57 protein-coding genes and 2 pseudogenes are annotated in these 54918 nt (G+C 60.3%); 22 read left to right on the plus strand and 37 right to left on the minus strand.

The window, feature by feature from the left end; translation table 11 throughout:
- Window positions 1-247 precede the first annotated feature (247 nt).
- Together pth and ABJN75_RS23075 are read right to left on the minus strand one after the other, a co-directional pair.
- Window positions 248-988 (minus strand): aminoacyl-tRNA hydrolase, encoded by a 741-nt coding sequence (gene pth / locus ABJN75_RS23070; RefSeq protein WP_348442026.1) that lies wholly within the window; start codon window positions 986-988, stop codon window positions 248-250.
- Window positions 989-1021: 33 nt separating this feature from the next.
- The gene (locus tag ABJN75_RS23075; RefSeq protein WP_348442027.1) at window positions 1022-1666 is read right to left on the minus strand and encodes a 50S ribosomal protein L25/general stress protein Ctc; all 645 of its coding nucleotides are present in this window, start codon (window positions 1664-1666) and stop codon (window positions 1022-1024) included.
- A gap of 592 nt (window positions 1667-2258) precedes the next feature.
- Here ABJN75_RS23075 and chrA point away from each other — a divergent pair.
- Window positions 2259-3581: a chromate efflux transporter gene (gene chrA, locus ABJN75_RS23080; protein WP_348442028.1), complete on the plus strand. Its 1323-nt coding sequence runs from the start codon at window positions 2259-2261 to the stop codon at window positions 3579-3581.
- 7 nt (window positions 3582-3588) lie between these two features.
- Here chrA and ABJN75_RS23085 read toward each other — a convergent pair whose 3' ends face one another.
- The 6 genes and pseudogenes from ABJN75_RS23085 to lgt form a co-directional block, all read right to left on the minus strand.
- Window positions 3589-4521, minus strand: a complete 933-nt coding sequence (locus tag ABJN75_RS23085) for a ribose-phosphate pyrophosphokinase (RefSeq protein ID WP_348442029.1) — start codon at window positions 4519-4521, stop codon at window positions 3589-3591.
- A gap of 231 nt (window positions 4522-4752) precedes the next feature.
- Window positions 4753-5115 (minus strand): annotated as a pseudogene (locus ABJN75_RS23090) (hypothetical protein); the annotation flags it as partial.
- 386 nt (window positions 5116-5501) lie between these two features.
- Complete coding sequence (locus ABJN75_RS23095) at window positions 5502-6656, minus strand: Xaa-Pro peptidase family protein (RefSeq protein WP_348442030.1); 1155 nt, start codon at window positions 6654-6656, stop codon at window positions 5502-5504.
- The gene (gene pgeF / locus ABJN75_RS23100) at window positions 6640-7458 is read right to left on the minus strand and encodes a peptidoglycan editing factor PgeF (RefSeq protein ID WP_348442031.1); all 819 of its coding nucleotides are present in this window, start codon (window positions 7456-7458) and stop codon (window positions 6640-6642) included. Before pgeF ends, ABJN75_RS23095 begins: the two co-directional genes overlap by 17 nt.
- 102 nt (window positions 7459-7560) lie before the next feature.
- Window positions 7561-8661 carry a class I SAM-dependent methyltransferase gene (locus tag ABJN75_RS23105; RefSeq protein WP_348442032.1) on the minus strand — a complete coding sequence of 367 codons (1101 nt, stop codon included), beginning with the start codon at window positions 8659-8661 and terminating at the stop codon, window positions 7561-7563.
- Between the two features lie 23 nt (window positions 8662-8684).
- Complete coding sequence (lgt, locus tag ABJN75_RS23110) at window positions 8685-9518, minus strand: prolipoprotein diacylglyceryl transferase (protein WP_348442033.1); 834 nt, start codon at window positions 9516-9518, stop codon at window positions 8685-8687.
- 241 nt (window positions 9519-9759) lie between these two features.
- Here lgt and ABJN75_RS23115 point away from each other — a divergent pair, with 241 nt between their 5' ends.
- The 4 genes from ABJN75_RS23115 to ABJN75_RS23130 all read left to right on the plus strand — a co-directional run bounded on the left by ABJN75_RS23115 (window position 9760) and on the right by ABJN75_RS23130 (window position 12112).
- Window positions 9760-10080, plus strand: a complete 321-nt coding sequence (locus ABJN75_RS23115; protein WP_348442034.1) for an accessory factor UbiK family protein — start codon at window positions 9760-9762, stop codon at window positions 10078-10080.
- Between the two features lie 336 nt (window positions 10081-10416).
- Complete coding sequence (locus ABJN75_RS23120) at window positions 10417-10917, plus strand: YbjN domain-containing protein (RefSeq protein ID WP_348442035.1); 501 nt, start codon at window positions 10417-10419, stop codon at window positions 10915-10917.
- 1 nt (window position 10918) lies between these two features.
- Entirely contained in the window at window positions 10919-11731 is an 813-nt protein-coding gene (proC, locus tag ABJN75_RS23125) for a pyrroline-5-carboxylate reductase (protein WP_348442036.1), read from the plus strand.
- A gap of 39 nt (window positions 11732-11770) precedes the next feature.
- Entirely contained in the window at window positions 11771-12112 is a 342-nt protein-coding gene (locus ABJN75_RS23130; RefSeq protein WP_348442037.1) for a tRNA-binding protein, read from the plus strand.
- Between the two features lie 46 nt (window positions 12113-12158).
- Here the strand turns inward: ABJN75_RS23130 and ABJN75_RS23135 are convergent, their stop codons facing one another.
- Entirely contained in the window at window positions 12159-13541 is a 1383-nt protein-coding gene (locus tag ABJN75_RS23135) for an ATP-binding protein (protein WP_348442038.1), read from the minus strand.
- 245 nt (window positions 13542-13786) lie between these two features.
- On the opposite strand from ABJN75_RS23135, the gene ABJN75_RS23140 reads away from it, so the two are divergent.
- The 5 genes from ABJN75_RS23140 to ABJN75_RS23160 all read left to right on the plus strand — a co-directional run bounded on the left by ABJN75_RS23140 (window position 13787) and on the right by ABJN75_RS23160 (window position 18510).
- Window positions 13787-14923 (plus strand): TRAP transporter substrate-binding protein, encoded by a 1137-nt coding sequence (locus ABJN75_RS23140; RefSeq protein ID WP_348442039.1) that lies wholly within the window; start codon window positions 13787-13789, stop codon window positions 14921-14923.
- A 78-nt stretch (window positions 14924-15001) separates the two neighbouring features.
- Window positions 15002-15586, plus strand: a complete 585-nt coding sequence (locus tag ABJN75_RS23145; protein ID WP_348442040.1) for a TRAP transporter small permease subunit — start codon at window positions 15002-15004, stop codon at window positions 15584-15586.
- Window positions 15583-17001, plus strand: a complete 1419-nt coding sequence (locus ABJN75_RS23150; RefSeq protein ID WP_348442041.1) for a TRAP transporter large permease subunit — start codon at window positions 15583-15585, stop codon at window positions 16999-17001. Before ABJN75_RS23145 ends, ABJN75_RS23150 begins: the two co-directional genes overlap by 4 nt.
- Entirely contained in the window at window positions 16991-18346 is a 1356-nt protein-coding gene (locus ABJN75_RS23155) for an amidase (protein WP_348442042.1), read from the plus strand. Before ABJN75_RS23150 ends, ABJN75_RS23155 begins: the two co-directional genes overlap by 11 nt.
- A 5-nt stretch (window positions 18347-18351) precedes the next feature.
- Window positions 18352-18510: a hypothetical protein gene (locus ABJN75_RS23160; protein WP_348442043.1), complete on the plus strand. Its 159-nt coding sequence runs from the start codon at window positions 18352-18354 to the stop codon at window positions 18508-18510.
- Window positions 18511-18574: 64 nt separating this feature from the next.
- Here ABJN75_RS23160 and ABJN75_RS23165 read toward each other — a convergent pair whose 3' ends face one another.
- Together ABJN75_RS23165 and ABJN75_RS23170 are read right to left on the minus strand one after the other, a co-directional pair.
- Window positions 18575-19282 (minus strand): response regulator, encoded by a 708-nt coding sequence (locus ABJN75_RS23165; RefSeq protein ID WP_348442044.1) that lies wholly within the window; start codon window positions 19280-19282, stop codon window positions 18575-18577.
- A 5-nt stretch (window positions 19283-19287) separates the two neighbouring features.
- Entirely contained in the window at window positions 19288-19806 is a 519-nt protein-coding gene (locus ABJN75_RS23170) for a MarR family transcriptional regulator (RefSeq protein ID WP_348442045.1), read from the minus strand.
- 207 nt (window positions 19807-20013) lie between these two features.
- On the opposite strand from ABJN75_RS23170, the gene ABJN75_RS23175 reads away from it, so the two are divergent.
- Both ABJN75_RS23175 and ABJN75_RS23180 read left to right on the plus strand, forming a co-directional pair.
- A complete protein-coding gene (locus tag ABJN75_RS23175) occupies window positions 20014-20904 on the plus strand; it encodes a branched-chain amino acid aminotransferase (protein WP_348442046.1) in 891 nt (296 codons plus the stop codon).
- A pseudogene (locus ABJN75_RS23180) lies at window positions 20901-21693 on the plus strand (IS1595 family transposase). The gene ABJN75_RS23175 and the pseudogene ABJN75_RS23180 overlap by 4 nt, the downstream one beginning before the upstream one ends.
- Before the next feature lie 561 nt (window positions 21694-22254).
- Here ABJN75_RS23180 and ABJN75_RS23185 read toward each other — a convergent pair.
- Together ABJN75_RS23185 and ABJN75_RS23190 are read right to left on the minus strand one after the other, a co-directional pair.
- Window positions 22255-22836, minus strand: a complete 582-nt coding sequence (locus ABJN75_RS23185) for a hypothetical protein (RefSeq protein ID WP_348442047.1) — start codon at window positions 22834-22836, stop codon at window positions 22255-22257.
- Between the two features lie 249 nt (window positions 22837-23085).
- A complete protein-coding gene (locus ABJN75_RS23190; protein WP_348442048.1) occupies window positions 23086-23253 on the minus strand; it encodes a hypothetical protein in 168 nt (55 codons plus the stop codon).
- 13 nt (window positions 23254-23266) lie between these two features.
- Here ABJN75_RS23190 and ABJN75_RS23195 point away from each other — a divergent pair, with 13 nt between their 5' ends.
- From ABJN75_RS23195 to ABJN75_RS23205, 3 genes are all read left to right on the plus strand, one after another.
- Entirely contained in the window at window positions 23267-23734 is a 468-nt protein-coding gene (locus ABJN75_RS23195) for an Lrp/AsnC family transcriptional regulator (RefSeq protein ID WP_348442093.1), read from the plus strand.
- 257 nt (window positions 23735-23991) lie between these two features.
- The gene (locus ABJN75_RS23200; RefSeq protein WP_348442049.1) at window positions 23992-24867 is read left to right on the plus strand and encodes a mechanosensitive ion channel domain-containing protein; all 876 of its coding nucleotides are present in this window, start codon (window positions 23992-23994) and stop codon (window positions 24865-24867) included.
- Between the two features lie 127 nt (window positions 24868-24994).
- Window positions 24995-25642: an MBL fold metallo-hydrolase gene (locus ABJN75_RS23205; RefSeq protein WP_348442050.1), complete on the plus strand. Its 648-nt coding sequence runs from the start codon at window positions 24995-24997 to the stop codon at window positions 25640-25642.
- Window positions 25643-25913: 271 nt separating this feature from the next.
- Here the strand turns inward: ABJN75_RS23205 and ABJN75_RS23210 are convergent, their stop codons facing one another.
- The 7 genes from ABJN75_RS23210 to ABJN75_RS23240 form a co-directional block, all read right to left on the minus strand.
- Complete coding sequence (locus tag ABJN75_RS23210; protein ID WP_348442051.1) at window positions 25914-26417, minus strand: BA14K family protein; 504 nt, start codon at window positions 26415-26417, stop codon at window positions 25914-25916.
- A gap of 200 nt (window positions 26418-26617) precedes the next feature.
- Window positions 26618-26830 carry a cold-shock protein gene (locus ABJN75_RS23215; protein WP_097105498.1) on the minus strand — a complete coding sequence of 71 codons (213 nt, stop codon included), beginning with the start codon at window positions 26828-26830 and terminating at the stop codon, window positions 26618-26620.
- A gap of 366 nt (window positions 26831-27196) precedes the next feature.
- The gene (locus ABJN75_RS23220) at window positions 27197-27439 is read right to left on the minus strand and encodes a DUF1344 domain-containing protein (protein ID WP_348442052.1); all 243 of its coding nucleotides are present in this window, start codon (window positions 27437-27439) and stop codon (window positions 27197-27199) included.
- Between the two features lie 257 nt (window positions 27440-27696).
- On the minus strand, window positions 27697-27939 hold the full coding sequence (locus ABJN75_RS23225; RefSeq protein WP_348442053.1) for a DUF1344 domain-containing protein: 243 nt from the start codon (window positions 27937-27939) through the stop codon (window positions 27697-27699).
- Window positions 27940-28238: 299 nt separating this feature from the next.
- Complete coding sequence (locus ABJN75_RS23230; RefSeq protein ID WP_348442054.1) at window positions 28239-29123, minus strand: DMT family transporter; 885 nt, start codon at window positions 29121-29123, stop codon at window positions 28239-28241.
- An 88-nt stretch (window positions 29124-29211) separates the two neighbouring features.
- On the minus strand, window positions 29212-29709 hold the full coding sequence (locus ABJN75_RS23235) for a DUF1499 domain-containing protein (protein WP_348442055.1): 498 nt from the start codon (window positions 29707-29709) through the stop codon (window positions 29212-29214).
- 72 nt (window positions 29710-29781) lie between these two features.
- Window positions 29782-30966, minus strand: coding sequence for a PQQ-dependent sugar dehydrogenase (locus ABJN75_RS23240; RefSeq protein ID WP_348442056.1), 1185 nt, complete (start codon window positions 30964-30966; stop codon window positions 29782-29784).
- Between the two features lie 72 nt (window positions 30967-31038).
- Between ABJN75_RS23240 and ABJN75_RS23245 the strand changes: the two genes are divergently transcribed.
- Complete coding sequence (locus ABJN75_RS23245; RefSeq protein ID WP_348442057.1) at window positions 31039-31599, plus strand: hypothetical protein; 561 nt, start codon at window positions 31039-31041, stop codon at window positions 31597-31599.
- Here the strand turns inward: ABJN75_RS23245 and ABJN75_RS23250 are convergent.
- On the minus strand, window positions 31583-31843 hold the full coding sequence (locus ABJN75_RS23250; RefSeq protein WP_348442058.1) for a hypothetical protein: 261 nt from the start codon (window positions 31841-31843) through the stop codon (window positions 31583-31585). The genes ABJN75_RS23245 and ABJN75_RS23250 overlap by 17 nt on opposite strands.
- A gap of 138 nt (window positions 31844-31981) precedes the next feature.
- Entirely contained in the window at window positions 31982-32932 is a 951-nt protein-coding gene (locus ABJN75_RS23255; RefSeq protein WP_348442059.1) for an EAL domain-containing protein, read from the minus strand.
- A gap of 188 nt (window positions 32933-33120) precedes the next feature.
- Between ABJN75_RS23255 and ABJN75_RS23260 the strand changes: the two genes are divergently transcribed.
- On the plus strand, window positions 33121-34323 hold the full coding sequence (locus ABJN75_RS23260) for a pyridoxal phosphate-dependent aminotransferase (RefSeq protein WP_348442060.1): 1203 nt from the start codon (window positions 33121-33123) through the stop codon (window positions 34321-34323).
- 56 nt (window positions 34324-34379) lie between these two features.
- Here the strand turns inward: ABJN75_RS23260 and ABJN75_RS23265 are convergent, their stop codons facing one another.
- The 3 genes from ABJN75_RS23265 to ABJN75_RS23275 all read right to left on the minus strand — a co-directional run bounded on the left by ABJN75_RS23265 (window position 34380) and on the right by ABJN75_RS23275 (window position 36830).
- Window positions 34380-34784 (minus strand): DUF2177 family protein, encoded by a 405-nt coding sequence (locus tag ABJN75_RS23265; RefSeq protein WP_348442061.1) that lies wholly within the window; start codon window positions 34782-34784, stop codon window positions 34380-34382.
- 130 nt (window positions 34785-34914) lie between these two features.
- Window positions 34915-35835: a diacylglycerol kinase family protein gene (locus ABJN75_RS23270; RefSeq protein WP_348442062.1), complete on the minus strand. Its 921-nt coding sequence runs from the start codon at window positions 35833-35835 to the stop codon at window positions 34915-34917.
- A gap of 83 nt (window positions 35836-35918) precedes the next feature.
- Window positions 35919-36830 (minus strand): LysR family transcriptional regulator, encoded by a 912-nt coding sequence (locus ABJN75_RS23275; RefSeq protein ID WP_348442063.1) that lies wholly within the window; start codon window positions 36828-36830, stop codon window positions 35919-35921.
- Between the two features lie 93 nt (window positions 36831-36923).
- On the opposite strand from ABJN75_RS23275, the gene ABJN75_RS23280 reads away from it, so the two are divergent.
- Window positions 36924-37976, plus strand: a complete 1053-nt coding sequence (locus ABJN75_RS23280; RefSeq protein WP_348442064.1) for an NAD-dependent epimerase/dehydratase family protein — start codon at window positions 36924-36926, stop codon at window positions 37974-37976.
- Window positions 37977-38537: 561 nt separating this feature from the next.
- Here the strand turns inward: ABJN75_RS23280 and ABJN75_RS23285 are convergent.
- Both ABJN75_RS23285 and trxB read right to left on the minus strand, forming a co-directional pair.
- Complete coding sequence (locus ABJN75_RS23285) at window positions 38538-39434, minus strand: LysR family transcriptional regulator (RefSeq protein ID WP_348442065.1); 897 nt, start codon at window positions 39432-39434, stop codon at window positions 38538-38540.
- A 54-nt stretch (window positions 39435-39488) separates the two neighbouring features.
- Window positions 39489-40463, minus strand: a complete 975-nt coding sequence (gene trxB, locus ABJN75_RS23290; RefSeq protein ID WP_348442066.1) for a thioredoxin-disulfide reductase — start codon at window positions 40461-40463, stop codon at window positions 39489-39491.
- A 286-nt stretch (window positions 40464-40749) separates the two neighbouring features.
- Between trxB and ABJN75_RS23295 the strand changes: the two genes are divergently transcribed.
- Entirely contained in the window at window positions 40750-41220 is a 471-nt protein-coding gene (locus ABJN75_RS23295; RefSeq protein ID WP_348442067.1) for an Lrp/AsnC family transcriptional regulator, read from the plus strand.
- A gap of 39 nt (window positions 41221-41259) precedes the next feature.
- Here the strand turns inward: ABJN75_RS23295 and ABJN75_RS23300 are convergent, their stop codons facing one another.
- Together ABJN75_RS23300 and greA are read right to left on the minus strand one after the other, a co-directional pair.
- Complete coding sequence (locus tag ABJN75_RS23300) at window positions 41260-42354, minus strand: glycosyltransferase family 4 protein (protein WP_348442068.1); 1095 nt, start codon at window positions 42352-42354, stop codon at window positions 41260-41262.
- A 28-nt stretch (window positions 42355-42382) separates the two neighbouring features.
- The gene (gene greA, locus ABJN75_RS23305; RefSeq protein WP_348442069.1) at window positions 42383-42859 is read right to left on the minus strand and encodes a transcription elongation factor GreA; all 477 of its coding nucleotides are present in this window, start codon (window positions 42857-42859) and stop codon (window positions 42383-42385) included.
- A 259-nt stretch (window positions 42860-43118) separates the two neighbouring features.
- On the opposite strand from greA, the gene ABJN75_RS23310 reads away from it, so the two are divergent.
- On the plus strand, window positions 43119-44159 hold the full coding sequence (locus ABJN75_RS23310) for an endonuclease/exonuclease/phosphatase family protein (protein ID WP_348442070.1): 1041 nt from the start codon (window positions 43119-43121) through the stop codon (window positions 44157-44159).
- A gap of 5 nt (window positions 44160-44164) precedes the next feature.
- On the opposite strand, the gene ABJN75_RS23315 is transcribed toward ABJN75_RS23310, so the two are convergent.
- A complete protein-coding gene (locus ABJN75_RS23315; protein ID WP_348442071.1) occupies window positions 44165-44533 on the minus strand; it encodes a helix-turn-helix domain-containing protein in 369 nt (122 codons plus the stop codon).
- Window positions 44534-44626: 93 nt separating this feature from the next.
- Between ABJN75_RS23315 and ABJN75_RS23320 the strand changes: the two genes are divergently transcribed.
- Window positions 44627-45175 carry an NADPH-dependent FMN reductase gene (locus ABJN75_RS23320; protein ID WP_348442072.1) on the plus strand — a complete coding sequence of 183 codons (549 nt, stop codon included), beginning with the start codon at window positions 44627-44629 and terminating at the stop codon, window positions 45173-45175.
- Window positions 45176-45336: 161 nt separating this feature from the next.
- Here ABJN75_RS23320 and ABJN75_RS23325 read toward each other — a convergent pair whose 3' ends face one another.
- Genes ABJN75_RS23325 through carB form a run of 5 tightly spaced genes read right to left on the minus strand, consistent with a single transcriptional unit; the run spans window position 45337 to window position 51106 of the window.
- A complete protein-coding gene (locus ABJN75_RS23325; RefSeq protein ID WP_348442073.1) occupies window positions 45337-46572 on the minus strand; it encodes a DUF2235 domain-containing protein in 1236 nt (411 codons plus the stop codon).
- 51 nt (window positions 46573-46623) lie between these two features.
- Window positions 46624-47085 (minus strand): SRPBCC domain-containing protein, encoded by a 462-nt coding sequence (locus tag ABJN75_RS23330; protein WP_348442074.1) that lies wholly within the window; start codon window positions 47083-47085, stop codon window positions 46624-46626.
- A 37-nt stretch (window positions 47086-47122) separates the two neighbouring features.
- Window positions 47123-47401, minus strand: a complete 279-nt coding sequence (locus ABJN75_RS23335; protein ID WP_348442075.1) for a type II toxin-antitoxin system HicB family antitoxin — start codon at window positions 47399-47401, stop codon at window positions 47123-47125.
- A gap of 4 nt (window positions 47402-47405) precedes the next feature.
- Window positions 47406-47600, minus strand: coding sequence for a type II toxin-antitoxin system HicA family toxin (locus tag ABJN75_RS23340; RefSeq protein ID WP_348442076.1), 195 nt, complete (start codon window positions 47598-47600; stop codon window positions 47406-47408).
- 23 nt (window positions 47601-47623) lie between these two features.
- Window positions 47624-51106 carry a carbamoyl-phosphate synthase large subunit gene (gene carB / locus ABJN75_RS23345; protein ID WP_348442077.1) on the minus strand — a complete coding sequence of 1161 codons (3483 nt, stop codon included), beginning with the start codon at window positions 51104-51106 and terminating at the stop codon, window positions 47624-47626.
- A 661-nt stretch (window positions 51107-51767) separates the two neighbouring features.
- Here carB and ABJN75_RS23350 point away from each other — a divergent pair.
- Window positions 51768-52883 carry a phosphatase PAP2 family protein gene (locus ABJN75_RS23350; protein ID WP_348442078.1) on the plus strand — a complete coding sequence of 372 codons (1116 nt, stop codon included), beginning with the start codon at window positions 51768-51770 and terminating at the stop codon, window positions 52881-52883.
- A 5-nt stretch (window positions 52884-52888) separates the two neighbouring features.
- Here ABJN75_RS23350 and ABJN75_RS23355 read toward each other — a convergent pair whose 3' ends face one another.
- Both ABJN75_RS23355 and ABJN75_RS23360 read right to left on the minus strand, forming a co-directional pair.
- Window positions 52889-53206 (minus strand): hypothetical protein, encoded by a 318-nt coding sequence (locus ABJN75_RS23355; RefSeq protein ID WP_348442079.1) that lies wholly within the window; start codon window positions 53204-53206, stop codon window positions 52889-52891.
- Window positions 53207-53311: 105 nt separating this feature from the next.
- Window positions 53312-54871 carry an MDR family MFS transporter gene (locus tag ABJN75_RS23360; protein ID WP_348442080.1) on the minus strand — a complete coding sequence of 520 codons (1560 nt, stop codon included), beginning with the start codon at window positions 54869-54871 and terminating at the stop codon, window positions 53312-53314.
- Window positions 54872-54918: the final 47 nt, after the last annotated feature.

Below are 54918 nucleotides of genomic sequence, written 5' to 3' on the forward strand. Positions count from 1 at the left end.
AGAAGGACGGCGCAGAGCGATGCGGGTCCATCTCTCAAGCCGCCCGACGCAGTGGGTAGCAGGTTTCAGCCAACCCGAAGGGCCGCATGCCTTCAAGTCCTGAGAAGGATTTTCGTCTTGAACGTACCCGCCAGGTATGCCGTTCGATGAAAATCCTTCTCAGCCCATAAAATCATTGCGGCAGAATGCGTCATATTAGTTGTACGGCGCAAAGCGCGGAGCCGGCTATCGCGCGCAGCGCGACCGGTCAGTCCTTGGTGCCGAACAGCTTCTTCAGCATGTCGGCCATCGGGCCGGAGGTGGGCAGTTGCTTGGGCTGTGCGCTGTTGCGGGCCTGATGGATATGGGATTTCGCCGGTGGTTTGGATTTTCCATCAGCGGGCGCGCCAGGCTTGGCGGGTTTGGCGGGCTTTGCCTCTGCGGCGCCGGTGGCGAGCGCGATCTTGTTGAGAAAGCCTGCGTCGTTGCCCTGCGCCATCAGGTCGGCATTGTCGGCGATGGCATCGAGCAGCGGCTGCAACCAGTCCTGATCCGATTTGGCGAAATCACCCAGCACATGCGGGTTGACGCGGTCCTTGTGCCCGGGATGGCCGATGCCTATCCTGAGCCGCTTGTAGTCCTTGCCGCAATGGGCGTCGATGGATTTCAGCCCGTTGTGACCGCCATTGCCGCCACCGGTCTTGAGCTTGAGCTTGCCCGGCGCCAGATCGAGTTCGTCGTGAACAACGATGATGTCAGCAGGGCCGAGCTTGTAGAACCGCATGGCTTCGCCAACGCTGTCGCCTGACAGGTTCATGAAGGTCATGGGTTTGAGCAAAAGCACCTTTTCGCCGGCGAGCGTGCCTTCGGCGATCTCACCCCGGAATTTTTTCGAAAACCCCGAAAACGAATGGCGGCGGGCGATTGCGTCCGCCGCCATGAAGCCGACATTGTGCCGGTTTCTGGCGTATTGAGGGCCGGGATTTCCAAGTCCTGCGATGAGCAACATGGGACCTGATCCTCATTAACGTACCAGGACAGCTTATTCTTCGCTGTCGCCTTCGGCTGCTTCTTCTGCAGCGTCTTCGTCGCCAGCGGCGTTGTCGTCGCTCTTGAGGCCGGCAGGCGATGCGATCGTTGCGATGGTGAAATCGCGATCGGTAATCGTCGGCTCGACGCCTTCAGGCAGCGTGACATGCGAGATGTGAATGCCGGCACCAAGTTCGAGACCGGTGAGGTCGACGGTGATCGAATCCGGGATCGCGTTGGCCGGGCAGTGGAACTCGACGGTATGGCGCACAACGTTGAGAACGCCGCCGCGCTTGAGACCGGGGGACTTCTCTTCGTTTTCGAAGTGAACCGGAACGTCCACAGTCACCTGGGTGTTTTTCGACACGCGCAGGAAATCGACATGCATCAGGAAGTCGCGCACAGGATCAAGCTGGTAATCCTTCGGCAGCACGGAGTGCTTCTTGCCGTCAACTTCGATGGTCACGAGAGTGGTCAGGAAACCGCCATCGTGGATCTTCTTGGTGACATCCTTGCGCGACAGCGCGATGGAAACAGGGTCTTTGTTGTCACCATAGATGACAGCGGGAATCAAACCGTTGCGGCGAAGTTCACGGGCGGACCCCTTACCAACCTGTGCGCGCGCCTCGGCCTTCAGCTCATATGCAGCATTGCTCATGGCATAACCTTTCGAGGTTCTAACTGGGGCTGTCTTTTGATCAGCGGCTTGCGCCGGTCCCAAAAAACATCAAGCGCCGTTGCCGGCGCCTCATCCGCGTTGCCTCCAAGGGTGTCTGCACGGACGTGGCCGCTATAGCGGAGCAACGGCCTGATTGCAAGAGATTGGCCGATTTGGCCCGGCGCGGGCTTGCTGGGCACCGCGAGCCGATGGCGGTGATTGGGAGCCACGGGGGCCCCGTTGAACGCTGCGGTTCCAGGCTGCGTCAACCGCGCAGGAATGAGAGGAGCGTTTCACTGTCATTTTTCGACAATCAAGTCACTGTAGCCTGCCGGGCTTGCAGCCGACTTGACTGTCTGGCTCATCTGAAAAGTTGGCAAAGCCGGCAGTCGGGCAGTTTTTTGGGTGCGGCAAACCGGGCCGGTGAATTCGGGCGCGCACGTGTTGATGTGTAGTGTGTATACGAGCATGAGGCCGGTCAGGCGCTGTCCTGTTTTGTGCGGGATCAGGGGAGGTGACACAGTATGGGTCGAGGATTGAATTGAAGCCAGGAAAGCAGTCGGTCTGACAGTGGACCATATGGGGTTGAGGAATGTCTGACCGCACGATTTTGCCGCCGTCATTTGGCGAGTTGTTCCGGGTCTTCGGACGCATCGGTCTGCTGTCTTTCGGCGGTCCGGCCGGGCAGATCGCATTGATGCATCGCGAACTGGTCGAAGAGCGGCACTGGCTCGATGAGCCGCGGTTTTTGCATGCGCTGAATTTTTGCATGCTGTTGCCGGGGCCCGAAGCCATGCAACTGGCCTCCTATTCGGGCTGGCTGTTGCGCGGTGTCAGCGGCGGGCTGCTCGCCGGCCTGCTGTTCATCCTGCCCGGTTTTGTGGTGATCATGGCGTTGTCGGCGGTCTATTTTCACTATGGCGACCTGCCACTGGTGGCGGGCGTCCTGTTCGGGTTGAAGGCAGCGGTGCTGGCGATCGTGGTGGAAGCGCTGCTCAAGGTTTCCGGGCGGGCGCTCAAGTCGCCGCTCGCCTGGGCGCTGGCCTTTCTGGCATTTGTGGCCATTGCCCTGTTGAAGCTGCCGTTTCCGCTGATTGTTCTGGGGGCCGGCGCAATCGGGGTGCTTGCATCGCTTATCGCGCCGGTCAAACCAGTTCCTGCCGATCATCCAGTTGGCGAACCAATGCCAGGCAGCTTGCTGAAACTGGCTGGGGCAACCTTGCGGACGGTGTTGATCTGGGGCGGGATCTGGCTGGCGCCGCTGGCTGTTCTGCTGTGGCTGCCGGGCGTCCCGGAGGCACTCGCCGCAATGGCGCTGTTTTTCTCCAAGGCAGCGATTTTGACCTTTGGCGGCGCCTATGCGGTTCTCGCCTATGTCGGCCAGCAGGCTGTCGAAGTGCATGGCTGGCTGATGCCGGGCGACATGCTGGCAGGCCTGGGATTGGCTGAATCCACACCCGGGCCGCTGATTCTGGTGCTGGTGTTTGTCGGCTTTCTCGGCGGGGCGCGCGAGGCCGGGCTCGATCCACTTGGCGGCGGACTGCTGGGCGGGCTGGTGGCGTTGTTTTTCACCTTCGCCCCATGCTTCCTCTGGATTTTTGCCGGCGCCCCGCACATCGAGCGTCTGCGTTCCGTCAAATGGTTGTCGGCGGGGCTGACCGCGATCACTGCCGCCGTGGTCGGGGTGATTGCCAATCTCGCAGTCTGGTTCGCGCTCCATGTGCTGTTTAAAACTGTCGGGGAAACGGTGGCGGGGCCTCTTGTGCTGCCCATGCCCGACATCGCCACGCTGAATGTCGCAGCGCTGGTCATCGCGCTTGGCGCAGGAGTGGCGCTGCTGCGTTTTCAGCTCAATCTGTTTGCGGTTTTAGGGGCCGCGACATTGACCGGTATCGCGGTCACCCTGCCGCTTTGAGCCAGGCTCAGTCGAACAGGCTTGAGACCGACTGTTCGGCGGCCGTCCGGTTGATCGCTTCACCGATCAGTCCATCGGTCGAAATCACGCGGATATTGGGCGCCGACTGGATTTCCTGGGTGGGCTGGATCGAGTCGGTGATCACAAGCTCTTTCAGCTTGGACGAGGAAACCCGCGCCACCGCGCCGCCGGACAACACGCCGTGGGTAATGTAGGCGGTCACCGATTTGGCGCCATTGGCCAGCAGTGCCTCGGCGGCGTTGCACAGGGTGCCGCCCGAATCGACGATATCGTCGATCAGGATGCAGTCCTTGTCCTCAACATCGCCGATGATGTTCATGACTTCGGATTCGCCGGGTCGGTCGCGGCGCTTGTCGACGATGGCCAGCAGCGAACCCAGCCGTTTGCCAAGCGCGCGTGCACGGACCACGCCGCCGACATCCGGCGATACCACCATCAGGTTCGACAGGTCGTAGTTGGCCTTGATGTCGCGGGCGATCACCGGAATGGCGAACAGGTTGTCCGTCGGAATATCAAAGAAACCCTGGATCTGGCCGGCATGCAGGTCAAGCGTGAGAACCCTGTCGGCACCGGCCTCGGTAATCAGGTTGGCAACAAGCTTGGCCGAAATCGGCGTGCGGCCCGAGGCGCGGCGATCCTGGCGGGCGTAGCCGAAATAGGGCAGAACGGCCGTGATCCGCCGGGCCGACGACCGCCGGAAGGCATCGATCATGATCAGCAGTTCCATCAGGTGATCATTCGTCGGATAGGATGTGGACTGAAGGATGAAGACATCCTCACCGCGCACATTCTCCTGAATTTCGACGAAGATCTCCTGGTCAGCGAAGCGACGTACGCTTGCCTTGCCCAGCGGCACATTGAGATAATTGCAAATGGACTCCGCCAAACGCCGGTTCGAGTTTCCTGCGAAAACCTTCATTTGGGACCGCCTGTTTGTTCCCGCTGCGTCTCATCATGCGCAGGGATACGCATGAGGACGGAGCGTCAATCCGTTCGTCCCGGGTTTTAGCGGCGGTTTTGATGATTGCAAGTACGCATGCGCCAAGCGGACGATTTTTTTGTTGAACGTGGCGAAAAACCTGTGCCGGCGAAGTTCGCAACTGGTTGCGAATTTCGACCATCGTGGTGACGTTGGGGGACTCGATCGGGGTCAGAAGCCGCGCCAGGCAGCGTATTCGGCGATTGAACGAGTGGCGATTCGCTCCATTGCGCCCGCGGGAACGGAGGCCCATGGATCGCCCGCTCCGCCCGATCCGTCCGGCACGACTTCCTGGCCCTGAATCCGGTGCAGCCGGTTGCCCGCCGTATCCAGCACGTCCCAAACGTAGAACACGGTGGTCTTGCCATCGAAATTGTCAGCGGTGAAATAGCCCTTGAGCACATGTTCGCCACCGGAATCAGATGAACTCAGGATAGCCAGTCCGCGATTGCGCGCCTCGGCGGCGAGTTGGCGCGAAAGTGGGGTGACGGCGTTCACCGGTGCGCCGATAACCGGCATGAAGCGGATTTGTCCGCGTACCTGACCGGCGGACAGGGAGGCTTGCATCTGAGCCGGTGCAGCCGGTGTGCCCGTTGCAGGGAAAGATCCGGGCAACTGGGTCGCGGCTGCCGGAGTGCCGGCGCCGGGAAACGCATTGACCGGTGCGATGACGTCACTGTTCTGACCGGATGCGGATTGATCTCCGGGAATCGGTTGGAGCGTCTGTTCCGTGCTGTTGCAACCGGCAATCAACACGGTCAGTGCGCCTATTACGCCGATGATTTTGATGCCTTGCATCATGGTGCCGCCCTTTTCCCGCATTTTGTTATGAAATCCCGGAGGCAGGCCTGTCAATCGCTGTTGGTTCTTTACCGATCCAGGTTGCGATGATGGCGGTTCCGCAGCCGGGATCCGTGCTGTCAGGACGCGATGATCAGATCAAGAGATTTGGCCGAGAGCGATTCGGGAGCGTCCGAAGTGGTCAGATAGGTTTGTCCCAGCGTCATTGCGGCGCCAGCTTCGGAATCCATGATGATCATGTGCACGAAGAGCGTCATGTCGGGTTCGATCACAATCGGACTTCCGGCAAGAAACATCTGGTGTTCCATCCAGCTCGGGGTAAAACGCGCGCCCAGCGAATAGCCGCAGGCATTGAGCCGGTGGCGGGTCAGTCCGCGCGCATCCATCACGTCGGCGTGGGCGTCAAACACCTCGCCAAAGGTCGTGCCCGGTTTCAGGATGGCGGTGATCGCATCCAGCGCTTCCCTGCAGGCTTCGTAAAGTTCGACATGGCGCGGTTTCGGTTCGCCGATGATGACCGTGCGCATCATGGCGGCGTGGTAATGGGCGAATGCGCCGGCCCATTCCAGCGTCAACTGATCATTTTCAGCCAATTTCCTGCGCCCGGACTTGTAACGGCACAGCAGCGCATCCTGGTCGGATCCGATGATGAATTCGTTGGCCGGGTAATCGCCGCCGCCGGAAAATACCGCGCCCTGCATGGCGGCCAGGATGTCGGCCTCGTCAGCCCCCGCCTTGATCAAAGGCAAGGCGGCATCAAGCGCCTCGTCGGCCAGTTCCGCCGCGCGTCTCGCATAGGCGACCTCCGCAGGGCTCTTGATCAGCCGCAAATGGCTGACCAGATAGGACGCATCCACCAGTTCGGCGAAGCTGTGCAACTGATTGTCGAGCTTGCGGCAATTTGCGCCGGTCAGTCCATGGGTATCGTATTCGACACCGATCCGCTCGCCCAGAAGGTCGAGATCGGACAGCAGGTTTTTCAGATCCAGGGCAGGATCGGCGTTGGTCCGGTCGGTCCAGACGACGATTCGCTCGATGTTCGAGGTCTGTCGAGCCTGACGCAGATCGGCGGACCGTGTCAGCAAGGTCATCGAGCCATCGGCCTTGACCACCAGACACTGGAAAAAGCAGAAACCGAAGGTGTCGTAGCCGGTGAGCCAGTACATGCTCTCCTGGGCAAACAGCAGCATGGCGTCGAGTTGCTCGGCCCGCATGCTGGCAGTAAGCCTGTTCAGACGGGCCGCGTATTCCTCGCGTTCAAAATGCAGGGCCATGGGAGTCCTCCTTGATGGCGATGGCGGAAATCTGTCGTCCGTAATCAGGTTCATTGCGATGGGTGGAGCGCCGATAGGAGAACCAGGCCTCCTCGTCGGCATAGGTGCAGTCGGCAAGCATATCAGCTTTCAATCCAGCCGCACGCAGCCGGTCGAGTGTAAATTGCCGCAGGTCAAACATAGCATGGCCGGGCTTGGGCGATGCAAGGAAATAGCTCGCGTGAGCTGGATCATTGCGGATGAAACGATCCATGAATTCAGGGCCGACCTCGTAATTGGCCTGGCTGATCGAGGGGCCCAGCACGGCGGCGATGCGGTCTGGCCTGGCGCCCAGACCCTGCATTGCGGCGACCGTGCTTTCCAGCACGCCGTCAAACGCCCCGCGCCAGCCTGCATGGGCAGCACCGATGACGCCGGCCTCGGGATCGGCGAACAGCACCGGGCCGCAATCGGCGGTCAGTACGCCGATAGCAAGCCCGTGTGTGCGGGTGACAAGTGCGTCGGCCTCCGGGCGTTGTTCGCGGTTATCCGTTGTGGCGATGTGCACCCGCGGCGAATGGACCTGGTGCACGGTGACCAGCCGGTCGGCCTGAAGATCGAACCAGCGGCTCACCCTTGCCCGGTTTTCCAGGACATGGCCGCGGTTGTCGTTTGAGCCGAGGCCGACATTGAGGCCACGGTAAAGCCCCTCGGACACTCCCCCGGAACGGCTGAAAAAGCCGTGGGAAATTCCACTGCCTGCTGAAACCTCATCCAGAAGCGTGCTTCGCACCGGGTTTGGCGTGTGGCGCTCAACCGTCATTGTTGCTCCTCCCACAGGGCCTTATGCCGGGCCGACTCTGCGGCTCTGGTCCAACAGCGTGCGAATGGTGGACATCAAGATGGCGTCTGTCAATTCGTTCGCTCAAGCGGTCTGGGGATGGAAAGGCGCGATACTGGCCGCGTCGCCGGAGATGGCAAGCACCTTGAACAGCGCACCCATGCGGCCTTCGCCTTCGCCCGCCAGCCGGTTGACCGCATCGCGGATGGCGGCCTGGGTCAGTGCGTCACGGCCGGATCCGAGCGCGCCGGCGCGCTCCACAATTCCCAGTCCCGCCAGAAAATCTCCCTGGGTCAACGGCCGGTGAACATGGGCGCCCGCGGCCTGCGCCGCCTCTGCGAGCGCCTCGAAATCCACATGGCTGGTCAGGTCAGCCTCGCCGGGATGGGCCAGCGGCGGGTCGTATTCATGCCGGTAAACGGCCTGCAACGTATCGCCGAATCCGGTGATCAGATGACCGTAATCGATGGTCAGGGCCGTACCGCCGTCACGCACGAGCTTTTCGGCAACGGCCTGCATCACAGCTGTTCTGGCCGGCGAGAGCTCAAAGATCTCGCCCTCGGGCACGCGCCCCTCTTCGACCGGCAGCAGGGACGGATCAAAGTCGCCCGGGCCGAGACCGAAGCTGAGTGATCCGGCGCTGTCCAGGCCAACCACGCGTTCGCGAAACCCATCGCGTGTTTTGACGAACTGGTGGATCGGAATCGCGTCGAACAATTCATTGGCGACCATCAGGGTGAAGCCCTCGGGGATCTCCTCGAACGCCGAGTGCCAGGACAGGCGCTCCTTGATGCGCACCAGGGTCTGCCGTTGCACATTGCGCAGGCGCTCACTGGTTTCCACCATGTGGAAGGTGGCGTCGGAATACAGTTCGGGCGCGAGGCGGGCAATCACCCGCAGGGCGTCGGACATCAAGGTGCCGCGGCCCGGACCGATTTCGACGATCCTCACTTTCGAGGGCGTGCCTTGCGCCTGCCAGGCGTGGATCAGGAAAATCCCGATCATCTCGCCAAAAAGTTGCGAGACTTCCGGCGCGGTGATGAAATCGCCCGACCGGCCAAAAGGTTCCCGGTTGTGGTAGTAGCCATGCTCAGGGTCGGCGAGGCAAAGCGCGAAATAGTCCGAAATTCGCAATGGGCCGGTCTGTTCGATCAACCGGACAATCTTGTGTGCAAGAGGGGTCATGGTGTTGATTTTCCAGAACTTGTTCATGTGCGCGACCTCGCGGTGGCGATAACCCAGATCCCGACCGCCAGCATCGGTAGCGAAAGCACCATGCCCATGGTCAACCAGCCGCCGGCGAGATAGCCGATCTGCACGTCCGGTTCCCGGTAGAATTCGACAAGAATACGCGCCAGCGCATAGCCGCTGACAAAACAGCCCGCCACCAGTCCCGGCAGTTTGAGCGCGTGGTGGCGGTAGATCAGCCAGGCCAGCACTGTGAGCAAGAGCAGCCCCTCCAGTCCGGCCTCATAGAGCTGCGTCGGATGTCGCGGGAAGGGGCCGCCGGTGGGAAACACAACCGCCCACGGTGCGTCGCTCAGCTTGCCCCAGAGCTCGGAGTTGATGAAATTGGCCAGCCGGCCGAAAAACAGGCCCACCGGCACCACAGCGCAGACGACGTCGAACAGGCGGAACAGCGGGATCTTGCGGCTACGGGCGAACACGATCATGGCGACGAGCGTTCCCAGCAATCCGCCATGAAAGGACATGCCGCCATTCCAGATCTCCAGCGCCCGGACCGGGTTGGCAGCCACCGCGGACAGGTCATAAAACAGGATATAGCCGATCCTGCCGCCTGCAACGATGCCGATGGTTGCCCACATCAAAAAGTCATCGATGTCGAGCGCCGAGATACGCGAGTTGCCCTGCGGCCAGAGCCTGCCTGTTTCAACCAGCCGCCGGGCATAACGCCAGCCCAGCAATATGCCCGTCACATAAGCCAGACCATACCAGCGAATATGCAGCGGACCGATTGAAAAAATCACCGGATCAATGTCCGGGAAGGCCATGAGCGACAACAGCGTTGCGGTCTGTTCCAATAGGGCTTCCTTCCTGCATGGCCTGCGCCCATGGAAGCGCTCGCCGGTATTGCGTCACAACTTCAAGGCGATTTTTCGGCAGATATGCCGCGTGATTTTCTCCCCTGACATGCCATGCGGGCTTTGCGCAAGGCTTACGGACCGTGCATTGGCTTGCAACTTATCGCCTGAATGCTTAACTCTGGGGACCGAAGGCCACTCGCAATAGCGCCGGAACGATGCCGGCGCAGGGATGAAGACCATGAACAGCGGATCGAACCGACTTCTCGATGAACTTGCCAAGCTGATGACCGATGCGGCGGGCGCCGCGCAGGGCGTGCAGCGCGAAATGGAAACTGCCATGCGCAGTCAGTTCGAGCGGCTTCTCAATTCGATGGATCTGGTCAAACGCGAGGAATTCGAAGCGGTTCGCGAGATGGCAATCAAGGCGCGCGACGAGAATGACGCCTTGTCGGCCCGGCTGGAAAAGCTCGAGCAATCGCTGTCGAAAACGCCTGCCAAGGCCGATGCAGCGGCGGCAAAACCGGCCGCAGCCAAGCGCGCGCCGCGCAATAAGTCCTGACGGGCTGATTTACCCAGTTTTTTTTGCACAGGTTGTCCACCGCTGCCCGAGGCTCAAAAAGCCTTTTGCGTGAGTCAGTTATGAGTCGCGGCGGAATCAGTTTGGCAGCTTGGTCCACAGGCTCACCCTGACAAAATGCGACCGGGGGACTGGCGCTCGGACTCTGCATTTATACACTGATTCTAAATGATGATTCGGAACGGATGGCAAACAGCCCCGGCGGGAGTCGCAAAGTGCGGATGTCCTGGGGCGCAGGTGAATCGTGCGTGGATGATGTATTCGCCGGGGTTCCGTTCGGAGCGGTTCGCAGGGCGCTGGAAATGAACAAGGTGGGGCATGAATCTCAGTAATTTCGAAATCGAACGGCATTCCAATCCGGTGGACATGATTGAATTCGTGGCGGCGGCGAACGACTGGACGTTTGAACGCTCCGGCGAGCACGAAATCGCGATGACAGTGGAGGGGCACTGGACCGATTATCATGTCTCGTTCTCGTGGATGGAGGATTGCGAGGCGCTGCATATCGCCAGCGCTTTCGACATCAAGGTTCCTGAAACCCGCGTCACCGAGGTGATGAAGCTTCTGTCGCATGTCAACGGCCAGGTGTTGATGGGGCATTTCGACCTGTGGCAGCAGGAGCATGTCATCATTTTCCGCCAGTCGCTGCTTCTGGCCGGCGGCGCGGAGCCGACCAACCGGCAGGTCGAGGTGCTGTTGTCCAACGCGCTTGATTCCTGCGAAGCCTATTTCCAGGCATTTCAGTTTGTCGTCTGGTCCGGCATGGACGCCAAATCGGCGATCACCGCGGTGATGTTCGAAACCCGCGGCGAGGCGTGAGATGATTTCGGCCACCACCCCTCTCGTTCTGGTCGGCGCAGGCAATATGGGTGGCGCCATGCTCAATGGCTGGCTTGACGCCGGTGTTGATCCGGGCTCGATCGTGGTGATTGATCCCAAACCTTCCGAGGCAATGACGGCGCGGCTGAAGACGGCCGGCGTGCGCTGCGTGGGCACCCCGCCCGAGGGGCTGACGGCGGGCATCCTGATGCTGGCGGTCAAGCCGCAGATCATGGATCAGGTGCTGCCAGGCCTGGCCGGACTGGTCGGGCCGGAGACTGTCAGCCTGTCGGTTGCGGCTGGCAAGACCCTGTCCTATTTCGAAGAGCGTCTGGGCGGCGCGATCGTCCGGACAATCCCCAACACGCCCGCGATGATCGGCCGGGGGATTACCGGGGCGGTGGCCAATGCCGCTGTCAGTGATGCGGCGAAAGCCGAGATTGACCGGTTGCTCTCGGTCTGCGGCCCTGTCGAATGGGTCGAGGACGAGGCGCTGATCGACGCCATCACGGCGGTCTCGGGCAGTGGCCCGGCCTATGTGTTTTATCTTGCCGAGTGCATGGCGGAGGCGGGACGCAAATGCGGCCTGCCGGCGGACCTCGCCATGCGCCTGGCACGCGCGACCGTCACGGGGGCCGGTGAATTGATGCACCAGTCCCCGGACGGCGCTGCAACGCTGAGACAAAATGTCACCTCTCCCAACGGCACCACGGCGGCGGCACTTGCGGTGTTGATGGACCGGGATGGCATCCAGCCGCTGTTCGACAAGGCGTTGAAAGCCGCGGCGGACCGTTCCCGCGAACTGGCCGGTTAGCACACGGCGCTCTAAAGAAAGCATGAAACGGATTAAGCCATGACCGAGACCATCGCCTGGGACGATTTTGAAAAAGTCGATATCAGAAGCGGCACCGTGATCGCGGCGGAACCGTTTCCGCAAGCGCGCAAGCCGGCCTACAAATTGCGGATCGATTTCGGCCCGGAGATTGGCGAGAAGAAATCCTCGGCACAGATCACCGTGCATTATTCGGCTGATGAGCTTGTCGGCCGGCGGGTGATGGCGGTGGTCAATTTTCCGCCGCGCCAGATCGGCCCGTTCATGTCGGAGGTGCTGACACTCGGGTTTGCGGATGAGGACGGCGCGGTGGTGCTGGCGGGTATCGACAAGACGGTGCCGAATGGCTCGCGACTGATGTGAGCTGTGTGCACGCCCGGCCTGCACGCATGCTGTGACCGGACCATGATCAGGCCGGCAAACGCACCGTGGCGCGCAGGCCGCCCATGGCGCTGTCGGACAGGGTGACATCGCCACCATGACTGCGGGCGATGTCGCGCACGATTGCCAGGCCCAGCCCGGTTCCCGATTCGTCCTGATTGCGCGCCTCATCAAGCCGGTAGAACGGACGGAACACGTCCTCGCGCGCATCTTCGGGAATGCCGGGCCCGTCATCATCGATGGCGATGGTCAGCCATTTTCCGCGGTTCTGGGCATCGATCGACACTTCATCGGCATGGCGTGAGGCGTTGGAGACAAGGTTGGTCAGCAGCCGGGCGAATGCATTGGGCCGCACATTGATTTCGTCCTCGCCCTGCACCGTCACCGTGACCGTGGCGCCGCGCAGGCGTCCGTCGGCGGCGACCTTTTCAACCACGTTGCTCAGGCTCACCGTGCCCACGTCCTCCTCGGCTTCGCCGCGGGCGAAAGACAGGTAGCTGTCAAGCATCGACTGCATGTCGTCGATGTCCTTGTTGAGATCGCCCATTTCCGGGCCATCGCCGACCAGCGCCAGTTGCAGGCGGAAGCGGGTGAGGATGGTGCGCAGATCGTGGCTGACGCCCGAGAGCATGGCGGTGCGCTGCTCGAGCTGGCGTTCGATGCGCTCGCGCATCTTGATGAAGGCGAGGCCGGCACGGCGGACTTCGTCGGCGCCGCGGGGACGGAAGTCGTCGGGCATGCGCTGACCCTTGCCGAAGCTTTCCGCAGCCTGGGTCAGTTGCAGGATAGGCCTGACCAGACCGCGCAGGAACAGGATCGCGATGGCCAGCAGCACCAGCGATGTGCCGACCATCCAGAGCAGGAAAATATGGGTATTGGAGGCATAGGCCTGGCTTCGCTTGGCGAACACCCTGAGGATCTTGTCCTCGAGCTTGATGCGGACCTCGACGATATTGGAGTTGCCCACGGTGTCGATCCAGAACGGCAACCGGATCTGGCGGGTGATTTCCTCGGAGAGGATCTGGTCGAGGATCGAGAAAAACGGCTTGGGCCTCGGCGCGGGCAGGTCGCCGGGCGGTTCTATGGCGATGTTGAGCTCCAGCCGTTCGCGGGCGATGCGGATGATGTCGTCATAGGCGGCGTCCTGCGGATAGGTGGCGAGCACATCGATGATCGCCGCAATATCGCGGGTCACGGCCATGGAGAGCCGCTGGGTCACGGTCTGCCAGTGCCGCTCCATGAACACGAAGGCGATGACAGACTGCAACAGAACCATTGGAATGATGATGATCAGCAGCGCACGGGCATAGAGCCGAGTCGGAATGCGCTTGGTGAACCAGCGTGTGAAGCGGCGCAAACCGCTTGGCGGATACCGTTCATACTCCCGGCGAATGGAATCCATGCTGGCCATGCTCTGGCGCCTCACCCTCGGCTTGTCTGTGCTGCGGCGAGACCGCCCGCCTTTCTGCTTATAACGTCAGCAGGGGGCGAAGTGCTAGGGTTTGTGGAAAAGCAGTAGTATAAATGCGGCGGCACAGATCCGCTGCCGACCTTATAGGTCTTTAGTCGTGCAAGGCGGTGGGTTGTCTTCTCGGCAATGTTGCTGAATATTCACTACGTCGAAAGTTGAATGCCAACCAATTGGGAGGATTGGATATGCATAATCAGAACGAAAAGTCCGTTTCACGACGGTCCTTCTTGAAGAAGGGATCGATGTTGGGCGGCGTGGCCGCGGCAGGCGCCCTGTCCGCGCCGGCAGTGCTGGCGCAGGCGCCGTTGGTGGTGAAGATGCAGACTTCGTGGCCTGCCTCCGACATCTGGATGGACTTCGCGCGCGAATATACCGCCCGCGTGGAGGAAATGTCCGGCGGACGCCTCCAGATGGACCTTTTGCCGGCGGGTGCGATCGTCGGCGCCTTCCAGGTCATGGATGCCTGCAACGATGGCGTTATTGATGCGGCTCACACGGTGCCGGTCTACTGGTACGGCAAATCCAAGGCAGCATCGTTCTTCGGCACCGGCCCGGTCTTCGGCGGCTCGGCCACCACAATGCTCGGCTGGTTCTATCAGGGCGGCGGCGCAGAGCTGTACCGCGAACTGACGCAGGATGTGCTTGGCCTCAATGTCTATGGCTATATGGGCATGCCGATGCCGGCGCAGCCGTTCGGCTGGTTCAAGGGCGAAGTGAATTCGGTCGCCGATATCCAGGGCTTCAAGTATCGCACCGTCGGCCTGGCAGCCGATCTGCTGCAGTCGATGGGCATGTCCGTCGCCCAGCTTCCGGGCGGCGAAATCGTTCCGTCCATGGAACGCGGCGTGATCGACGCCTTCGAGTTCAACAACCCCTCGTCCGACCGCCGGTTCGGCGCTCAGGACGTGGCCAAGAACTACTATCTTTCGTCCTACCACCAGGCGTCCGAAGCCTTCGAGTTCATCTTCAACAAGGACTTCATGGATGATCTCGAGCCCGATCTTCAGGCAATCCTGAAATATGGTGTCGAAGCCTCGGCCACGTCGAATCTGGCGCTTGCGATGCGGGAATATTCGAAGGATCTGGCCGAACTGCAGAGCGATGACGGCGTTACGGTGCATCGCACGTCGAAGGAAATCCTCGCAGCGCAGCTGGAGGCCTGGGACACGCTCATTACCGATCTGGAAGGCGATGCCTTCAACAAGAAGGTCATGGACAGTCAGCGTGCATGGGTCGAGCAGGTCGCCTATTACGAGCTGATGAACGCGCCGGACCTGGGCCTGGCCTATGAGCACTACTTCCCGGGCAAGCTGAAGATGTAAACCTGACCGGTTAATTGCTGCAATGATCCGGCGGACAATGTTCCGCCGGGTCTCTCTGGCTCGGAAAAGTGGTTGGACATGATTCAATATATCCGTTTTGCCGACACCTTGTCGGCGGTCTTCGGCAAGGCTTTCGCTTGGCTGATCATAATGATGGCCTTCGGCACGGGATATGAAGTGGTCTCACGTTACCTCTTCAACGCTCCGACGCCCTGGGCGCTCGACATCTCTTTTATCATGTACGGCTCGCTGTTCATGATGGGGGGTGCCTACACGCTGTCGCGCGGTGGTCATGTGCGGGGTGACTTTGTCTACCGTCTCTGGCGTCCGCAGACTCAGGCGAGAGTGGATCTGGTGCTTTACCTGCTGTTCTTCTTTCCCGGTGTCACGGCGCTGATCGTGACCGGCTGGAAATATGCCTCGCGTTCCTGGAGTTACGGCGAGGTCAGCGTCAACAGCCCGGCGGGGATCCCGATCTACCAGTTCAAGACCGTGATCATGGCCGCGGGCATTCTTCTGTTCATCCAGGGGATTGCCCAGGTTTTTCGCTGCATTGTCTGCATGCGCACCGGCCAGTGGATAGAGGCCGATGAAGATGTGCGCGAGACTGAAGACCTGATGATGAAAAGGGCCGACGAGGCCGAAACTGGCGGACACATATGACCGACCCTCAAATTGCTTTGATGATGCTGGGCCTGTTCATCTTCATGGTGTTCCTGGGCTTTCCGATTGCATTTACACTGATGGCCATGGGCATCGGCTTTGGCTACTACGCCTATTTCGATCCCTCGCGGATGTGGCGCTCCTATTTTCGCCTCGATGAGATGGCGAGCACGTGGGACAGCATATCCCTCTGGATAGATGGGCTGTTTAACAACCGCATCTTCGACCTGTTCATCAATCAAACCTATACGGTGATGTCCAACGAAGTGCTGACGGCTGTGCCGTTGTTCCTGTTCATGGGCTACATCGTCGAGCGCGCCAACATCGTCGACCGGCTGTTTTCGACCCTCAATCTTGCCTCCAAGCGGATTCCGGGATCGATGGGCGTTGCCGCGCTGATCACGTGCGCGCTGTTTGCGACCGCCACCGGCATTGTCGGCGCCGTGGTCACCCTGATGGGTCTGCTGGCGCTGCCTGCGATGCTGAAAGCGCGCTACGATCCGTCTTTCGCCTCCGGCATCATCTGCGCCGGCGGTACGCTCGGCATCCTGATACCTCCCTCGATCATGCTGATCGTCTATGCCGCGGCGTCGGGTGTTTCCATCGTCAAGCTCTATGCCGGCGCGCTGCTGCCCGGCTTTACCCTGGTAGGTCTTTATCTGATTTACATTGTCGGCCGTTCGCTTCTGCAGCCGAGCGTTGCGCCGCGCCCGACCGACGAGGAAGTGCCGGATGTGCCGATGGGCCGGTTGCTGTTCCTGATCGCCACTTCGTTTTTTCCGCTGGCGTTCCTGATCATATCGGTGCTGGGCTCGATCCTGTTCGGATTGGCGACACCAACGGAGGCCGCCTCGATCGGTGCGCTGGGCGGAATGGGTCTGGCTATCGCCTATGGCGCCATGACTTGGCAACGGCTACGCGAAAGCGTTTATCTGACGGTGCGGACCACGGCGATGGTGTGTTGGCTGTTTGTCGGCTCCTACGTCTTCTCCTCGGTGTTTTCGTATCTGGGCGGCGAGCAGATTATTTCGGAATTCGTCACGGGTCTGGACCTGACGCCGTTCCAGTTCCTGCTTCTGGCCCAGTTGATCATCTTCCTTCTGGGGTGGCCGCTGGAATGGTCCGAGATCATCATCATCTTCGTGCCGATCTTCCTGCCGCTGCTGGCGATCTTCGACATTGATCCGCTGTTCTTCGGCATTCTGGTCGCGCTCAATCTGCAGACGTCGTTTCTGACGCCGCCGATGGCCATGTCAGCCTATTATCTCAAGGGGATAGCGCCACCGGAGGTGAAGTTGACGCAGATCTTCACCGGGGTCATGCCGTTCTTGTTGATGGTCTTCATCTGCATGGCGCTGTTGTATACCTTCCCGCAGATCGTCTATTACCTGCCGGAACGCTTTTATGGCAATTGATCCCATGGCTACAATTGGGCTGAGTGCTTTGGAGGCGCGGGAAAGGATGGCCAGCGGTGCGCTGCGTGCCGCCGACTATATGCGCGGCTGTCTTGACCGGATTGCAGCCGTGGAGGGGGAAATTCAGGCCTTCGAGTGGTTCGATCCGGAATTCGCCATGCGCCAGGCCGAGGGCGCGGACGCGCACCGCAAATCGGGCCGGCCGATCGGGCCGTTGCACGGTCTTCCGGTGGCGTTGAAGGACGTCATCGACACCCGCGGCATTCCGACGGCCAATGGCACAGTGCTCGATGCCGGTCGGGTTCCCGAACGTGACGCGGTCATCGTCGAGAAGCTGCGGGCAGCCGGCGCCATCATCATTGGCAAGACGGTCACCGCTGAACTTGCGTTCATGCATCCGGGCAAGACACGCAATCCGGTCAATCCGGCGCATACGCCGGGCGGGTCGTCATCCGGCTCCGCAGCTGCTGTTGCTGCAGGCATGGTGCCGCTGGCTGTCGGCACCCAGACAGGCGGGTCCGTTATCCGGCCGGCTGCGTTTTGCGGCATCACCGGCTTCCTGCCCTCATCGGGCAGCATCCCACGCACCGGTGTACTGGCGCAGTCGCCAACCCTTGACCGGATCGGGGTCTTCGCGCGGTCGGTCGAAGACGCGGCGTTGCTGGCCGAGGTGCTGTTCGGACACGATGACCTCGACAAGGCGACGACGCCGGCGCCCCATCCGCAACTGTTGTCTGTTGCCAGCGCTGAGGCGCCGGTGACACCGCAATTTGCCTTTGTCCGCACGCCTTACTGGCACAAGGCCACCGAGGCGTGCCAGCAGGCATTGCAGGAATTGGTCGAACATCTGGGCGAGGGCTGTTTCGAGGCCGGTCTCCCTGATGCTTTCGGCGAAGCGGCGAGCGTGCGCGAGCGGATCAATCGGGCGGAAATGTCCAAGTGCTATCATCGCTACAGCCGCGACGGTGGCGACCACCTGTCACCGCGTCTTTCCGAAGCCCTCGAGAAGGGGGGCAAGGTTACCGCGCACGACTACATCGCCGCGCTGGACTGGCCTGATTATCTCTATTCCGGACTCGGTGCTGTTTTCCAGCGTTGTGACGCGATCCTGACGCCGGCCGCCCCGGGACCGGCACCAAAGGGGCTGGAGAGTACCGGAGATTCGGTGTTCAATGGGATCTGGACGCTGTGCGGCACGCCGGCGATCACGCTGCCGCTGTTTGCGGACGAGGACGGGATGCCGATGGGGGTGCAACTTGTCGGACCGCGCGGTGGCGACGCTCGCCTGCTCAGAACAGCCCGGTGGCTGGTGAAGCATCTCGAAACCGACGGCCAGGGAGACTGACGACCATGGAACGGATTCTCACGATTTTCGCCTTTATCATCCTATGCGGCTTTCTGGGTGTGCTGGTCTACAAGCTGCCCAGACTGGATCTCGGTATCATCGTCGCGCTGACCGTGGCGATGGCGTTCTACGACCTGTTCATCCACAAGCGGCCATCCCGCTAAATCTGCCGGCGGAACGCCTGCGGCGCAGTATAGTGCATCGACTAAAGCTGCCGTGATGGTGTTGCTACACCGAGGTCTCCACGCTCAGCCGGTATCCGATGCCGCGCACGGTTTGCAGCCAGACCGGGTTGGCGGGGTCGTCCTCGATCTTGCGGCGCAGACGATTGATCTGCACATCTATGGTGCGCTCGCCGACTTCGATGTCGGCGCCGACGAGTTCATGGCGCGGCACGGTATCGCCGGCGTTCTCGGCGAAGGTGACCATGATCTCGCGCTCGCGGTCGGTCAGGCGCACCGGTTCCCCGGATTTCTTCAGCTCGCGCCGGGCGATGACAAAAGTGTAGGGACCGAACACCACCTGCTCGACCTTGGGGGGGGCCGGCTGGCCGCCGCGCTTGAGGATGTTGTTGATCCTGAGCACCAGCTCGCGCGGATTGAATGGTTTGGGGAGATAATCGTCGGCGCCAGCCTCAAGCCCATCGATCCGGGCATCACCTTCGGCCAGCGCGGTCAGCATGAGGATTGGCACGGTCTTGATTTCACGCAGGGACCGGGTCAGCGACAATCCGCTTTCGCCCGGCATCATCACGTCGACGATGAGCAGATCGAAATCGATTCCGTCGAGCTTGCGACGCGCCTCGGCAGCGTCGGCGGCGGTGGTGACGCGAAATCCCTGTTCAGTGAGATACCGCGAGAGCAGGTCGCGAATTCTGGTATCGTCGTCAACAACGAGTAGATGGGCGGCGTCATCGCCGGGCAAAGGGGCTGTCATCTGTTCTATCCCTCATTCAAATCGTCACCGCCCGGTATGGCGGTCGGAGAGTTGATCATTCCTGACAGGAATGTCTTGACGGCAGTGCGTCCGCTTTCATCCAGCGATTGAAGTGCATGGGCGATGCGGCGAGACTGTGGCCTTGCCAATGCCAATGCAAGGTCGCGACCGCGCTCTGTGGGGAAAAGCCGACGTTGCCGGCGGTCCTCGGGACCCGCGATTTGATCTATATAGCCCGAATCGACGAGTTGCTTGAGCACGCGGGCGAGCGATTGCTTGGTGATCTTCAGGGTCTCCAGCAGGGCCGCAACAGTCAGGCCCGGTTCGCGGTTGACGAAGTGGACAACCCGGTGATGCGCCCGGCCAAACCCGAACGTGCCGAGAATGGCGTCGGGGTCGGAGGTGAAATCACGGTAGGCGAAAAACACCAGCTCGATGATTTCGAAATCGATGTCTTCTTCATCGCCTGTCTGATGGTCGCATGTTTCCTCGGATACGGGTTTGATTGCGCCGGGGCAGCTCATGACGACTTTTCCTTTCGAATATGTCAGTTATGTTGACATAAATTGGCGCAATTGCTAGCGTTGAATTGCGCGCGAGGCAAACTGGCCTTGCCCGCCGGTTTGCCATTGCCCGTTTCCGGCGCCTGTTTGCGGCGCATGGCCTCACGGTCTCCGACACCGGCTTCAGACAAACAGTATCACGGCGGCATACCGCCTGGAGGAAACGTGATGGCGTCCGTACCTTTTGACCAGCTCGAAGGCGAAATCTGGTTCAATGGCGAATTTGTGCCATGGAAAGATGCGAAGATTCATGTCCTGACCCATGGGCTGCATTATGCCAGCGCCGTCTTTGAAGGCGAACGCGCTTATGGCGGCGAGATCTTCAAGCTCACCGAGCACACCGAACGGCTGCATACGTCGGGAGAAATCCTCGGCTTCAAGATTCCCTACAGCGTCGCCGAAATCGACCAGGCGTGTATCGAGCTTCTGGCCCGGCAAGGGTTGGAGGACGCTTACGTTCGACCGATCGCCTGGCGCGGCTCTGAGATGATGGGAGTTTCAGCGCAGAAAAACCGCATCAACCTGGCCATCGCCATCTGGCAATGGCCGAGCTATTTCAATCCCGAAGAACGGATGAAGGGCATTCGCCTCGATCTGGCCGAATATCGCCGCCCCGATCCGCGCACCGCGCCGTCGAAATCCAAGGCTGCCGGGCTTTACATGATCTGCACGTTGTCCAAGCACCGGGCCGAGGAACGCGGCTACGCCGATGCGCTGATGCTCGACTGGCGCGGCCAGGTGGCCGAGGCCACCGGCGCCAATGTGTTCTTTGTCAAGGACGGCAAGATTCACACACCGACGCCGGACTGTTTCCTTGATGGCATCACCCGGCGCACGGTGATCGGACTTGCGGAGAAACGCGGCTACGAGGTGATCGAGCGGGCGATCATGCCGGACGAGCTCGATAGTTTCGAGCAATGTTTCCTCACCGGCACCGCGGCCGAAGTCACGCCTGTGTCCGAGATCGGACCACACAATTTCAAGGTAGGCGAGATCGCCATGAACCTCGTCAGTGATTATATGGCCGAGGTTCAGCCGAAGCGCGCAGCCGCCGAATAGGTACATCGACACTGCAAGCAAAAGCCGGCGTCCGTTTCCCTGATGATGAGGCTTGCCTCACCCACATCATGGAAATGCGGTTTGGTATGGAGCATGTTTGCCGCAAGTATGGTGCTGACAGCACAATTTCACACACCGCTCCAAGCCTGGTTCTATGCGATCTATCTATTCGTCACGACCCGCCACGGCGTTTCGGGCAAGGAACTCCAACGCCAGCTTGGCGTCATCTATAGGACGGCATGGCGCATGGGCATGAAAAAATTCGCGAACTTATCGGATCGGTTGACAGCATTCGAAATGCTGACCGGCCATGTGGAATTGGACGAGACATCTGTTGGTGGTCGCCGTCCCGGCAAGCGTGGTCGTGGTGCGGAAGGTAAGACGATTGTCATGGGCATGAAAGAGCGTGGAGGTAAGCTTCGCACTGAAGTCATCCCAAATGTCAAGAAGGACACCCTTCGCGGCGTGACACTGGCCAATGTTGCAAAGGGTGCAGTCGTCTCGACTGACGAACTGATGTCCTATGGCTTACTGAATGGCGACGGATATAAGCATGGCCGCGTTAGGCATGCCGCTAAGGAATGGACCTATTACGATTATCGGACCGGTGAAGCTCACTCGGCAAACAATGTTAAAAGCTTCTAGAAGCTGTTCAAGACATCGGTCCGCTCAACCCACATTCACGTGTCGAGCAAATACATGGACAGGTCTCTTAACGAGTTTGCTTTTCGCTCAAGCTATCGCAAGATGAACAGTGCGATGTTTGATCTAATTGTGTCCTGCGTATGACGCGGGATGTGGCTTGTTCGAACATGGTGCGATCAATTGGGCCAATGCCGTCAGCGTCCTGCTGGAGGATGATCTCATCAAGCCGCCCTTCTTTAAGCGTCTGAGATAAGGGTACTGCATTTCTATAGGCCAATGATAGTCATTAGAGCCAAGGGCGGCAGCCGCCCTTGGCTCAATCGCAGTCGATCAGAAATCGAATGAAAGCTGGTTAGGCCAGCGACGAGTATGGCGGCAAACAAACTCCAGCGCACCCAAGCGCCATCGTGTGTAGGCGCGTACCTGCACTCTTCGACAGTCCATGTCCGTCTCCTTTCCACTAAAGGTGGGTTGAAAACGGCAAGGAAAAATGCATACTTACGCTGCTAAACGGGCATTCTTGCCTGCCGTTGGCGAAAGTGTGCCGGTCGGAGCACTGTGCATCAACACATCAACCGACCGGACTTCATTTAGCTAACAAAACCAGAAGCATGACGGTCTTTGCCGACCTCCGTGTGTCTGTGTTCTGCGCCACGGGCAGCGGTCCAATGCAGGCCCGTGGCGCACTCGAATTTCTTGGATTGATCAAGCGAAAGCATCGTCATACGAGTCTTTCTCGTGCTCGTCGGAACTAGAGCCGCCGGTTCCTTGGATTGCCGACACATCGACACCCGGTAGGGCGTATATGCCTTTGCGTCTCGGAACTGACACAACCAAATTCTTCTTGGTCATTCGATACATTTTGTTTGCTAGCTGATCCCGATTTTCAATCTTGGACGTCCTCCGGTAGACGGCTACCAAAATTTCATCGATCGTTCCCACGCCGTTCAGATCCTCCTGGAGGATGCCACGAATCAATTGCTCGAGCGCATCGAATTGAGCGCTAACAAGTTGCGTTCGCAGTTCGTCGGGCAGTTCATCGAGATCACCAAATCTCGACCCTACTTCGCTGGAAACCGTGCTCGGGAGGGGAGATGGCATCGTCTCGACAAGCGCGTTTGCCTTCGAAACCTTTTCAATCAAAGCTTTGAAACGCCTCAATATTCCGGAATGCCGCTCAACGCGATCTTGGTCGCGCTGATCCTTATAGAACTCAACCGACCGTATATGATGGTCGACCTGGCTCTTGAGGAAATCAATGTCATCTGCTATAAATATTGGGTCCAATTTCGGCGCTCCTATCGCCACTACGGAAAAGTTGGGCACTAAAGAATCAAGCCCTAGGTGAGTCACCACCTAGGGCTTTTTGTTGCACACTTTTTACCCACGCGCAACCCACGCGCAATTTTCCGCGTGCGCAAAGGATGGGATTTTTAGTGACTAAATGGGAAATGTGCGTGGATTTCCGGAAAATCCAAACGATGTAAGTTTCGATATTAACGCGAAACCTAATTAGGGGCGCGCTGTTGCGGTCTTTCAAACTTGCGTCAAGGGGGTAATTCCCAAAGGTTTTCCACCATATCCGAAATCATTCTTGTCGACGATCAGCTCAGTCTTGGCATGGATTTTGTCGGTGCCGACGCTGGTTGACTGCCGCCCATGAAGCTGCATATTTGAGCAATTGCCGCACAAAATCTGCATCATGATCGTTCAGGGAGTGGAATTCTTGCATCTGGATGAATTCGACCGCAAGCTGTTGCGGCTGCTTCAGCAGGATGGACGGCTGACCAACAACGAGCTTTCGCAGGGTATCAACCTGTCAGCCTCGCAATGTTCGCGGCGTCGCGCCCGGCTTGAGCAGGACGGTTACATCAGGGGATATCGCGCCGATCTTGACCGCGAAAAACTCGGGATCGGCATCGTCAACCTGATCACGGTGACGCTTGCCACCCACAATCGCGACAATGCACAGCGCTTCGCCCGGTTGATCGGTGGCCTGCCCGAAGTTCTCGAAGCCTATTCGCTCACCGGCGAGATGGACTACATCATCAAGGTGGTGACGCCGGATCTTCGCAGCCTCTCGGCTTTCGTGAGTGATGTGCTGCTGCCGCATGAATCGGTGCAGCACGTCAAGACCGCAATTGTGCTGGACACCTTGAAAGAGGGCGGCGCACTTCCAGTTTGATACCTGCAGGCCGGGTCACAGGGGGGCGGCGGGATTTTTTTCGCGCATTGGACTGGAACCAAACGTCCGGTAGAAACGTTCCGATGTTCGGTGCATCGGCTACAGTGCAGCGATTCCAGTCGGGATGCGCGGCGCTGTAGCACTGTGAAATGATGCATGTACGTTTTCGTTCAAACGAATATGTTTGAACGCGACATGCACCAGGGGGTGCGCAACAAATCCAATTAGAAGGTGGATGAAGCAGAATGGAAGAACTGATGGCGAGTGCATCCGAATCCCAACTGGGGCAGATCGTGGGAGGCTGGGGAGACGCAATCAGCGGGCTGCAGGTGCTGATTGTCAGTTATGCGTTCTCGGTCATCGGTGCGATCTTCATCCTCATTGTCGGCTGGACGATTTCCCGGCTGATGGGGCGTTGGGTCCGGTCTCTGCTCAAGCGCACTCACCGGATCGATCCGACGGTCGTTGGCTTTTTCTCGATCTTTGTCCGCTATTCCGTGCTTGTGGTGGTGGTCATCATGGTGCTCGGTCAGTTCGGCGTCCAGACCGCCTCGATCATTACGGCGCTGGGTGCAGCCGGCCTGGCGATCGGTCTGGCCTTGCAGGGCACGCTGCAGAATATCGCAGCGGGCATCATGCTTCTGGTATTGCGGCCTTTCCGGGTGGGTGAATACATTGACGCGGACGGTCTTTCCGGAACGATCCAGGAAATCGGGCTTTTCGCAACCGAGCTGAAGACACTGGACGGTCTGTACCGCATGGCGCCGAACTCGCAGCTGTGGAATGTTCCGGTGACCAATTATTCGCGGTTGCCGGAGCGGCGGAACGATCTTGTGATCGGAATCGGCTACGAGGACGACATCGACAAGGCGCAGTCTGTTCTCATGGATCTCGCCCAGGCGGATGACCGGGTCCTGACTGAGCCGGAACCCTGGGCGTATGTCTCGGAGCTTGGTGACAGCGCTGTATCCGTCACCTTGCGCTACTGGACCAAGTCGCCGGACTGGTGGACCACCAGTCGCGAATTGACCAAGGCCGCCAAGATCGCGTTCGATCAGAATGGCATATCGATCCCGTTTCCGCAGGTTACATATTCAGGGGCGCTTGCCGTTACCCCCGAAACGCCGGAATAGGCTTTTTGGGGCATTCGGTTTCAAACCGGTTCAGCTTTGAATGAGTTTGAGATAACAAGGCACGACCGATCCGTACCGGCGGCACCAGGCCGCCGGCCGTCAAACGACAAACATGGGAAGACCAATCATGGGCGATTTGCGCGCGGGGATCATTCCCGTCACGCCATTCCAGCAAAACTGCACGGTGCTGTTTGACCAGGACACCAAAACCGGTGTCGTCATCGATCCGGGTGGAGATGTCGATGTGATCCTGCAGACCATTGCCGAGAACCAGCTGAATATCGAGGCGATCTGGCTGACCCACGGGCATATCGACCATGCCGGTGGTGCTGACGAACTGCGTGAAAAACTCGGGCTGCGGATCATCGGACCGCATGAGGCCGATCTGCCTTTGCTTTCGGGCCTTGAGGAACAGGCCAAGATGTTCGGGCTGGAGATGGATGTGCGCAACGTCACGCCGGACCAGTGGCTCAAGGACGGCGACAAGGTATCGTTCGGCGATTACGAGTTCGAAGTCTATCATACCCCGGGCCATGCGCCGGGCCATGTGATCTATTACAACCGCGCGGAAGGTTTCGCGCATCTGGGCGATGTGCTGTTTGCAGGCTCGATCGGCCGGACAGATCTTCCCGGTGGTGATCACCAGACGCTGCTCAACTCGATCCGCGACAAGGTGTTTCCGCTGGGCGATGAGACAGGCTTCATTTGCGGACACGGACCGGGCGGCAAGATCGGCGACGAACGCCGCACCAACCCGTTTCTCAAGGGCTTGTAGCGCAGAGCTGCCATCGTCGCCAAACACCGGGTGATCACCCCAGCAAAAACCGGCCGTCGCATGGCGAGGCCGGTTTTTCATGGTGAAGCCCTGATGCGCGTCGCATGCACACGGATTCTGGTGACGCGCGGCAGCACTTTGTTTCTGCATGTCGTTATCGCAAAACCGCAGGACACTTTTGCGCGACATGCATCAGTGCGTTGACACTCCGGCTGGCGCGGATCAGTTGCTTGTTCTCAGGCAACTGATCCGCGGTTTTGCTCGGCGCGTATCAGTTGACGACGCAGAAGTGATCCTGTCCGTCATAACCGCGATAGGTTCCGGTCGAGCTGTTGAACGAGCGATACTTGTCAGAACAATAGCGCATCCAGGACTGGCTCCACGGCGCGTAGCTGCCGCTGCTGGCACGGCGCGGCGCGGTTGGCTGCTGATAGATCACCCGCGGGTTGTTGGCGTTGCTGTTGGCAATGGCCCCGCCGATGATCGCGGCGGCGCCGAGGCCGAGGATGCCCAGGGCAATGGCGTCGTTGTTGTTGTTGTTGCGGCCACGATAGTTGTGCTTCCTGTTGCCGCCTTTGCGATAGACGTAGTTGCCGCGCTGCTGATTGCGTTCGCTATATTCGCGGTAGTTGTAGACACGACTGAGATCCTGCCGGGACTGATGCTGGTTGCGGGCCCCATGCCGGTCACCTGCGCTGGCGGTGGTGGTCATGGGCGCAAATGCTGTCACGGCGGTCAGCAGGGTAATGCCGATTGTCTTGGTAAGGGATTTCATCGTTGTGTCCTTTCGGGTTGGCTGAACTTGCTGCGGCCGGTTCTCCCGGTTTGGCCAAATCTATCCAAGCCAAGCTGAACGGCAGCTGAATGGAATAGCATCCGTGGTCAGGTGCTCTTCCAGCCGGACACCTCGATACAAAAAGGCCCGGCGATTGTGGCCGCCGGGCCCTGTTGCATTCATGCCGCGCGATTGCCCGTTCAGGCGAGGCGCAGATTGACCGCCTTCGGTCCCTTGCCGCGGCGATCGGGCTCTGTGTCGAAGGCAACCTTCTGGTTTTCTTCAAGGCCGGTCATTCCCGAGGCCTGCACTGCGGAGATGTGGACAAAAATGTCCGCCCCGCCATTGTCAGGCTTGATGAAGCCAAAGCCCTTGTCGACGTTAAAAAACTTTACGGTACCAGTCTCACCCATGCTGTCAGGTCCTTTGATTGCCTTCCGGTCTCCCTGCGGGTTTTTCGGTCGGCGAGCATCATGTCATATCCCGCATTGGCGCGGGGGTTATGGCAGGCAGTTCTTGAAGTGTGTGGAAAGGTCCTGATTGTAACGACTTTCCCCCGATACGCCTTATGGCGCGGGGGCTTTGATCCCAGTCGTCCGAAGTTTTTTGTGCGGCTCCGGCTCGCATGTTTCTGGTCTTCCCGTGTTCGCAAATTGCCCGAACAGATAAAAGATGATTGTTTTGATGGAAATTGGCAAGCAAAAGTTTGAAGACGCGCGCCTGCCTTGGTATCCCGGCCTGGCCGGATTGCCTGGAGCAACCCGGCCAGGTTTTTGAAATTATTCGACGATCTGGATATCGGTGGCTTCTGTGGAGCCGTCGTCGAACATGATCATGACGGTCTTGCCGGCTTCGACGCCTTCGACTTCCAAACCTTCGGCAATGGTGAAGACTTCACCGGATTCCAATTCGACTGTGGCTGCGGCCTGGTCGATTGTCTTGACGACGCCTTCGATTTCACCGGCGAAAGCCGAGGAGATCATGGCTGCGGATGCGAGAGCGATTGCAACGAACTTTTTCATTGGTGTTTTCCATGGTTTTGAGCCCGCTCCGCAGCCGGCCGGCAGATGTGCCGGACAGGTATCGGCGGCGGTGGGACAGTTGCGATATGCGCCGGGTTCAAGCCGTGCGCAAGCGGGGAAAAGATATATTTTTCAAGGCGGAAAGCGGCACAATTTTGCCATGATCCGGATGGATCGATTGCGCTTTTGTGCCGATATTTCCCGCCTTGAGGTGATGTTGCTGGCCGGGATCGGGAGCCCAACCAGCAGCCGGCGACTTATTCCACCACGCTGACAGCGGTGGCGTCGGTGGTGCCGTCATTGTAGGTGATGACAACTTTTCCACCGGGCTGCAGACCATCGAGTTCAACGCCGTCGGCGACGCTGAAAGCCTCGCCGCTTTCAAGCACGATCATCTTGGTGGCAGGATCATAATTGGTAACCACTCCTTCGACTTCCGCGGCAAAGGCTGTGCCTGCCATCGCGAGTACCGAAGCTGCTGCGAGAATAGTTTTCATCATGGTGATGTCTCCCTGTCTTGGTTGTGCACCACTCTTGGTGTGTGCAGGGTGAAACTAGGTGACGACCGCCGCATCAGGCAAATCACTTGGCGTAAATAAAATCAACAAAAACAAAGACATAATCTAGCCACATTGTGACGCGGACCGGTCATATTTGATCGGCTTGCGAGGCTATTCGTTGAAAATTGCTTGGCGCTCAAGCCTTTGTTGTTGCCGCGATTCCGCCCGGATTATGGCGATGCCGCACACTCAGGGTCGGTGCGGTGATCACATCCACGACTGAAAGGTTCGAAATAAAATCAGGTTGCCGGTTGCCGTCGCACCATCGGACCGATCTCGGCCAGCAGGATGGCCAAAAAGATCAGCAGACCACCGGCATAGCCCAGAGCCGGAATCTGTTCGCCAAGCAGCACTGCGGCGAACAGGGCGGCGAACAGCGATTCCGTCGACAGGAAAATCGCGGCTTGCGGCGCGGTGGTGTAGCGCTGTCCGATCACCTGCAGGGTAAACGCAAGCCCTGTCGCCATCACCCCGGCATACAGGATTTCCGGCAGGGCTGATGTCAGCGATACCAGATCGAAGCTCTCCCTTGCCAACCCGACGCCGAGACCAAGCACGGAGGCAAGCGTGAACTGCACGAAGGACAATGTCAGCGGCCGCCCGCTCGGTCCGACGTAACGGCCAACCAGAATGACCTGCACCGCATACATAAAGGCGCAGCCGATGGTGAGCAGATCACCGCCATTGAGATCGGCAAGGCTGCCGCCAGCCAGCATCCAGATCCCGGCAAATGTCATCAGCACCGCCGGCCAGATCACCGGATGCGGCTTCTGGCCGAGCGCAAGCAGCGTGATGAACGGCACAAAAACCACATAAAGCCCGGTCAGGAAGCCGGAATTTGTCACATTGGTTATGGTCAGGCCGACCTGTTGCAGGGCCATGGCAAGAAATAACGCCAGCCCGATCAGCACAAATCCGCGCAGATGAGCTTTTGACACCGGATGGCTGGCCTTGCGCGATTCTCGCCAGGCAAAAGGCGCGAGCACAATGGCTGCGACCAGAAAGCGCATGCCGACGAACAGGAACGGACCAATGCTTTCCATCGCGGTCGACTGGGCGACAAAGCCCGCACCCCAGATGGCGCCGGCAAGAAGAAGCAGCAGATTGGCGATGTGACGCGGCATGGATCCGTCCGGCAAGTTATATCATGACTTGAGATCGGCTAGCAGGTGTCCAGGCCGGGAGCAAGCCGGGTCGTGGCCGTTGCCTGGTTCAGTCCCGCGGCATGGCGAACAGGGCCTCGAGCCGGGCGCGGTTCTTGCCGAGGTCTGACTTGCCGAGTTGAGCCGCCGAATAGGCCATCAGCCCGGTGCGACCGTCGGGCAGGGGGCTGGCCTGCAAATGAATCACATCGGGAAATCGCATCAGCGGCGTGTAGGTGACAAACCGCGCCCTGGCCGGATTCGAACGGTCATCGATCCTGCGCGCCAGCGGATCGTTGCCAAGCAGCCGCTCCGACAGCTGTGCGATGGCAACGGGTGGAGCGTCATCGACGGGCGCGATTTCAAAGTCCGGACTGTCACAAAGTCCGGGGCTGCAGGCGAGGGCGTCATTGGGTGTCGAACTGCGAAGGTTGGCGCTGAAATCACGGGGGCCCCGATCCGGTGATCCGGCGATCATTACCCAGCTGCGTTCACGACCGACCAACACAAAGGCGATGAGCAAAATTCCAATGAGCGTAACAACACTCAACGCAATGGTCTTGAACATGGGTCTGTTTCAGCCTTTGGAAATTTCATGGCTGGCCTGAGACCGGCCAGAACCTGATATTCGCCGGATTGCTCAGTCAAGCGATTCCGGCGTGCGTGACAATCGCAGGATCGAACCGTTGTCTTCGTCGGTCACCATCAACACTGCGCCGTCAGGAGCGACACGGACATCGCGGATGCGACCGTAATGTCCCTTGAACATGCGTTCCTCCGACAGCACTTCGCCGGTTTCGTCGTCGAGGTCAAGCCGGACCAGCATCTGGAATTTCAACGCGCCCACCAGCAGATCGCCATTCCATTCTGGAAACATTTCGCCGCGATACACCGCCATGCCGCCCGGAGCGATCGATGGATCCCAGTAATGCGCGGGTTGTTCGTAACCGTCTGCTGCGACACCGACGCCGATTTCGGCCCCGGTGTAATGGCGTCCGTAGGAAATCTCCGGCCAGCCATAATTGCGGCCTGGCTCGGGTCTGTTGACCTCGTCACCGCCGCGCGCGCCGTGTTCGACAGCGTAAAGCACGCCGGTTTTCGGGTCGATGTCGAGGCCTTGCGAATTGCGGTGGCCTTTTGACCAGATCTCCGGTGCCTGCCTGCCGGTGGCATCGGAACTGCCTGGCGCGAAGGGATTGTCGGCGGGAATCGCACCATCGGCAGCAATTCTGAGCACGGCGCCGGCATGATCGCCAAAATTCTGTGCGCGTTCGCTTTCGCCGCGATCACCGATCGTGAAGAACAGCGTTCCGTCGCCGGCAACCGCGATGCGCGAGCCAAAATGCCGGCCAACCTGGGAGAACCGGTTCATGCGGAATATTTCCTGCGTGTCCGTCAGCGCCGTTGCGTCTTCGGAGAGCCGGGCGCGGGCGATCGCGGTTCCCAGTCCGGTGTCATTGCGTGTACTGTAGCTCATGAAAATTGTGCGGCTGGTGGAAAAATCCCTGGCCAGGGCAATGTCGAGCAGACCGCCCTGACCCTGGACGGCCACATCAGGCAGACCCGACACCGGCGCGGAGACCTCTCCGTCGCGTACCAGGCGCAAAGCGCCGCTTCGCTCGCTGACCAGCAGCGCACCACCCGGCAGCACTTCGATGCTCCAGGGATGATCAAGACCGGTGGCGAGGATCTCGACATCGACGCTGACCTCCTGGGTCGGTATCGTGTCCCGCGCCGCCACGCCGCCAGCGGCGGCAAATACAACGACCACGGAGAGGCCGGTAGCCGCCATGATGCGCTTGGGTTTGATCGGGGTGTCGGTCATTGTCACCTGCCTGGCCTTCCGGTTTGCGTTCTTTGTAAGATATGGGATGCAAAAGACACATGAAAAGGTTGCATGGCGTCAAGCTCACCGGTGACGATGGAAAAATTACGGCTACACTTGCCTGTCATGAACAATGCCGATTCGCAGATGGAAAGCAAAAACAACGGCTCGGGAGAAGCCCGTCGCCGGGGTTGCTGGCGCGCCAGTGCCCCGGCCTTGTTCCTGCCGGGACTGGTGGTGGCCGGCGGCTATGCCGCCTTGTGGTTCTACCTGCACGCGACGGGCCGGGGCGATGGCGTGCTGGCTCGTGTCTGCCTTGTGGTTCTGGTGATCGGCGTGCCCTGTCTTCTTGCCTATGCCGGGCTGCGGCTGGCGACGACCCGGCTCACGCTTCGCGGCGCGCATCTGGAAGCCCATCCGGGTTTTCCGGCGCGCGATCCGGTGATTGTCGCTTATCCGGCAGTGACCGGACTGGTCCTTCGACGGGGATTGTCGGGCTGGATCACTGGCGCCGGGTCGCTGGTGATCAGGCGGGAGAATGACAACCCGCTGGTTGTCTCCGGACTGGCCAATCCCGATGCAGCGCTGGCGGCCCTGTCGGCGCGCAGGGATGCTCTCAGCACGAAGCTTTGACACGCATGCCGGGATGCCAGCCATCCGACACCCCGACCTTGTGGTTCAGGCATTGGGCGGGGACGGGAGAAAGGGCTGTGCCGAGCGTCCGGTGGAGTTCTGCGCCAGGCTCGGCTCGGGCCTGGATGATGAGCACTGACAAGAGCAGCAGGCATCCCGCAAGCGCCATCAGGGCAATTCTCAGGACAGTCACGCTTTCGCGATGGCCGGGTTTGGCAAGTAGGAAGTCATCGTCCGGAACCATGGGGTTTTCCCGTTCATTGCTGTTGGGAGACACTTAACTGCCGGAACGCGTCTGCAATCGGTCAGGATTGTGGCAAGGCCGCACTCTTGTGGTGTCAACAATGTGTCGGTGGTTAACGGCGCGTGAGTGGGGGACGCTTCAGCGCGTGCGTTTGCCGAATGTCGCCGCCCGGCGCGCAAGGTGGGGGCGTGGCGATGACGCCTGCATATAGGCTGTCGCCGGTTCCTGCGGCGTCACGCCGCCAGGAAGCTGGTTTCGGAATTGGCTAGCCGTGTCTGCTGCTGGCGCCGGGGTCTGTTCGGGGAAGCGGTCATCAAATGTCCTTGGCACGATTTCCGGACGCGCCAGGGCATAGCCCTGCATCAGCTGGACGCCGATTTCCTGACAGAATTCAATCTGATGATCTTCCTCGAGTCCCTCAAACAGCACTGTTATTCCGCGCTCGATGAATTGTTCCACCATCAGCTTGAGCAGACCCATGCCCGCCGATGTCTCGGTAAAGCGGCGCACCCAGGCCGCGTCGAATTTGAGCACGTCGGGCTTGAGCTCATCCACCCGCCTGGTATCGGAATCATCAGCGCCGTAATCATCGACGGCAATCCTGAAAAGCCGCGAGCGCAAAGCCGCGACCAGCCTGTGGAGCACCGCTTCGTCGCGGCTGCCCTGTTCGGTGATTTCACAGACGATGCGGCCTGGCCTGAGGCCGGCTTTCACTGTGATCTCGACCATACGATCGGCTTCAGCCTGGATGTCGGTCGCGGCGTCAAATAGGCCGGGATTGAAATTGATGAACAGCCGGGCTTTCTTGCGGCCGAGCTTGCCCATGTTGAGAATGTGCAGTTCCCGGCACAAGGTGTCGACGGCGACGGCGTCGTCCTTTTCGACCAGCGAGAAGAAATGTTCCGGCGAAACCGGTTGGCCGTTCCGCTGCGCCCGGATGAGCGCCTCGAAAGCCTCTATGGTGAGGATGCCGTGTTTATTCTGGCTGAAAATCGGCTGAAACGCGGACCGCAGCATAAATGGACCGTAGGACGTGGTGTAAAAGCCCCGGTCGTCTTGCAGAAAATGCGGATCGCGACGCCCTGGCATTTTGCGCAGGTCTCCGGTTAGCGTGCAGCCGTAAGATCCGAGTCTAGCCGCCATATCTTTCCGCAAGGTTAAATCTGTCGTCACAGGCCGGTTTGGCGACTTGCATCGGCGACCTCGTTGCGACATAGAGACACACGGGCGCGGGCGCCGCGCCATTTGCATCACGTTCTAGCACCGGAGCGCATTCCATGGCCTTTCTCGCCGACGCCCTTTCCCGGGTCAAACCATCCGCCACCATCGCCGTTGCCCAAAAAGCGCGGGAACTGAAAACCCAGGGCCGCGACGTCATCGGACTCGGAGCCGGCGAACCGGATTTTGACACGCCCGACAACATCAAGGCAGCGGCAATCGACGCGATCAATCGCGGCGAGACCAAGTACACGCCGGTGTCGGGCATCCCCGAGCTGCGCAAGGCGATTGCCGCAAAGTTCAAGCGCGAGAACAATCTCGATTATGACTGGCAGCAGACCATCGTCGGCACCGGCGGCAAGCAGATCCTGTTCAACGCCTTCATGGCGACGCTGAACGCCGGCGACGAAGTCATCATCCCCGCGCCCTACTGGGTGAGCTATCCGGAAATGGTGGCGATCTGCGGCGGCACTTCGGTGTTCGTGCCAACCACGATTGAAAACAGCTTCAAGCTGGCTGCCGCCGATCTGGAAGCTGCAATTACCCCAAAAACCAAGTGGCTGATGTTCAACTCGCCATCCAACCCCTCGGGTGCGGCCTATACCGAAGCCGAGCTGAAGGCGCTTACGGATGTGCTGATGCGCCATCCGCATGTCTGGATCCTCTCCGATGACATGTACGAGCACCTGACCTATGGCGATTTCGTCTTCACCACGCCGGCCCAGATCGAGCCTTCGCTGAAAGACCGGACGCTGACCATGAATGGCGTGTCGAAGGCTTATGCGATGACCGGCTGGCGCATCGGCTATGCGGCCGGTCCGCTGGCACTGATCAAGGCGATGGACATGATCCAGGGCCAGCAGACATCGGGCGCCTGCTCGATTGCGCAGTGGGCAGCGCTGGAAGCGCTCAACGGTACCCAGGACTTCATTCCGAAGAACAAGGAAATCTTCCGCGGCCGCCGTGATCTGGTGGTCTCGATGCTCAACCAGGCCAAGGGCATTCAGTGTCCGGTTCCTGAAGGTGCATTCTACGTCTATCCGTCCTGTGCAGGCTGCATCGGCAAGACCGCGCCGTCAGGCAAGGTGATCGAGTCTGATGAGGATTTCGTCACCGAACTCTTGGAAACCGAAGGCGTGGCCGTGGTGCACGGCTCGGCTTTTGGTCAGGGCCCGAACTTCCGCATTTCCTACGCCACCTCGGAGGAACTGCTCGAAGAAGCCTGCAACCGCATCCAGCGCTTCTGCGCGGCGCTGCGCTAAGCTGACTGTTTCACTGTAGCAATTGCGGCCGCCCTTTCGGGGCGGTCGTTTTCATTTCAGCTCCAGCGCAACATCCAAAAGCCAACCGCGGAGGCGGCGGCGGTCAGCAGGGTTCCCCAGGCCATGTCGACGAGGCTCATCATCAGCGGCCAGTTCTTCAGCGTCGACAGGTTGGTGATGTCGTAGGTGCCGTAGGCGGCGAAGCCGAGGATGGCGCCGAGCAGCAGCGCGTCGGTCAGCGAACCCGAGCGGAAGGCAGGCGCTGACGCCAGAATCACGACTGCGGCCGAATACATCACGTAAAACAGCGCAGCGATCGACAGACGGGGACTGTCGAGCATCAGTTCGCCAAGCTGGCGGCTGTAGAAGCCGCGGGCGACGAGGCCGAGCCAGATGGCGTCAATAAGCAGCAGGAAAACCGCTGCCCCGCCCCAGGCCTTGAGGAAGCCGGCGGGAATCATCGGCGGCTCCCCGGCAGGCGCGGTTGCTGTGCGCAGGTTTGGTGGAGTGCCTTTTCAGTGCCGTTCATGGAGATGCCCTTTAGGATGTTGCTGTTTGTCATCCTTGGTACGCACAATCGGTGCGGGCGGTTCACTTCTCGCGCGCTCCGGCGTAGGTGTCGGGGACAAGAACCTGCAGGGCCCCGGCATGGCTGACGCACTCGACCTCGCTTTCCAGCGAGACGATTTCGCCGTCAATGGCCGCTTTCGAGCCGCTTCGGCTGTCGGAGAACCTGAGCGTCACCTTTTGCGCGGTTCGCGATGTCACGTCCGGATCGTCCTGCAGCTTTCCAAACGCCGCGTTGAGCGCCATGCGCGCAACCGTGGCCGAGGACAGCGCCCTCGAGCGGTAGATACCCAGCACGCCCTGGTCCAGAATCGGCGCATAGGACAGCGGCGTGTCTCCGAACAGATTGTTGGACACAGAGATCGCGGAGACGACCTGTCGCTCCGGTCCCGATCCGGTGTCGATTTCCACCGCGAACCGCGGCGGCCTCATGATGACCCGACCGAGGGTCTTGAGGGTCGAGGCGATTTTCCGGACGCGGGTCGAGGTGTCGAGTTTTTCCCTCTGGCGCACCAGCCGGGCGTGCATGCCCGCTGAAAACTGGTGAATGAAGGGACGGCCATTGGCTGTGGCTATGTCGAGCGGCTGCTGCCTGGCTGTGGCCAGCGCCTCGATCGCGGCCTGCGGATCGAGCGGCAGTCCCAGGCTTCGCGCATATAGGTTCATCGTGCCCAGCGGAATAACTCCCAGCGTCTTGCCGGAGTGGAAACAGGCCGCAGCCGCGGCTGAAATCGTGCCGTCGCCGCCGCCCGCCACAATGGTGCCGGTGTCCTTGTCCGCTGCGGCATCTTTGAGCGCATCGACTAGCTCGCTGCCGGAGACCAGCCGAACGGTGGCCTCGCCACCATTGCCGGACAGCTTCGCAGCCGCCATGTCGCCGAACTCGCGGGCATCCATTCCGCGAATGGTCCCGCCGTCCTGATTGAGAATGAGTGTCGTGCGCATAGCTACTCCCCAGGGTGCGGAACACCGCTTTATAACACGGCGGCAGAGCTAAAGTTCCAATCTATCCCGCAAATCACCGTGGCTCAGGCGGCTGGGGCGGCTGTTGCTGTTCGATAGGCAAGTAAGCCTTCCGCCAGGGCATCGAAAGTGACCCGGCAGCGCGGAACCATTCTCAGGTTCTCATGCATGACCAGATAGGTCATCAGCTGAAGCTCGATCTGCCCGGGCAACAGATGCACCAGGTCCGGATCGCGGATCCCCAGTCCGATCTGGGACATGCCGATGCCGCCGCCGGCCCGGATCATTGCCAGTTGCGCGACATTGCTGTCAGAGCGGAAGTCAAAGCGGACCTGCGCCATGGTGGGGTATGTTTTCAGCATTTCGCGGACATAGGCGAATTGGCGGTCAAAGCCGATCAGCCGGTGGTGTGACAGATCTTCGACCGTTTCGGGTGTTCCATACCTGTCGAGATAGCGGCGATGGGCAAACATGCCGAGCGGAATGCCGCCGATCCGCCGGCTGACCAGTGCGCCCTGGCTTGGCTTGACCATGCGCACGGCGATGTCGGCCTGCTGCTTGAGAATATCCTCGACCATATCGGAGAGCGAGAGCTCGATCTTCAGGCGCGGGTAGCGGTGTTGCAGTTCGGTCAGGATCGGCGGCAGCACTTCAAGCCCAATCACTTCGCTGGCGCTGATGCGCACGGTGCCTTCAGGACTGTCGCCATCGCCCGAGGCGGCCCGTGCCAATGCCGCAGCACTTGCGGCCATGGTTTCGGCATAGCTGCGCATGCTCAGTGCCGTCTCTGTGGGCACAAGCCCCTGATAGGAGCGGAGGAACAGCGGCTTGCCGGCGGCCCGTTCCAGCGCGTCGAGGTGGCGGGCGATGGTGGGTTGGGTCAGCCCCAGCGCCCGGGCGGCACCCGACTGCGAGCCTTCCTGCAGGATGGCGAGAAAGGTTCGGTAGTGATCCCAGTCGAGAGCAAGCATAGACATACATTTATATATAGCGGATGCAGAGATTTGCGCAATTCCGGTTATCCGAGTTTGCCGCCATATTGGCTTCATCGCAACCCAAGGAGATCGACAATGACTGACAATGAGAAAAGCGCAGCTCCGATGGCGGGCAAGCGTGTGGCACTTGTGCTGGGGGCTACGGGCGGCATCGGCGGTGCGGTCGCGGCAAAGCTGCTGGGCAACGGCTACACCGTGCGGGCAATGCACCGGAAGGCCACTGATCAAGCGATCAGCAGGCCTGACTACGAGTGGCTCAGCGGCGATGCCATGAACCGCGACGATGTGATGCGCGCAGCCGCAGGAGCCGAGTTGATTGTTCATGCGGTCAATCCTCCCGGATACCGAAACTGGGGCACGCTGGTGCTGCCGATGATCGACAACACCATCGCCGCGGCCAAGTCCGTGGGCGCGAAAATCCTGATGCCCGGCACCATCTACAATTATGCGCCCCAGGCGTTTGCCGGCATCACCGAGGACAGCCCGCAGAACCCGGCAACGGTGAAGGGCAGGATCCGGGTGGCGCTCGAACAGCGGCTTGAAGCCGCCGCCAGCAGCGGCACCCAGGTCATCATCGTCCGGGCAGGGGATTTCTTCGGACCGGGCGCCGGCAACAACTGGTTTGCGCAGGCCGTGATCAAGCCCGGCGGGCCGCTGAAGGCAATCACCAATCCGGCTGACCCCGGCGTCGGCCATCAATGGGCCTATCTGCCTGATGTCGCCGAAACCATGGTCAGGCTGGTCGCCCGGGCCGATGAGCTGCAGCCCTTCGCCCGCTTTCACATGGAAGGCTTCTGGGACGCTGACGGCCGGCAGATGGGAGAGGCGATCTGCAGGGTCACAGGCCGCGCCGGATTGCCGATCAAGCGGTTTGCCTGGTGGATGCTGTATCTGGCCAGACCGTTTGTCCCGGTATGCGGTGAGTTGATCGAGATGCGCTATCTCTGGCGGACTGCATTGCATATGCGCAATGACAAGCTGGTGGCTTTTCTCGGCGCGGAACCGCGCACGCCGATCGACGAAGCTGTCCGCCTGACCCTGCAAAGTCTCGGGTGTCTTGCAGAACAGACCGGACCGGGTGGTGCGCGGTCCGTGGTACTTGCCGGCGACGAAAGAGTTTCAGCATGAGAGCCGGTTAGCCAGCAGATCCGGCTATCGCCGCATCTGGCCAAAAAAAATGGGCCTCGAGATTGCTCTCGGGCCCAATAGGTATGAAGGTTAAAAACCTCCAGAGGGGAACAGCTCATGCGGAGGTACTGGGAGGAGTAGACCGCCATAACTGCATCAGCTGCAGTCGATATGGTGTTTAATTGACCACTGTGCAAGGGAATGATGCGCATGTCAGCCATGTGATGACTGCATGGCCTGAAAAACAGGCACGTGCGGCTCGGAATCCGGACAAAAAAATGGGCCTCGAGATTGCTCTCGGGCCCAATAGGTATGAAGGTTAAAAAACCTCCAGAGGGGAACAGCTCATGCGACGGCACTGGGAGGAGTAGGCCGCCAAAGGTGCATCAGCTGTAATCGATATGGTGCTTTCTTGAGCAATACGCAAGAGAGAGAGGCGCATGTCAGCTATGCGGGTATTGCATGGCTTGAATATTGACTAAAATATAAGCAATATTTGTGGTGCTGGTTTTATAGTCGCGCCGGTGCGTGCGCCCGGTATTGCGCTCAACAGCGGGCGCCTCAATAGCTCCAGTTGCGCGCCTTGTTGATCAGGAAATCCCGGAAAGCCTTGAGTTTGGCCGCATTTCTCATTTCCTCCGCATAGCAGAAATAGGTATCGAACGAGGGTATGTCGGCCGGAATGTTGAGCTGCACCAGGCCCAGATCGCGGTTGATCATGTAGTCGGGCAGCAGCGATATCCCGGCGCCATTGAGGGTGGCGCGGCGGACAGCGGGCATGTTGTTGATCTGCAGTTGCGCGATCCGCGGATTGTCCGGGGTCCGCCCGGCCTGTTCAAGCCAGTTCACGTCACGCAGATAATTCGGCGCCGGTTCGCCGAAGGTTATGATTCGGTGGTTGTCGAGGTCCTCGAGTGTCTTGGGCTCGCCGTGACGCGCGAGATAGGAGGGGGCGGCATAGGCGTGCATGTGCACGGTGAACAGGCGGCGCTGGATCAGGTCGGGTTGTTGCGGCTGGCGCAGCCTTATGGCGCAGTCGGCTTGCCGCATATTGACGTCCAGTTCCTCGTTGTCGAGGAGCAGTTGCACCTGGACATCGGGATAGAGCGACTGGAATTCCTGTACTTTTTCGGTGAGCCAGCCCTGGCCGAAGCCAACCGTCGTTGTCACCCGCAATTTGCCCGAGGGCTTTTCACGGGTCTCGGTCAGCTGGTTCCTGACCGATTCGAGCTTCATCAGCACTTCGTGGGCGGTCTGGTAGAGAATCTCGCCTTGCTCGGACAGGATCAGGCCGCGGGCATGGCGGTGAAACAGCTTGGCGCCGATATCCATTTCCAGCGCGGAAACCTGACGGCTTATGGCCGATTGCGACAGATGCAGCTTTTCCGCGGCATGAGTAAAGGATCCGGCTTCCGCAGCCGCGTGAAATATGCGCAGTTTATCCCAGTCGAGTGGCATCAAGCTCTCGTCCCCCTGGCCCGTTGATCGGGCCCTTATCTGGCGCTTATGCGCCTATTCTGCGGCTTCCGCGTGTCTGACATGACCTGCCAGATATCGTTCGGCCTCCAAAGCCGCCATGCATCCCATTCCCGCCGCAGTCACCGCCTGACGGTAAATGTCGTCCGTGACATCACCGGCGGCGAATACACCGGGGACATCCGTGGCAGTTGAATCCGGCGCTGTCCACAGATAGCCGTTCGGCTTGTGTTTGAGTTTGTCCTTGAACAGGCTGACGGCGGGCGCATGGCCGATGGCAACAAACACCCCGTCAATCGGCATGTCGGAGGATTCGCCGGTTACGCGGTTCCTGAGCCTGACCCCGTTGACCGAGGCGGGCATTGGCGGCTTGGCCGGCTCGCCCAGAAACTCCGTCACTTCCGTGTTCCAGATCACATTGATGTTGGGTTTTTCAAACAGCCGCTGCTGCAGGATCTTTTCGCTGCGGAATTCGTCGCGCCGGTGCACAACGGTGACTTCGGCAGCGAGATTGGACAGATACAGCGCCTCTTCGACGGCAGAATTGCCTCCGCCGACAACGATGACCTTCTTGCCCCGGTAGAAAAAGCCGTCGCAGGTGGCGCACGCCGAGACGCCAAAACCCATGAACTCCTTTTCGCTTTCAATTCCCAGCCATTTGGCCTGTGCCCCGGTGGCGACGATCAGCGAATCGCAGGTCCACACCGCGCCTGAATCGGTCTTCACCGTGAACGGCCGCCCGCTCAACTCGACCTGGGTGACCAGATCGTTGACGATTTCAGCGCCGACATGCTCGGCCTGCTTGAGCATCTGCTCCATCATCCAGGGGCCTTGCACCGGATCGGCGTATCCGGGATAGTTTTCCACCTCGGTTGTGATCATCAATTGCCCGCCTTGCTCCATGCCCGCGATCAGCACCGGCTTGAGCATTGCACGGGCGGCATAGATCGCGGCCGTGTAGCCGGCGGGGCCGGAGCCGATGATGAGAACGGGAACATGGCGAGTGGACATAGGACAATCCTGTAGAGATGTTGTGTGGCGTCAGTTTGGGCCATCCACAGAGACGCATCAATGGCGAAAATCCGCAAACAGGCTGCTGACGCCATCATGACTTTCGGCTTTGAGCCTATTTAGGTATGGGCAAGCCCCGGTTTCAAGCTTTGCAAAGCGGTTACACACAGAACATCGCGCGTGATTGGTCCGCCAACTCTTTACAGAGACTGCGCGCTGACGCAATAAAGTTTCGTCGCACGGCAGTTTTGGTGCGGAATGTGGTGCCGGAAACAGGAATGATCCCATGGCAATCAAGGCCGAACTCGACGTGATCGATCTCAAGATCCTGCGGGAATTGCAAAAAGACGGGCGGATGACCAATGTCGAGCTGTCGGAGCGGGTGGGCATTTCGGCGCCGCCGTGCCTCAGACGGGTGCGCAAGCTCGAGAAGGCGGGGATCATTCGCGGCTACCGGGCCCAGTTGAATGCGCCAAGCCTCGGATTCGACCTCGTTGCGTTCTGCCTGGTCGGGCTCAAGCATCAGTCGGATGCAAATCTCAAGGCGTTTGCCGCCAGAACCAAGGAATGGCCGATCGTGCGGGAAACCTGGATGGTGTCGGGCGAGAGTGATTTCCTGTTGCATTGCGTGGCGCGCAATCTCACCCATTTTCAGGACTTTGTCATCGAAGAGCTGACAGCCACAGACAATGTCGACACGGTGCGCACCATGCTGACCATCCGTCAGGTCAAGGATGAGGGGCTTGTGGCGCTGTAGTTCTGCCGGCCACTCAACTCCGCGCCGGAGCGTGACGGATCAGGTTTGCGACCAGAGTTGCTGATAGACCGCGTCGATTGCGTCGGCTTCCGCAGCCACGCTGAAATTTTCGACGGCGCGTGTTCTGGCCGCCTCGGCCATCGTCTGGTGGCGCGCGGGGTCGGACAGTATCGCGGTTATCTGCGCGGCTGCCATGCCGGGATCGCCATCAGGGACGACTGCCCCGGCCGCTCCGTCGCCGGAAAATTCGCTGAACCATCCGGCGTCGCTTGCCACAAACGGCACCGCCGACGCCATGGCCTCCAGAGGCGTGACTCCATAGCCTTCATAGCGCGGCAGAGCCACCAGCAGGCTCAGTCCGCGCACCAGATCGGGCAGGGCGTCCGGACCGATCTCGCCTGGAAACAGGATCCGTTCCGCAAGTCCCGCCGCGGCAGCCTGCTGTTTCAGCCCGGCCAGGAAAGACGTATGTTCGGGCGCTGTCTTGCCGATCACCAGGGCGGTGTATCCGGGCAGGTGTGGCAGGGCTTCGATCATCGCGGCGACGAAACGGTCGGTGCCTTTTTCCGGGCGGACGCGGCCGATGGTGGCGATGCCGCCAATGCCGGGGTAGGGGCTCGCTGCCCAGGCTTGGTTGCGTGATGCGGCGGGATGAAAGCGCAGCGTGTCGACACCGTGCGGCACGACGGCGCGGACGCCCGGCACATATTCCGCCGCCTCCGGGGTGGTGGCGATCACCGCGTCCATGCGCGAGATCAGCCAGCGCGGCAGCGCGCTGTGCCGGCGCTGGGCGGCGGAGGTGAACACCAGCCTGATTGGCAGCCTGAGGATGTCACGGGCGAAAATTCCGGCCTGCATCTCGGGATTGCGGCGCACATGCCAGATGTGAAACGGCTTGCCGGATGGCTTCTGACGCGATGCCCGCACGGCCTGGAGGAACGAAATCGGGCCCGGGCAGCCAGGCAACGACCGGCCGACGAGCCTGATGTCGTAACGGTCAAGCTGCTGACGGGTCACGGCAGCCGCGGTCGCGGTTACACCGGTGAAATTGCGGTGCATGTTGAGAACGAACAGCCCGTCTCTTGCGCCAGCGCCGCCGGGATTTCCAGGGGAGCTGGCGGAAGACGTGCTCATGCCGGGATCCCTGAGCTGAACGGGGGCGTCAGCCCCACTTCACCGCGAGAATCTCGTAGGCCTTGGAGCCACCGGGAGCGACAACCTCGACGGATTCGCCAACGGATTTTCCGATCAGTGCGCGGGCGATCGGCGAAGAAATCGAAATCCGGCCTTCCTTCACGTCGGCTTCCTGGTCGCCAACGATCTGATAGGTCTTTTCCTCTTCGGTGTCTTCGTCGACCAGCTTGACGGTCGCGCCAAACTTGATGGTGTCACCCGACAGCTTCGACAGGTCGATGATCTCGGCGCGGCCGACAAAATCCTCAAGCTCGCCGATGCGGCCTTCATTGTGGCTCTGCGCTTCTTTCGCCGCATGATATTCGGCATTCTCGGAAAGGTCGCCATGAGCGCGCGCTTCGGAAATCGCCTCGATGATCCGCGGCCGTTCGGATTGCTGGCGCCAGCGCAGTTCTTCCTGCAGCTTGACGTAGCCTCCTTGCGTCATCGGAACCTTCTCAACCATCGGTCTCATCCTTGTCCAAGTCGCACCGACGCCATCACAAATGGCGGCTGTACACAAAACGAAACGGCGCCCGAAGCGGTTACTTCGGAGCCGTTCCACTGTATCCTCTTCTCAGGCTTATCAAATCCGCTAGGAAAATTCACCTGAAAAATATCCGGAGCGTCAGTGTCCGAAAACAACGCCGCAGCCACCGCTTGGCTGTCCTTCGCCACGGTGACATGATGTGGTGCTACAACCCTGAATTTTCAAGGAGCGGGTCATGGCTGCGCTGAAGATGGCGACGTTCAATCTCTATCATTTCGCGGAACCGGGCATTTTCTGGCACGAACGCAAGCCGGCCGCGACCTATTCGCAAACGCAGTGGGCGGAGAAGAAAGCCTGGATCACGTCCATGGTGGCCGGGATGGACGCCGATGTGATCGGTTTTCAGGAAGTGGTGTCACATGAGGAACTGGGTGCGCTGATGGCAGCGAGCGGCTATCCGCATTTCTTCTGCACCGGCCACCCGATGTTCGATGAGGATGATCCGGCTGTTTATGTCAACGCCACGGTGGCGATCGCCTCGCGTTACCCGTTTGTCAGCGTCAGACCGCTTTCGGGCGTTGCCGGCGTTCCCGACGATACGGTGATTGATGCGGATTTCAATTTCTCGCGCACGCCGGTTGATGCGCTGATCGAGCTTCCGGGACTGGGCCTGACCAGGATCTTTGTCTGCCATTTCAAATCCCAGGGCGCCTTTGTCGATGATGATGACATTGATGCGCTGGCCGACTGGGGCGACAAGATCCGCACCACCTACATGGAGCGCGCCATGGCCGGCGTCAATCAGGTGGCCAAGCGTGCCGCCGAAGCCGGCGCGATGTACCGTCTGTTCCGGCAGAGCATCGACACCGAACCCGACGCGCCGGTCATTCTGCTTGGCGATCTCAACGAGGATCCGGCCTCGCACACGATCTCGATCCTCACCCAGGCCGACCGGGTCTGGTCCTGGGGCAGCGTTGCCGCCAATGCGATCCCTGAAGAATTCGCCTATCTCAAGCATGTCTACAAGCTCTATGACAGTTTCAACCTGGTGGTGATGCAGGGGCTGGTGCGGCCCAATACCCATGGCGGCATCATCGCGGGCTCGGTGCTGGATTATTGCGTGGTCTCCAACGGACTTAACCCGAAGAACCCGCGCCGCCGCGGTGCGGTGACAAAGGTCGAGGTCTTCGACAACCATTTCGAAACCGGTCCGCCAAAGGAACGCGCGTCCGATCATGCGCCGGTGGTGACGACGATTGAGAGTGCGGCCGAGTAGCAGGGTCAATCCGTCTTGCCGTCATAGGCGCGGCGCGCCTCGATCACCCGGGCGTGATTGGTAATTGCCCACTGGCCCAGTGCTGACACGGGTTCGAGCAATTCGAAGCCGAGCGCGGTCAGCTCATAGTCCACACGCGGCGGCACCGTGGGAAACACCGTGCGGGTGAGATAGCCGTCGCGTTCGAGCCCGCGCAGGGTGGTGGTGAGCATTTTCTGTGAAATACCCTCGACGGCGCGCTTGATCTCGGAGAAGCGCATCCGGCCTTTTCCGAGCGTGCTGACCACCAGAACACTCCATTTGTCGCCGACCAGCGAAATCACGTCGTTGGCCACCTGACATTGGCCGGGAGTGTGAAGGTCACGTGGTTTCATTCGGGTGCCCCAGGTTCAAAAAAGTGCCGTCTTGTGGGCGCGGTAGCGGTTTCATAAGTAGCGTCAGTTACTTTTTTATACAAGGAAACCATCATGACAAAAATCGCTGTTCTGGTCGGCTCGCTGCGAAAAGAGTCGGTCAACCGCAAATTCGCCGGTGCCCTGGAAAAGCTGGCAGCCGGACGGATGGAGTTCGTCTATGCCGAGCTTGCCGATCTGCCGCACTACAATGAGGATCTGTGGGACAATGTCCCCGAAGCGGTTACCGCACTGAAGGCGACAATCGAGGCGGCGGACGCGGTTCTGATTGTCATTCCGGAGTATAACCGCACCTATCCCGGCGTGATCAAGGATGCCATCGACTGGGCGACGCGTCCCTGGGGCAAGAACTCCTGGGCCGGCAAACCGGTTGCGATCACCGGCACCTCGCCCGGCGTGATCGGTACGGCGGTCGCCCAGCATCATCTGCGTACCACCATGGTCACCGTGGGAACCGCGGTAATGGGACAGCCCGAACTCTATTATGCCTACAAGCCGGAGCATTTCGGCGAGGATGGCGCCATCACCGACGAGAACACCAAGACCTATCTTGAAGGCTGGGTGAACAGCTTCGCCGACTGGATCGCCACCACCGGTAAATAGCCTGACCTCATTTTCGCTGAGAATTCCGGCTTCCAGAGTTGCGCGACTCCGCCCAGTTGGAAAACTCCCCGTCGCCTCCCCACAAGGCGACGGGGAGATTTGTGTTTGAAAACCGGACGCATCCGTTCTGCTTCAAGCCAAACACGAGCCGCCCGGACGGCTTATGTTCGGGGAGGGGTGCGGGTTGTCGCCACTTCATAGGTTCTGGGCAGGTTGGGCGGCTTATAGTCGGGCCGGTTTTGCAGGCGCTCGATCACCGCTTCATGCAGTTTCGCGCCTTCGGGAATGCGGCGGTAATCGAATACCGGCCAATAGACCCGGCCCAACTGCAATTGCCGGTAAAACGAGGTTTTCGGTACCTTGCGCGGCAGAAACTCGACAATGGCCCAGCCGGGGTTCATCGAATTGTTGATGTCGGCCAGCGGGTCGGGCGCGCCATAACGCTTCTGGGTTTTCGCCGCCTCGTCACGGGCGAGTTCCGGTTTTGCCTGTGTATCCTCGCCGGCCCTGTCTCCATGGGTCAGCAGTTCGAACACAGCTTCGTCGCCGCGCACCCCGGCAGCCACGGCTTCGCGGAACAGCCATTCGAGCGGGATCTTGGCCAGCCCGCTTCTTGCATCCGGGTAGCCGCCTCCGACATCGCCGTGGCAGCCGGCGAACCAGACTTCCTCAAAATCCTGCGGCCGCTTCTGGTAAGCGCGGGCCTTGGTCGACCACTCCTCGTAATCCTGCCCCGGCTCCCACAGCGAGGGTTGGAAATAGGTCCGCCGCTCGTCAATCGCCACGGCGTGACGGACAATCTTCACCCGGTTGTTCTCGTTGGTGTAGGCTTTCTGGGTGGTGGTCAGCCAGGGGAAGCCGGCGGTGGCGTCAAACACCGAGGCAACCGTGTCCCACAGGCCGAGGAATTCGATGCGCACGCCGCTGCCGCCCAGCACTTTCTGGAAGTGGCCGATCTCGGCGGCGAAGTCGCGGGTGCCCGGCTGACCCAGCCGTGTGTAGGCACGCCAGGCATAGCGCACGAGCTGCAATTGTTCCTTGCGCACCAGTCCGATGATCCGCAGGAAACCGCCCAGCAACCGCGCGGTATAGGCGCCGCGGGAAAAGCCGAAAATATAGATCCTGTCGCCATATTCATGGTTTTCGACCAGAAAGCGGTAGGCCTCCATCACATTGTCGGCAATGCCCGCGCCGGTGGCCAGCCCCAGCACGATGCGGGTTTTCGACCTGAGTTGCCGCCACCAACCGGTCAGCCCGAAGCTGCCGACACCCGGCTGATAAAACACCAGTTGCTTTGTCGAGCGTTTCAGCGAGCCATAGAGCCTGAGCACATTGGTCCGGTCGCCGGAAATCTGGTTCGACGTACCATCCAGCAGAATGACGATGTTCTTGGCCATCGCGCGGCCCTCCACCGGAAGGAGGATACGCGAAGGTGGAGGAGGGGGCAATCAGAGGGGGAGGGGTGGACGGGAGCCGTCAGTACGATCCAGCAACCGCTGCAGCCGGTCAAAATTCTGTTCATTGGCGGCGTGCAGGAATTTTTCCATTGCTTGATTCTGGTCCGTGCGGTCGAAGACCATGCGCCATGACAGGCGTGCGCCGTCATCCTCATCGGCAAAGCGCATCTCGAGCGTGAAAACATGCACCGGTTCGTGGTGCGTCATGAGCACCATCCGGCCTTCGACAACATCCTCGAAGGTCCAGCGGTTGTGAAAGTCGGTGCCGTTGTCAGCAGTCATGGTGATCAGCCAGTGTCCGCCGGGCTTCAGATCGAAGCTTGAGATGTGGTTGGTGAACCCTTCCGGACCCCACCATGCAGCGAGTTTTTCGGGGTCTGCAAAGGCGCTGAAAAGCGTTTGACGGGCCACCGGAAAAAGGCGGTCGTTGATGATTTCGATGGACTTGGTCATTGAAGCTCGTCGTGCCGGCACCGCTGCCATTTAACGCTCAGGCCGCAACCCCGAGGCTTGGCGCCGGGGTGACGGCGGCGACGACCGTGTCGGCTGAACGCTCGAGAAACTCCTTGTCCTGCCGTAGCGCATCGAGCGAGCGGGGAACCGGTTGCTCTCCGTTCCAGTCTTCAAAAGCAAACGCCAAAACAATCGCAGCCTCGCGCATCGCCTCGTCCAGCGTATCGGCTACAGCCGTCACACCAGGAACGTCGGGGAAAGAAATGCCGTAACCGCTGTCGGGTTCTTTGTGAATGAGAGCGATGTAGTAAGCCATTGTCTCAGTCCTTGGGCCAGCGTGCCTGCGCGTAGATTGAACGGACGGTTCCAGCTGGAATATCCTTGCGCGGATGGGTGACAATTACAACTCTGCCGTCCGCCGAATGACGAAACTTGTGATGCGATCCACGCGTCGATACCAGCTCGAAACCATCCGCCTTCAGGCGTTTGATTATATCGCGGCTGTCTCGCAGCATCAACTCATCCCTCTCAACCCGCCTCAGAAATAGCTCTGCAACGGATGCACTTCGAGATTGCCGGCCTTCAGCGCCGCAATGGCCTGGGCGGCCGACAGGCTGCCTGACATGGTGGTGAAGTAGGGCACCTTCTGCATCAGGGCGGCTCGGCGCAGGGATTTGGAATCGGAGATGGTCTTGGCGCCCTCGGTGGTGTTGATCACCAGCTGCACCTGACGGTTCCGGATCGCGTCCTCGATGTGCGGGCGGCCTTCGAGCACCTTGTTGACGTGCTCGACCTCAATGCCCTGTTCGCGCAGATAATCGGCGGTGCCCGACGTCGCCATCACCTTGAAGCCGTTGTCGACCAGAATGCGGATGGCTTCGATGACGCGCGGCTTGTCCTCGTCACGTACCGAGACGAACACCCGGCCCGAACGCGGCAGGTCGACGCTGGCTCCGAGCTGTGCCTTGGCAAAGGCCAGCGCGTAGTCGCGATCGAGCCCCATGACCTCGCCGGTCGAGCGCATTTCCGGTCCGAGCAGCGTGTCGACGCCGGGAAATTTTGCAAACGGGAACACGGCTTCTTTCACGGCAATGTGGGTCAGCGTGCGGTGGTTGGGGACAGCGCCGTAGGCTGCGAAAGCCTCGGCCAGCTTCTCGCCAGCCATCACCCGTGTTGCCACCTTGGCGACTGGCGAGCCGACGGTCTTGGCGACAAACGGCACGGTGCGCGAGGCGCGCGGGTTGACCTCGAGCACGTAGATCACATCGTCCTTGATGGCGTATTGCACGTTCATCAACCCGCCGACATTGAGCGCCCTGGCCAGGGCGATGGTCTGCTCTTCAAGGCGGTCGACCATTTCGGGTGACAGCGTGTGGACCGGCAGCGAGCAGGCGGAATCGCCCGAGTGGATGCCGGCTTCCTCGATGTGCTCCATGATGCCCGTGACATTGACGTCGGTGCCGTCGCACAGACAATCGACATCGACCTCGATGGCGTTGGTCAGATAGGTGTCAAACAGCAGCGGATTGGTGCCGAGCAGGGTGTTGATCTGGCCGGTCTTGTCGTTGGGGTAGCGCGCCTTGATGTCCTCGGGCACCAGCTCGGGCACTGTGCCGAGCAGGTAGTTGGACAGGTTGGTCTCGTCGCGGATGATCTGCATGGCGCGGCCACCAAGCACATAGGACGGGCGAACCACCAGCGGGAAGCCGATGTCGGTGGCCACCAGCCGCGCCTGCTCGACCGAGTAGGCGATGCCGTTGTTGGGCTGGACCAGATCGAGCTTGTGCAACAGTTTCTGGAAACGGTCGCGGTCTTCGGCCAGATCGATCATGTCGGGCGCGGTGCCCAGAATTGGAATTCCGGCTTTCTCCAAAGCTTCTGCGAGCTTCAGCGGGGTCTGGCCGCCAAGCTGGACGATGACGCCCTTGAGCGTGCCTGCTTCCTGTTCCTTGGTGAGGATTTCGAGCACGTCCTCGTCGGTCAGTGGTTCGAAATAGAGCCGGTCGGAGGTGTCGTAATCGGTCGACACGGTTTCCGGATTGCAGTTGACCATGATCGCCTCATAGCCGGCGTCCTTCAGCGCGAAGGCGGCGTGGCAGCAGCAATAGTCGAACTCGATGCCCTGGCCGATGCGGTTGGGGCCACCGCCGAGGATCACCACCTTCTGCCGGTCGGAAACGCGGGCCTCGCAAGCCGGCGCGCCGGCAAACGGGACTTCGTAGGTCGAATACATATAGGCCGTCGGCGAGGCAAATTCGGCGGCGCAGGTGTCGATGCGCTTGTAGACCGGGCGCACGCCCAGCGCATGGCGGGCCTTGGCCACTTCGTTGCCACGCTTGCCAGTCAGCGAGCCCAGCCGCGCGTCGGAGAATCCCATCGACTTGACCAGCCGAAGGTTCTCGGCGTCGCTCGGAATGCCGTGCGCGCGGATGCGGGCTTCCATGGCGAGAATGTCTTCGATCTGGGCGAGGAACCACGGATCGATCCTGCAGATCGAATGCACCTCTTCGGCGCTCATGCCGAGCCGCATGGCCTGCGCCACCATGCGCAGCCGGTCGGGCGTCGGCGTGCCGATGGCTGCCTTGATGGCGTTGTCATCGTCGCCTTCGCCCAGGCCGGGAATCTCGATTTCATCAAGCCCGGTCAGTCCGGTCTCAAGCCCGCGCAGCGCCTTCTGCAGGCTTTCGGCAAATGTCCGGCCAATCGCCATGACTTCGCCGACCGATTTCATTGCGGTGGTCAGCAGCGGCTCGGCGCCGGGGAATTTCTCGAAGGCAAAGCGCGGGATCTTGGTCACCACATAATCGATCGACGGCTCGAACGACGCCGGCGTGGCGCCCTGGGTGATGTCGTTTTCCAGCTCATCCAGTGTGTAGCCGACCGCGAGCTTGGCTGCGACCTTGGCGATCGGGAAACCGGTGGCTTTCGAGGCCAGCGCCGACGAGCGCGAGACCCGCGGGTTCATCTCGATCACCACCAGACGGCCATCAACAGGATTGACGGCAAATTGCACGTTGGAGCCGCCGGTCTCGACGCCAATCTCGCGCAGCACCGCGATCGAGGCGTTGCGCATGATCTGGTATTCCTTGTCGGTCAAGGTCAGCGCCGGGGCCACGGTGATCGAATCACCGGTGTGCACGCCCATCGGGTCGATGTTCTCGATCGAGCAGATGATGATGCAGTTGTCGGCGGTGTCGCGCACCACCTCCATCTCGTATTCCTTCCAGCCCAGCACAGATTCCTCGATCAGCACTTCGGTGGTCGGCGAGGCATCAAGCCCGCTTTCGATGATGTCGAAGAATTCCGAGCGGTTGTAGGCAATGCCGCCGCCGGTGCCGCCCATGGTGAACGATGGCCGGATGATGGCAGGCAGGCCGATCAGGTCGAGCGCCTGCACGGCCTGGGCCATGGCGTGGCTCATATAGCGCTGCTTGCGGTCGGATTCGCCGAGGTTCCAGGTGTTTTCCAGCGCGTCGAGCGCGGTGTCGAGTTCGTCGCCCGACAGCTTGTCCCGCAACAGCTTGCGCTCGGCCTCGTGCAGCTTGCGGTCGGTGTCCTTGATTTCGGTGGCGTTGGCCAGAAACGAGCGCGGCGTTTCAAGCCCGATGCGGGCCATCGCCTCGCGGAACAGCGCCCGGTCTTCGGCCATGTCGATGGCGGCCGGCTTGGCGCCGATCATCTCGACATTGTAGCGCTCGAGCACGCCCATGCGCTTGAGCGACAGGGCCGTGTTGAGCGCGGTCTGGCCGCCCATGGTCGGCAGCAGCGCATCGGGGCGCTCGCGCGCAATGATCTTGGCCACAACTTCCGGCGTGATCGGCTCGATGTAGGTGGCGTCGGCGAGGCCCGGATCGGTCATGATCGTCGCCGGGTTGGAGTTGACCAGGATGACCCGGTAACCCTCCTCCTTCAGCGCCTTGACCGCTTGCGTGCCGGAATAGTCGAATTCGCAAGCCTGCCCGATAACAATCGGTCCCGCACCGATGATGAGGATCGACTTGATATCGGTGCGTTTTGGCATGGTCCGGGTCCCTTGTGCGCGGGCTTCGCGCAAAAATTCTCCCGTCGGAAATCAACCATCCGGGAGACGCCGTGCGCGATATGTGAGGCTAAACGCGGCTTATAGGGAAATGGATGCCGCGAGGGAACCCCCAATAGGGCATTGTTAAGCGGAAAGTGGGTGAAAGGGGAGGCAAATGCCGGCATGGTGATCCGGCTCAAGGCGGGTATGGCGGTAGCAGCGGTGTATTCGCATGGTTTTGGAACTTCTTGTCGTGCTTAGTGTGAGATGTGGCGAAAGGCGAATGTGATGCTCATGACAGCCTGAAACACAATTGCCGCTGAGGAATTCGACCGCGCATTTGATGATGGCGAGAGCGTCATCGAACACCTTGATGTCAGGTCGCTGCGCCGTCGCGAACTGGTGCCCAAATGTGTCTATGTCGATTTCCCGGCCCGGGTCGTCCGCAGTCTCGTCAAGCAGCCTCAACGCCTCGGCGTGACCCGGCAGGCGCAGATCAAGATATGGATCGCGGAAAGCCTTGAGAAGGGGTGAAGCGGCGGTTGGCCTCGCCCTGCTCCAATTTCCCCAATGTCACGCCCTGTTAAGTTTATTGCCGCACAGTCCGGGCTCCGGATTTTTGCGTCCGTGTTTCGGATATTTGGCAGAGTGGGCCGCGAATATGACCGATCATGCAACAGCTTCGATTGCGCCTGAAACCTCCCTGGCGCCGGCGATGGTGCGGCCTTTGGTGGCGCAAGGGGTCGCGCGGCTCAGGCAGGATGCGTGGTTTTACTATGCGGTGCTGGGCTACACCGTGCTCGGGCTGATCTTTCTCGTGGCCGTCGGCGATCCGGGCGGCACCGCGCATGCAAGCTACGCCATGCCTGCGGTCAAGGGCTTCCTGCTGATGATGCCGCTGGTGGCGCTGAGCTTTGATGCCATCGCCGTGGTGGTGCGGTTTGACGCGCGGCGGTCGCTGGCGTTCAGACGGACATTTTCCGCCGGGCGGCTGGCGAGCCTGCTGGCGGGCATGATCATGATGACAGGAATCGCCGTGTTCCAGGGCACTTTCACCACGATCAAATCGTCGTTGCCGGCAATGTTCGGTGGCTTTCCCTATGACAGGCTGCATGCGGGCATTGATGCGGCGCTGCATTTGGGCACCGATCCCTGGCGGCTGCTGCACGCGGTCGCGGGCAACGGCGTGGTGCGCCTGATCGCCGAAATCAACTACGGCGAGGTCTGGTTCACGGTGTGTTTTGGCGCGCTGTTTTTCGTGGTCACTTCGCCAAAGGCCGACGCAGTGCGCAAGCGTTATCTGCTGATGTTCATGTTCGTCTGGATCGTGCTGGGCAATCTGATGGCGGGCGCGTTCCTGTCCGCCGGGCCGGCCTTTCATGGCAATGTGACCGGGGATCACGCCCGCTTCGCCGAACTGCTGGCGTTTCTGGCGCAAAGCCCGCTGGATGCGTCGGTGATCGTCAGCCAGCGCTATCTCTGGCTTATCCACGAGAACCATCTGCAGGGTCTTGGCGGCGGCATTTCGGCGTTCCCGAGCGTGCATGTCGCGCTGGTCACCATGAATGCGCTGTTTGTCATCGAGCGCTCGCGGCTTTGGGGTATTCTGGCGTTTGGCTATGTTGCCTTCGTGCTTGCCAGTTCGGTCTATCTGGGATGGCACTACGCCATCGACGGTTATGCTTCCATCGTGCTGGTGACCGCCGCGCATTTTGGCTTGCGGCGTTTCATGTCGGGGGGCAAGCCGGTTGTCGAGGGGCAGGTGTCCGCAGCCTGAAGCCTCTATTTCTGGCGCCGCTGCAGATCCAACAGCCATTCCACCACATCGGTCTTCTCATGCTCGAACAGGCGGAAGGTGGTCATCGGAAAATGGTCGTTTTCGAGGAAGGCCTCGAACCAGGCGCGGTCGCGGCCTTCGATGGCGACGATGGCCGAGTAGGGCGGCGCCATGTCGGCGGTCAGTTGCTCGCCTTCGCGCACATGGCAGTCGCGGCACCATTCGTCGACCACGCGCGCGCCGCGGGCCACGGCGGCCTTGCCGGCGAGCGCTTGGCTCACCGGTAGTATCAGTACCAATCCGGCAATCAGCAATCTGAGCATTGTCCACCTCTTCGCAAGTGCGCAGTGTAGTCCTGTCTGGGTTGAGCCGAGCTGATCAGGATCAAACCGGGAGCATTGGTGAAAGGCAAGGTTCGGCACCAGGCCTCATTCACCGCCGCCATGTTTGACCGGCAACTGGACGTTCTTCAGGCACAATGCGGCAATCAGGCCCAGGAAACTGATGAGGGCTGCGGTCATGAACAGCGGCTCGCAGGCTTGCTGATAGACCTGTGCAATCAGTTGCCGCGTTTCCTCCGGCAGGGCGGCGACGGCTGCGGGGGCCAGTTTTTCGATGTCGGATATGCCCGGTACCGTGATGGTCGAGCGGGCGACACCGGCGGCAAGGATGGCGCCATAGATCGAAATGCCGATCGAGGCGCCACCCATTCGGGTCAACGTGACCACGCCCGTCGCAGCACCCGTATCGGAGCGCCGGGCGGCATTCTGCACGCCGAGGACCGGTACCTGCTGATTCATCCCGATGCCGATGCCCTGGACCAGCATCAGGACCGCGACCATGGCCAGCGGCGTGGCCGATCCGATGAATTGATAGCTGGCCAGCGTCACGATGCCGATTGTCGTGGAGGCGACAGAGAACACCTTGTAGCGGCCGGTCATCGACATGATGCGCCCGGAGCTGAGCGAGCCCACGGCAATGCCGCCGGTCAGCGGAATGAAAAACAGGCCGGCTATGGTCGGACTCATGCCGAGTCCGGATTGCAGGTAGAGGGCATAGTAATTGACCAGACCGATGCCGATGGCGCCGCTGATGAGCGATATGAACAACAGCAGGCTGACAGTGGGGTCGGAAAACAGGGTGAGCGGCACGACGGGCTCGGGAACCCGTTTTTCGACCCATAGCCAGCCGGCAAGGCAGGCAAGTCCAACGGCGATGATAGCGAGGCTTTTCATCGTCAGCAGGCCGCCGAAGAGTTCGGAGCTGTCGGCCCAGAGCACGATGCTGCCAATCGCGCCGGCGAGCAGCGCCGCACCCGCATAATCGATCTTCGGTTTGCGCGCCGGCCGCTTGTAGGGCAGCAGGAAGGCGAGGCCGGTCAGCACGGCTATGCCGATCGGCAGATTGACGAGGAAGATCGAACGCCAGCCGAACAAGTCGCTCATGGCGCCGCCAAGAACCGGTCCGATCGCACCCGAAAGCATCAGCACCAGGCTTGCATAACTCTGGTAGCGGGCGCGTTCGCGCGGTTCGAAGAGATCGGCGTTGATGGAAAAGATCGACACCATGATGCCGCCGCCGCCAAGCGCCTGCAGCACGCGGGCGGCAATCAGCGTATTCATCGAAACAGCCAGACCGCAGACCAGCGAACCGAGAGTGAAAATGAAGATCGCCGCCATCATCACGTATTTGCGTCCGAAAAGATCGCCCAGCTTGCCATACACCGGCATCACCGCGCTCGAGGCCAGCAGATAGGCCGACCCAACCCAGCCGAACCGTTCCAGCTGCCCGAACTCGCCGACGATGGTCGGAAGCGCGGTGGCGACTATCTGGCTGTCGAGCGTCGCCATGAACATGCCCGTCAGCAGGATCAGGAACACGATGATGCGTCGCCGGTTATCGGCAACAAGCGGTGTGTGTGGAGGGCCGGGCGCTATGGCCGGTGGCACGGCGGCAGCGGTGACGGCCGCGATTGGGCTGTTGTCCATGAAGATACCGTTCCAGGCAGAAACTTGCGTGCAAATGTCACGTATTT

It is taken from the genome of Hoeflea sp., assembly GCF_039975035.1.
Taxonomy (GTDB): domain Bacteria; phylum Pseudomonadota; class Alphaproteobacteria; order Rhizobiales; family Rhizobiaceae; genus Hoeflea.

Coding starts and splice junctions, on each gene's coding strand:
- pth (WP_348442026.1), bottom strand. CDS start 988: ATGTTGCTCATCGCAGGACTTGGAAATCCCGGCCCTCAATACGCCAGA.
- ABJN75_RS23075 (WP_348442027.1), bottom strand. CDS start 1,666: ATGAGCAATGCTGCATATGAGCTGAAGGCCGAGGCGCGCGCACAGGTT.
- chrA (WP_348442028.1), top strand. CDS start 2,259: ATGTCTGACCGCACGATTTTGCCGCCGTCATTTGGCGAGTTGTTCCGG.
- ABJN75_RS23085 (WP_348442029.1), bottom strand. CDS start 4,521: ATGAAGGTTTTCGCAGGAAACTCGAACCGGCGTTTGGCGGAGTCCATT.
- ABJN75_RS23095 (WP_348442030.1), bottom strand. CDS start 6,656: ATGGCCCTGCATTTTGAACGCGAGGAATACGCGGCCCGTCTGAACAGG.
- pgeF (WP_348442031.1), bottom strand. CDS start 7,458: ATGACGGTTGAGCGCCACACGCCAAACCCGGTGCGAAGCACGCTTCTG.
- ABJN75_RS23105 (WP_348442032.1), bottom strand. CDS start 8,661: ATGACCCCTCTTGCACACAAGATTGTCCGGTTGATCGAACAGACCGGC.
- ABJN75_RS23115 (WP_348442034.1), top strand. CDS start 9,760: ATGAACAGCGGATCGAACCGACTTCTCGATGAACTTGCCAAGCTGATG.
- ABJN75_RS23120 (WP_348442035.1), top strand. CDS start 10,417: ATGAATCTCAGTAATTTCGAAATCGAACGGCATTCCAATCCGGTGGAC.
- proC (WP_348442036.1), top strand. CDS start 10,919: ATGATTTCGGCCACCACCCCTCTCGTTCTGGTCGGCGCAGGCAATATG.
- ABJN75_RS23130 (WP_348442037.1), top strand. CDS start 11,771: ATGACCGAGACCATCGCCTGGGACGATTTTGAAAAAGTCGATATCAGA.
- ABJN75_RS23135 (WP_348442038.1), bottom strand. CDS start 13,541: ATGGCCAGCATGGATTCCATTCGCCGGGAGTATGAACGGTATCCGCCA.
- ABJN75_RS23140 (WP_348442039.1), top strand. CDS start 13,787: ATGCATAATCAGAACGAAAAGTCCGTTTCACGACGGTCCTTCTTGAAG.
- ABJN75_RS23145 (WP_348442040.1), top strand. CDS start 15,002: ATGATTCAATATATCCGTTTTGCCGACACCTTGTCGGCGGTCTTCGGC.
- ABJN75_RS23150 (WP_348442041.1), top strand. CDS start 15,583: ATGACCGACCCTCAAATTGCTTTGATGATGCTGGGCCTGTTCATCTTC.
- ABJN75_RS23155 (WP_348442042.1), top strand. CDS start 16,991: ATGGCAATTGATCCCATGGCTACAATTGGGCTGAGTGCTTTGGAGGCG.
- ABJN75_RS23160 (WP_348442043.1), top strand. CDS start 18,352: ATGGAACGGATTCTCACGATTTTCGCCTTTATCATCCTATGCGGCTTT.
- ABJN75_RS23165 (WP_348442044.1), bottom strand. CDS start 19,282: ATGACAGCCCCTTTGCCCGGCGATGACGCCGCCCATCTACTCGTTGTT.
- ABJN75_RS23170 (WP_348442045.1), bottom strand. CDS start 19,806: ATGAGCTGCCCCGGCGCAATCAAACCCGTATCCGAGGAAACATGCGAC.
- ABJN75_RS23175 (WP_348442046.1), top strand. CDS start 20,014: ATGGCGTCCGTACCTTTTGACCAGCTCGAAGGCGAAATCTGGTTCAAT.
- ABJN75_RS23190 (WP_348442048.1), bottom strand. CDS start 23,253: ATGATGCAGATTTTGTGCGGCAATTGCTCAAATATGCAGCTTCATGGG.
- ABJN75_RS23200 (WP_348442049.1), top strand. CDS start 23,992: ATGGCGAGTGCATCCGAATCCCAACTGGGGCAGATCGTGGGAGGCTGG.
- ABJN75_RS23205 (WP_348442050.1), top strand. CDS start 24,995: ATGGGCGATTTGCGCGCGGGGATCATTCCCGTCACGCCATTCCAGCAA.
- ABJN75_RS23210 (WP_348442051.1), bottom strand. CDS start 26,417: ATGAAATCCCTTACCAAGACAATCGGCATTACCCTGCTGACCGCCGTG.
- ABJN75_RS23215 (WP_097105498.1), bottom strand. CDS start 26,830: ATGGGTGAGACTGGTACCGTAAAGTTTTTTAACGTCGACAAGGGCTTT.
- ABJN75_RS23220 (WP_348442052.1), bottom strand. CDS start 27,439: ATGAAAAAGTTCGTTGCAATCGCTCTCGCATCCGCAGCCATGATCTCC.
- ABJN75_RS23225 (WP_348442053.1), bottom strand. CDS start 27,939: ATGATGAAAACTATTCTCGCAGCAGCTTCGGTACTCGCGATGGCAGGC.
- ABJN75_RS23230 (WP_348442054.1), bottom strand. CDS start 29,123: ATGCCGCGTCACATCGCCAATCTGCTGCTTCTTCTTGCCGGCGCCATC.
- ABJN75_RS23235 (WP_348442055.1), bottom strand. CDS start 29,709: ATGTTCAAGACCATTGCGTTGAGTGTTGTTACGCTCATTGGAATTTTG.
- ABJN75_RS23240 (WP_348442056.1), bottom strand. CDS start 30,966: ATGACCGACACCCCGATCAAACCCAAGCGCATCATGGCGGCTACCGGC.
- ABJN75_RS23245 (WP_348442057.1), top strand. CDS start 31,039: ATGGCGTCAAGCTCACCGGTGACGATGGAAAAATTACGGCTACACTTG.
- ABJN75_RS23250 (WP_348442058.1), bottom strand. CDS start 31,843: ATGGTTCCGGACGATGACTTCCTACTTGCCAAACCCGGCCATCGCGAA.
- ABJN75_RS23255 (WP_348442059.1), bottom strand. CDS start 32,932: ATGCCAGGGCGTCGCGATCCGCATTTTCTGCAAGACGACCGGGGCTTT.
- ABJN75_RS23260 (WP_348442060.1), top strand. CDS start 33,121: ATGGCCTTTCTCGCCGACGCCCTTTCCCGGGTCAAACCATCCGCCACC.
- ABJN75_RS23265 (WP_348442061.1), bottom strand. CDS start 34,784: ATGATTCCCGCCGGCTTCCTCAAGGCCTGGGGCGGGGCAGCGGTTTTC.
- ABJN75_RS23270 (WP_348442062.1), bottom strand. CDS start 35,835: ATGCGCACGACACTCATTCTCAATCAGGACGGCGGGACCATTCGCGGA.
- ABJN75_RS23275 (WP_348442063.1), bottom strand. CDS start 36,830: ATGTCTATGCTTGCTCTCGACTGGGATCACTACCGAACCTTTCTCGCC.
- ABJN75_RS23280 (WP_348442064.1), top strand. CDS start 36,924: ATGACTGACAATGAGAAAAGCGCAGCTCCGATGGCGGGCAAGCGTGTG.
- ABJN75_RS23285 (WP_348442065.1), bottom strand. CDS start 39,434: ATGCCACTCGACTGGGATAAACTGCGCATATTTCACGCGGCTGCGGAA.
- trxB (WP_348442066.1), bottom strand. CDS start 40,463: ATGTCCACTCGCCATGTTCCCGTTCTCATCATCGGCTCCGGCCCCGCC.
- ABJN75_RS23295 (WP_348442067.1), top strand. CDS start 40,750: ATGGCAATCAAGGCCGAACTCGACGTGATCGATCTCAAGATCCTGCGG.
- ABJN75_RS23300 (WP_348442068.1), bottom strand. CDS start 42,354: ATGAGCACGTCTTCCGCCAGCTCCCCTGGAAATCCCGGCGGCGCTGGC.
- greA (WP_348442069.1), bottom strand. CDS start 42,859: ATGGTTGAGAAGGTTCCGATGACGCAAGGAGGCTACGTCAAGCTGCAG.
- ABJN75_RS23310 (WP_348442070.1), top strand. CDS start 43,119: ATGGCTGCGCTGAAGATGGCGACGTTCAATCTCTATCATTTCGCGGAA.
- ABJN75_RS23315 (WP_348442071.1), bottom strand. CDS start 44,533: ATGAAACCACGTGACCTTCACACTCCCGGCCAATGTCAGGTGGCCAAC.
- ABJN75_RS23320 (WP_348442072.1), top strand. CDS start 44,627: ATGACAAAAATCGCTGTTCTGGTCGGCTCGCTGCGAAAAGAGTCGGTC.
- ABJN75_RS23325 (WP_348442073.1), bottom strand. CDS start 46,572: ATGGCCAAGAACATCGTCATTCTGCTGGATGGTACGTCGAACCAGATT.
- ABJN75_RS23330 (WP_348442074.1), bottom strand. CDS start 47,085: ATGACCAAGTCCATCGAAATCATCAACGACCGCCTTTTTCCGGTGGCC.
- ABJN75_RS23335 (WP_348442075.1), bottom strand. CDS start 47,401: ATGGCTTACTACATCGCTCTCATTCACAAAGAACCCGACAGCGGTTAC.
- ABJN75_RS23340 (WP_348442076.1), bottom strand. CDS start 47,600: ATGCTGCGAGACAGCCGCGATATAATCAAACGCCTGAAGGCGGATGGT.
- carB (WP_348442077.1), bottom strand. CDS start 51,106: ATGCCAAAACGCACCGATATCAAGTCGATCCTCATCATCGGTGCGGGA.
- ABJN75_RS23350 (WP_348442078.1), top strand. CDS start 51,768: ATGACCGATCATGCAACAGCTTCGATTGCGCCTGAAACCTCCCTGGCG.
- ABJN75_RS23355 (WP_348442079.1), bottom strand. CDS start 53,206: ATGCTCAGATTGCTGATTGCCGGATTGGTACTGATACTACCGGTGAGC.
- ABJN75_RS23360 (WP_348442080.1), bottom strand. CDS start 54,871: ATGGACAACAGCCCAATCGCGGCCGTCACCGCTGCCGCCGTGCCACCG.